This window comes from Cucumibacter marinus DSM 18995, assembly GCF_000429865.1.
Lineage (GTDB): Bacteria > Pseudomonadota > Alphaproteobacteria > Rhizobiales > Devosiaceae > Cucumibacter > Cucumibacter marinus.
On sequence record NZ_AUCR01000011.1, the window covers coordinates 1 to 57,393 of the forward strand.

The window sequence follows — 57,393 nt, forward strand, 5'->3', positions numbered from 1 at the left end:
AGTAGTGCACCGTGCGCTCCCTCTCCCCGCCGGGGAGAGGGTTGGGGTGAGGGGCTCTGTTCTGCCTCAGCCAAGGCCCCCTCACCCGATCCTTCGGATCGACCTCTCCCCCAAGGGAGAGGTGAAACCCGTGCCTGCCTGATTGAGGTCCGGGACAGGGCGAAGATTGTAGCTGTTCAACCCTTCGAGCGGCCTTTCGAGCATAGCTCTCAAGGCGTTCTTTCGCTTCCAAAGGTCCACCGGACCTTTGGATCAGGCGTTGCCCGACCGCTCCTCACTCCCTCACGCCGGCGGGCTGGCTTCACGCGATGCGGGCGAGGACGGGGACGTGGTCGGAAGGCTTTTCGGTCCAGCCGCGGGCCTCGCGGATGACTTCGACCTGAGAACAGTGAGGCGCGATGGCCGGGCTCGACCAGATATGGTCGAGGCGCCGGCCGCGGTCGGAGGCCTCCCAATCTCGGGCGCGGTAGCTCCACCAGGAATAGACCCGTTCCTCCAGCGGGATGTGCTGACGCACCAGATCCACCCAGTTGCGGCGATCGCGCAAGGCATCAAGGGTCTCGGTCTCGATCGGGGTGTGGCTGACGACTTTGAGGAGCTGCTTGTGGCTCCAGACATCGTTTTCATGCGGGGCGATGTTGAAATCGCCCACAAGGATATGCCCGGCGTCGAATTCGGGGGTGTCGAACCAGTCCTTGAGTTCGGCGAGGAAGTCGAGCTTGTGGCGGAACTTGGGATTGATCTCCGGGTTGGGTTCGTCACCGCCGGCGGGGATATAGAAATTATGCAGACGCGCCGGACCCGCGGCGGTGTCGATCAGGGCCGAGACATGACGCGAATCGCCCATGGCACAGAATTCGCGGCGGTCGATGTCGCCAAGCGGCTGTTTCGATACGATGGCGACGCCGTGATAGCCCTTTTGCCCGTTGACCGCCTGATGGGTGTAGCCGGCCTCGGCGAAGGCCTTTTGCGGGAACTGGTCGTTCTGGCACTTGATCTCCTGCAGGCACAGGATGTCGGGCTGCTTGTCGGCGAGAAAGTCCAGCACCATGGGCAAGCGCAGGCGGACGGAATTGATGTTCCAGGTGGCAAGAAGCGGCAAGGACGATCTCCGGGCGCGATCAGAAAAGAAACAACCGGCGCCCGATAAGGCCGCCGGTTGATCATGTTGCGCATCCGGGCGGCGCGCTGCAAGCGCCGCTCGCCACAATTCACATCAGGTCAGTTGTTGTTGGAGACGAAATCCGGATTGATCGAGAAATAATTGCGCGGAATTTCGACATTGGTCCGGGTGTCGAAGATCGAAAAGGTCAGCTCGCCGCCATTGGGCTCGATCAGGCTCCACTGGATAAGGTCCTTGGAGACGGTCTCAAAGATCAGCGTGACTTCGACCACCCCGATTGGCGTGTCATCGGCCAGCGAGACGGCGATCAACTCACGGGTGACGGGCTCGGGCACTTCCTCGGTCGGCTCGGGGGTGTCGTCGAAGATGATGACGTCGGTCAGATTGGCCGACAGCAGATCAATGCGGTCGGAGAGGAACTGGCGCAGCGGCACCTTGTCCTGCGGATAGGCGGTCGAAGTCTTCTCGCGCCTGTCGACCACGTAGAAGCCCTGGCCCGCAGTGATGATCTCGGTGAAAGAGGGCGGGCCATAGCGGAAGCGGATCTTGTTGGGTCGGGCCAGCCAGAACACGCCTTCGAGCCGGTCGCCATTGGCATTCACCTGCAGGAAGCGGCCGACCATGGTGCGGATGTCGGTGTGGTGCTGGGAGATCTCGTTGATCAGCGTGATCTCGCGCTCGGTCAACTGGCGGTCGAGAGCCCGGGCCGGGGTCTGGGCGAACAGCAGGACCGCAAAGGCGATCAGAACCGCCTGGGCGAAAAGACTGCGGAAGACAAATCGGGTCATCTTGGCTTTCCGGAATGCTGGCATGGCAGGACGCTTCCAAAGGGACGCTGGTTGGAGACACCTAGAAGGCGATCATTGAAACAGAATTTGCTTCTCTCCGCCTAGGGGGCAAATGCGGCAAGAGCGCGTCGCCCCCCTGAAGGGCGGGTCGGACCGGCTCGAAAATGACCCGCTGGTTCCTTGTCCCGCGTCCGGCTCAGTAAGCGGTCTCTGAGTCGCCCACCAGCACTTCGCGCTTGCCCGCATGGTTGGCCGGGGAAATGACCCCCTCCTGCTCCATGCGCTCGATGAGGGTCGCAGCGCGATTATAACCGATCGAGAGGCGGCGCTGGATATAGCTCGTCGAGGCCTTGCGGTCATTGAGAACGATGTTGACGGCTTTGTCGTAAAGCTCGTCACCCGACGAAGCGAGGTTCGAGCCGGGCACGCCATCTTCGCCCTCATCATCGTCTTCGGTGATGTTGTCGAGATATTCGGGCGTGCCCTGGGCCTTCAGGTGAGAGACCACGTCCTCGACTTCTCCATCCGAGACGAAGGGGCCATGCAGGCGCTTTATGCGGCTGCCGCCAGCCATATAGAGCATGTCGCCCATGCCCAGAAGCTGTTCGGCGCCCTGCTCGCCCAGAATGGTGCGGCTGTCGATCTTGGAGGTGACCTGGAAGGAAATCCGGGTCGGGAAGTTGGCCTTGATGGTGCCGGTGATGACATCGACCGAAGGACGCTGGGTGGCCATGATCAGGTGGATGCCGGCGGCACGGGCCATCTGGGCCAGGCGCTGGATGGCGCCTTCGATGTCCTTGCCCGCGACCATCATCAGGTCGGCCATCTCGTCGACGATGACGACGATATAGGGGAGCGGTTCGAGATCGAATTCCTCGCTCTCGAAGATCGGCTCGCCGGTTTCGCGATTGAACCCGGTCTGCACGGTACGGGTGAGGATCTCGCCCTTTTTCTGGGCTTCGCCGACACGGGCATTGAAGCCGTCGATATTGCGGACCCCGATCTTCGACATCTTCTTGTAGCGGTCCTCCATCTCGCGGACCGCCCATTTGAGACCGGTCACGGCCTTGGCCGGATCGGTGATCACAGGGGTCAGCAGATGGGGGATGCCATCATAGATCGAAAGTTCGAGCATTTTCGGATCGATCATGATCAGCCGGCATTCCTCCGGGCGGAACCGGTAGAGGAGCGACAGAATCATGGTGTTGACCGCGACCGACTTGCCCGAGCCGGTGGTGCCCGCGATCAGCAAGTGGGGCATGCGGGCGAGATCGGCGATGATCGGTTCGCCGCCAATGGTCTTGCCAAGGCAGAGCGGCAGCTTGCCCTTCATCTTCTCGAAGTCGGCGGAGCCAAGGATCTCGCGCAGATAGACGGTTTCGCGGGTCTGGTTGGGCAGTTCGATGCCGATGGCATTGCGTCCGGGCACCACGGCCACACGCGCGGAGACCGCACTCATCGAGCGGGCGATATCGTCGGCAAGACCGATGACGCGCGAAGACTTGATGCCGGGGGCCGGCTCGAGTTCGTAAAGGGTGACGACGGGGCCGGGACGGACATTGATGATGTCGCCCTTGACGCCGAAATCCTCGAGGACCCCTTCAAGCTGGCGGGCGTTGTTTTCGAGGGCTTCGGGGGTGAGTTCGGCCGAACGCTGGCCGCCCCGCGCCTCGGCGAGGAAGCTGAGCTCGGGCAGTTCGAATTCACCCGAATCGAGCAGTGAGGCCTGGGCTTCGAGCACCTGGCGCTTGCCCGGCACGATGCGCGGCACGGCAGCGCGCACGCGCGGCTTTGCAGGGGGCGCCGGTTCGGCGCCGGGGACGTCTGTCAGTTCGCCGTCGCGCAGCAGGCGGGCAATGCCGTCTTCCTCGGAATATTCGAACTCGGCAGCGTCGAAATCATAGCGTTCTTCGTAGCCGCCCTGGCTCGAATGATCGTCACGGCGGTCACGGCGGGACGAATCATAGTCATCGATCGCCAGTTCGTCGCCGAACGGAGCTTCACGTGAATCATCGCCATAGTCGGCGTTCTCGTCATCGTAACCGAGCCAGGGTTCGGTGCGATTGCCACCCCTTTCGAGGGAGGGCTCGACTGCGGCTTCGCGCCAGCTGACATCGGCCTCTTCCTTCTTTTCTGCTTTGCGGGTGCGCCACCAGGCCCGCAGCTTCATATTGGCGCGATAGGCGGCGTGGGTTGCAGCGCCCATGCCGACCGAGCCCATGGCGCCCAAAATGGCGAAGATGCGCCGGCCGGCAGTTTCGGCCTCGATGTCGCGCGCTTCGGGCTCGACTTCGGGAACATCGTCGGGCTCGACCGGCTGCAGCGTGCCGCGGCGGCTGACCGAAAAATAGAGCGGCACCAGCGCCAGCGGCGCGAGAATCAGTGCGTAGATGGCGGCAGCCAGGCCCGAAGGCGGCGCGCCGGTGACAAGGGCAGCCAATGCCGAAAAGCCGTGGCCGATCACCCCGCCAAGTCCAATGGGCAGCACCCAGGTCTCAGGCGCGGGGACGCAGGCGAAAATGCCGGCGGCGATGATCGAGGCAACGAGCCAGAACAGGACCCTCAGCCCCCAGCGTTTGGGCGGGCGATTGCGGATCAGTGAGGCGCTCCACAGAAGCGGCGGCGTCATGACAATCAGCGCGCCGAGCCCGAAGAACTGGATCAACAGATCGGCGATGACCGCGCCAGGCGCACCCATCCAGTTGGCGGGCGCCGCGTCAACGGCGTTGGACAGGCTCGGATCGCCGGCAGACCAGCTGGCGAGGGACGCCAGGGCGAACAGGCAAAAGGCAAATCCGGCGACGCCGATGGCGCGCAGCGGAATGCGGATGGCGATAGCGTTAGGGGCGGGGCGATGGTCGAGCGCTTGGGAAGACGGCATGCCGACAAATGGTCCGATACTCAATGAACACGAAACGGATGGGGCGAGCCTAGCAGGGCATGGTTAACCCGGTTTTAAGGGTGGTCGACAATGTGGGCCAAGGTGTTGAACTTGGTCGGCCGAGGTGTTGAGAGGGTTCGAAGAGCCCGAAAATCATGGGGTCCGCGAGTACAAAAAGAACCGGCCCCGGGTCGCCCCGGGGCCGGTTCCGCGATGCGGGCTTCCGGATTGGCTAGAACTCCGGATAAGCCTCCAGCCCGACCTCGGTCTTGTCGAGGCCCAGCCGCTCCTCCTCCTCGGAGACGCGAATGCCCATGGTCGCCTTCAGGGCCAGCCAGACGATGCCGCTGGTGACGGTGACGAAGACGCCCACGATGACGATGGATGCGACCTGGCCGAACAGGCTCGCATCGGGGTTGGTGATGACGACAGCGAGCGTGCCCCAGATGCCTGCGAACAGGTGCACCGGGATGGCGCCGACCACATCGTCGATCTTGAGACGGTCGAGCATCGGGACGGCGAAGACCACGATCACGCCACCAACGCCACCAATCAGGGCCGCCATGCCCAGACCCGGGGTCAACGGCTCGGCGGTGATCGAGACCAGACCGGCAAGGGCGCCGTTGAGCACCATGGTCAGATCGACCTTCTTGTAGATGAGCTGGGTCAGCAAGAGGGCGGCGACGGCACCGCCGGCGGCACCCATATTGGTGTTGGCGAAGATGCGCGAGACATCAGCGGCATCACCAACCGAACCCAGCGCGAGCTGCGAACCGCCATTGAAGCCGAACCAGCCGAGCCACAGGATGAAGGTCCCCAGCGTTGCCAGAGGCATGGAAGAGCCGGGCATGGCGGTGGAGGTGCCATCCTTGTTGTAGCGGCCGGTGCGGGCCCCGAGGATGATCGCGCCGACAAGCGCGGCCCAGCCACCAACAGAGTGGACGACGGTCGAGCCGGCGAAATCGAGGAAGCCGAGCTGGGTGTCGAGGAAGCCACCGCCCCATTTCCAGGCCGCCTGCACCGGGTAGATGAGACCGGTCAGGACAACGATGAAGATGAGGAAGGGCCAGAGCTTGATGCGTTCGGCAAGGGTGCCAGAGACGATCGAGGCGGTGGTGGCGCAGAACATCAGCTGGAAAAAGAAGTCCGAGCCGGTCGTGGCGTAGGAGAGGTCGTCTGCCGCTTCCGGCGCAACCCCCACCGCCTCGAGCACCGCGGTGCCGATGGCACCGAGATACCCCACGATATAGGGCCCGTCTTCGCCCTGGGCTTCATAGCCAATCATCCAGCTATCGCCCGGATACATCAGCTTGTAGCCGATGAGGTAATAGGCAAGGCCGGCAATGGCGAAGAGGGAAATGTTCTTCAAAAGCTGCATGGCGACGTTCTTGCGCCGCACCAGCCCGGCTTCAAGCATGGCGAAGCCGGCGGCCATCCACATGACGAGGAAGCCGGAAATAAGGAACAAAAGGGTGTTGAGAATGAAGACCGTCTGCTCGGCGGGCGCACCGGAGGATGCTGCCTCGGCGACGGCGGTGGCGGGTTCGACCGCCTCCTGTGCGAAGCCCGAACCGGTGAAGGCGATGATCGCCAGGGCCGGCAGGGTTTTCAGGGCGAGCGCTTTTGCGTTCATTGTTCTCTCCTGAGTGAAAATGCCTACAGCGCGTCGGCGCCGGTCTCACCGGTGCGCACGCGAATGACGTCGTTGAGATCGAGGGTGAAGATCTTGCCGTCTCCGACCCGGCCGGTGCGGGCGGTTTCGGCGATGAGCTGGGTCACTTCGGCGGCGCGGTCGGCCGGCACCGCGATCTCAAGCTTGAGCTTGGGAATGAAGTGAACCGTGTATTCGGCCCCACGATAGATTTCGGAGTGACCTTTCTGGCGGCCGTAACCCTTGACCTCGGTCACGGTCATGCCGGTGACGTCATGGGCCGCCAGCGCTTCGCGGACAGGTTCGAGCCGCGATGGCTTGATGATGGCGATAATCAGTTTCATTTCGTCCTCCAGGGCGAGGTGATGGACATCGCCCTTTCAGACTCAAGCCGCGTGCCAGAATCGGCATGCCGTCGTAACACTATGAAATTATGAGAGTTTTGCGGAAGCCATCAAATCAGGCGGTTTCCTGTTTCGTTAATTGTGCACAATTTGTGTGCAGGATTTCGCCGTTGATGACAAAATATGCAGCGATGAGCGCGACGGTTTGCCCTGATGCATCGCCCTTGCAGGGGAATGCTGCCGGGTCCAATTAGAAGTGTTGGCAAAGCGAGGGGTGCGCCCGCCTCGCAACAGGGAGACCGGCCATGACGCAATCCCAGACCCGAGCCGAAACCCGCGCGGATAGCGGCGCCAGGACCGTCGGCTGCGATATCGCGATCATCGGCGGCGGGCCGGTGGGGCTGACGCTGGCGATCGCGCTCAAACGCTTCGCGCCGGGCATGGAGATCGTGCTTGTCGATGCCCGCCCGTTGGCGGTGCCCAAGGATGAACGCTCAACCGCGATCTCGGCCGGGGTCAGTTCGGTCTTCGATGCGATCGGGGTGTGGGCGCCGATGGCGAAGGGCGCCGAACCGATCCGGTCGATGAAAATCACCGATAGCGGCAAGGGCGATCTTTACCGGCCGCTTTTTCTCGGCTTCGAAGGTCATGTGGGATCGGGCCAGCCCTTTGCGCATATGGTTCCGAACCGGATCACGGCCGAAGCGCTGATCGGGGCGATCACCGATTGCGGGGTCGAGGTCATCGCGCCAGACAAGGTGGTGGACCGCGATATCTCCAACCCGGTCAAGGCCAGGCTGACGCTGGAAAGCGGAACCACGATTGAAGCAGCGTTGGTGATCGGTGCGGATGGCGGGCGTTCGGCCCTGCGCGCCATGGCCGGGATCGATGTGATCCGGCACGATTATGACCAGATGGGACTGGTGGCAACGATCGGACATGAATTCGATCATGACGGCGTGGCCTATGAGCATTTCCTGCCCGCGGGACCGTTTGCCAGCCTGCCGCTGCCGGATCGGCAATCCTCGCTGGTGTGGACCGAGCGGACAAAAGATGCACAGGCCCTGATGGCGCTCGATGAAGACGCGATTGCCCGCGAGATCGAACAGCGTATGGGCTCGACACTGGGCAAGGTGACGCTCAAATCTCCGGTCCAGGGATTCCCGCTGGCGATGGTGCTGGCGCGCTCGATGGTGGCCGAACGGCTGGCGCTTGTCGGGGATGCCGCCCATGTGGTGCACCCGATTGCCGGGCAGGGGCTTAATCTGGGGCTCAAGGATGTGGCGGCGCTTGCCGAAGTGATCATCGAGGCGGCGCGGATCGGGGAAGACATTGGCGCCCCGGATGTGCTCGAGCGTTACCAGCGCTGGCGGCGGTTCGACACCGCGCTGATGGCGATGGTAACCGACGGGATGAACCGGCTGTTCTCCAACGATATTGCCCCGGTGCGAATCGCCCGCGATATCGGGCTTGGCGTGGTCGACCGGATCGGGCCGCTCAAGAAGGCGATGATCGGCCACGCGGCCGGGATATCCGGGTCAGACGGGCCAAAGCTGCTGCGCGGAATCGGGATTTAGCGTTCGAGCCGGTCGACTTCTTCTTCCGAGATCGGACGGGCTTCCTCGAGCACCATCTCCGGAATGCCGTCCCGGATCGGAAAGGCGAGCCGGGCGGCAAGGGAAATCAGCTCGGACTTGTCTTCACTCAGGATCAGCCGCGTCTTGGTGAGCGGACAGACCAGCATGTCGAGAACATGCCGGTCCGGTCCCTGCTGGCCAGCGATCGGGGCACCGGATCTTCGATGATCGGTGGTGCCGGTCACTGGAGGTTCCGCCCCGGCGCACTGCGCGACATCTCGACTTCGGCGAGGGCGGTCAGCATTTCGGCGCGCTCGCGAAGGGTGGAGGTTTCAAGCAGGGCCTGACGCTCACGCGGGCCATAGGGCGAGGCCATGACGCAGGAATTAACGAGATCCTCAACCGACATGGCGGTGACATCGTCCCAGTCGATTTCAAATTCGGCAAAGTCGGCATAGTCGCGCAAGGCCGCCAGAAAGGCGTGGCGGTCGACATCCTCTTCGCCATGGCCTTCCTCGAAATCGGATTCGAAGGGTGCGCATTCGACCTCTGCCTTGCGGAACGGAGCAAAGCTTTCAACCTCGCTGGCAAGGTTGAAGCGGATGATGCCCATCAGGCCGATCAGATAGCGATTGTCGGGCCGTTCCTCGAAATGGGTGATGCGGCCAATGGTGCCGATACCGGACAAGGGCGGGCTGTCGCCTTCAGCGGTGGCGCCACCCGGCTCGATGGCCGGTTGAATGACACCGATCAGCCGGTCGCCAGCCAGGGCATGATCGACCATGGCCAGATAACGCGGCTCGAAGATGTTGAGCGGCAGCACCATGCGCGGCAGCAAAAGCGCCCCGGCCAGGGGAAAGATCGGCACCTGGTCCGGGATATCGGCGAGGGATCGGATCACCCTTTTCATGCGGTTTTCCTTCCTGTCCCGCTTACGGGGTTCAAGCTCTTGTATTATCGCGTTTCCAAACGGTGAAGCGGTATCAACTTCACCTGGAAATGCTCTAGCTGAACAGGAGCGAGGAGAGCTGGCGGCGGCCTTTGGCCGTTGCCGGGTCGGCAGGACCCCAGGCGTCGAACAGTTCGAGCAGTTTCTTGCGGGCCTTTTGTTCTTCCCATTCGCGGTCGCGGCGGATGATCTCGATCAGCTCGGCGGCAGCGGCCATCCGGTCGGTGCGCGCATTGAGCGCCAGGGCGAGATCGAACCGGGCCTGATGATCATCGGGGTTGGCAGCGAGGGTTTCAAGCAGCGCTGCGGGATCATCGAGCCCGGCAGCTTCTTCGGCCAGGGCCAGGGCGGATTTGACGGCCTCATAGCCCTCAGTCTCCTGATCGTCTTCGGCGACACGATCCAAGAGCTCCTTGGCGGCATCGGCATTGCCGGCCTGAAGTTGCAAGCGCGCGAGACCGATCAGTGACGGTGCGTTGGTCGGCGCCACGCCAAGGATCTGGCTGTAGATCTGCCCGGCAACCTGGGGCTGGCCTGCGTTTTCGGCTTCGCTGGCCTGTTCGAGGGCGATCTTGATCTGCTCCTCGGGATCATTGCCGGCGGGCTGGCCGCCATTGCCGCCGCCGCCAGCGGCTGGCAGGCGCTCGATGAAGCGCTTGACCTCGGATTCGGGCAAGGCGCCGAGAAAACCGTCAACCGGGCGACCATCGACAAAGGCGAAGACGGCTGGAATCGACTGGATGCCCATCTGGCCGGCCAGCGCCTGGTTCTCGTCGATATTGATCTTGACGAGACGGATCTTGCCGCCGGCTTCGCGGGTCACCTTTTCAAGAGTCGGGGTGAGCTGGCGGCATGGCCCGCACCACGGCGCCCAGAAATCGACAAGCACCGGCGTATTCGCGGACGCGTCCAGCACATCGGCCTGAAAGCCCGATGTATCCGAATCGCTGATCAGATCCGGCCCTGCACCATTTTGCTGCGGCTGCATGATTTCCATGGTTAACACCTTTTGATGACCGGCCGGGCCTAAAGCCGCGTACCGGAACCGCTCGTTCTTGCCCGTCGAGCGGAGTTTTGCTTTGGGTTCTTTGTGGGTCAGACGGGGGCGAAATACAAGGGTGTGCGGCGAATCGCGCCTGGTTCGGCTTAGCGTTTCACCAAATCACCAAGTGGGTTTAACCTCGGGCAATATGACGTTGCCGAACGTCGGGCCGGCATCCGTTTGAGCATGAAACCCCTGTGGCGAAACAGGGTGCGAAATTGCGGTTGCAATCCGGTTCGCGATTGGGCATATAGGCGCCCACGCCAGTCAGCCGGTTCCGCCGGGGGCTGGATCAGGATGCGGGCGTAGCTCAGGGGTAGAGCACAACCTTGCCAAGGTTGGGGTCGTGAGTTCGAATCTCATCGCCCGCTCCAAACAGACTTCAGAAGAAGGCTCGGATCTCCGGGCCTTTTGTCTTTTCCGGGTCTTGTGTCTTTTCCAGGTCTTGTGTCGTTTGGGCTTGCCCGGCGGTCAGGCCGTTGCGGCCTCGGCGCTGATCAGCGCTTCGGTTTCCGAAATCATCCAGCCATCAACCAGTACGATCCGTCCGGCGGCGAAATCAGCGCGGCATTCCTCCTGGACCATGGTCATTCGGGTCTGGGGGCAGTCGGTGCCAATGGCCCTTTCGATGCCGGCCTTTGCGGTCAACAGCCGGGTTGCCGCGCCGGGGCGGGCCAGGCCGGGGTGATCGCGGAGGACGCTCTGGCCGATGGTGCGCAAGGCGTCATGATCCATGCCGGGGAGCGAGGCGAAGAAGTCGGGCGTGTGGCGCGGCACCATGCGGCAGGCCAGCAGACCTCCGCCATAGGCCACACCGGTAATGGCCAACAGGCCACCGGCACCGATCAGACCGCGTCTTGTCCATTTGCCCATGAAGGGACCTCCGTTCACGCCGCCTGCAGGGTGTCGGCGAGATGATCGCCGAGCCTGAGGGCCAGTGCCACAATGGTGAGGGTCGGGTTGGCGGCGCCGCAAGTCGTAAAGACCGAGCTGCCGGCCACATAAAGATTGTCGACCGAGTGCACCCGGCAATCGGCATCGACCACACCCTGACGCGGGTTGGCATGCATGCGGGTGGTGCCGATATGGTGATAGCCGGTAAAGGCCTGGGTGACATCGGCGGGATCGGATATGCCGAGATTGAGCCGGCCGAGCCCGGCCTTGCCCAGCTCCGCGCCCAGGATCATGTGGGTGCGGCGCAGGCTGTCCATATCGCCCGGTGCGACCTGCCAGTCGAGAATGACCCGGCGCATCCCCAAGGGATCGATATCCTCGCCCAGCATCACGCGGCTGTCGGGATTGGGGCTTTGTTCGGCGTCCTGCTTGAGATCGATTGCCTTGATAACGCCGCCGCCGGTGAAGCGGCGGGCGATGTTGCGATAGATGCCGGTTACGACAGGGCCGGGCTGTTCGATGACATTGCAGGCGTTTTCGGCCAGCCGGTCGGGCACCTGACCGCGGGCGAAGGCCTTGGCCATCGAAGAAAATGACAGCCAGGCGTGGTCGCGGAAATCGTCATTGTGATCCGGGTTCTCCCAAACCACCTGCAGGAAGGCGGCATTGTTGAGCAGCCCCTCGCGCTCGATCACCGGGTCGGTGAGGCGCAGGGCCATGCCCAGTTGAGCCTCGGTCGTCGCCTGGGAATAGAAACCCAGATCGGTCTGATTGTCGGCAAGGACAATCGAGCTGGCGACGATGTTGAGGTGGTCCATATAGTAGCGGCCAACAAGATCATTCTCATTGCCGAGACCGGCCGGCCGGTCGGTGTTGAAATTCAACAGAAGCCGGGCGTTTTCAATCCCTCCGCAGGCGAGTACGAATTTGCGGGCGCTCACTGTCGCCTTTTTGCCGTCGAGGGTGGAGATGGTCAGGCTCTCCAGGCGGTCGGTGCCCGAGGCCAGTTTCATGTGAATCACGTTGGCGTGCAGGAGGCAGCGCAGGTTCTCTTCACCTTCGACATCGCCCTGATAGGTTTCTGCGAACCGGGTCGGGGGGCTGTATTGATAGACAGCCGAGGTGACCGTCTCGGGATCGAGGGGCAGCGGTGTGCCCGAGAGCTCATTGCCCCAGCTTTCGGTTGAATAGCGATAGGGCCCGAGCTGCAGATAAGGCTGGGCGCGTTCGTAGAACGGATCGAGGATCTTTCGGTTAATCGGCCAGCCCGAATGGGGCACGGCGGTGCGCTGTTTGAAATCGAGCGGGTCGAGAGGCGCGCATTGTCCTGTCCAGTGACCGGTGGTTCCGCCGAACTGCCGCAGCCGCGAATAGCTCAGATCGGTGTTTTCGAGCCCGGCCAGTTCGCCCTCGTAAAGCGCCTGGATGTCTTCTTCGAGCCCGATGCCGCCGCTTTCGAGCAGGATGACCGAGATTCCCCGGCGCGCCAGTTCGAGCGCCATGGGAATGCCGGCGGCGCCGGCGCCGCAAATACAGATATCGGCCGAAAAGGTCTCGCCGCCCGGCAGGGACCGGAAATCTTCAAGCATGATATGCGCCCTTTGTCTGGCCCGGCGGTTTTAGCCCAACCCAGGCTCCAGACCGTAGGCAGATTTGCCTTCATATTTAATGAATGGCGACAGGCGGGAATGTGTACGGGGGACCAGACCGGTTCAGCCGGTGGTCTGGTTGGGCGAAAAGCGGGCGACAAGCTTGTGCTCATTGGCGGGATAGACCAGCCGGGCATAGGTGACCGGGTCTTCAGCGCGCCAGGTGCGGCGTTCGACAACCAGACAAGCGGCCTGATTCTTGAGGTCGAGCGCCTTGGCCATGTCCGGGCTCGCTTCGGCAGCGGAAATCGTGTGTTCGGCCGCGGTCCAGGGTACGCGAGCCATGATCCAGCCGGTCGGGGTTTCATTGTCAAAGAACTGGCGGGCACCTTCGGGGACGATTTGGAGGTTGATCAGCCGATACTCCTGGCAGAAGGGCATGCGGTTGGCGAAATGCATGCACTCGACCTCAAGGATCGGGGTGCCCGGCTCAACGCCGATTTGCTCGGCATCGTCCTCGGTGGCCGGCCGCTCGATGCGCGATGTGATGGCATAGGTCGCCTCCATATCGAGCGCTTCGATTTCCGAGCGGATATCATGGATCTGAAGTACGGCGGCCTGGGATTTCTGAAAGGCGACGAAGCTGCCGGCGCGGCGGCGACGCTCGACGATGCGGGCGGCGGAAAGGAGAGTCAGGACCTTGTTCACGGTCATGCGCGAGCAGCCATATTGCTCGGCCAGTTCATGCTCGGACGGCAGACGGTGCCCCGGCGGCCAGGTGCCCGAGACGATCTTGTCCTGGATGTCCGCCAGGATGCGATCGTGCAGCGAATGCGGTTTTTCGGGCTTCTTGTGGCGCGCCGTGCCGGCCATGTCGTGCATGTCCTTGAAGGTCCTTTTGCGCAGACTAGGGTGCCGCGCGGTGTGTGTACACGATCCGGACCGGCAACTCACCGGTTTTGATGGGCAACAGGCGATCGCAACGCCGGGAGCGTGTCCCGGCGTTGCGCCTTGCGGAAGTCGCGGTCAGTGCCGCCGGCGCAAAAACGCTTCGGCACGCGCAGTGGCGGGGTGATCGAGGACACGTTCCGCCGGACCACAATCGATGATCTCGCCATCGGCCATGATCGCCACCCGGTCGGCAACGTCACGGGCAAAGCCGACCTCATGGGTGACAATGACCATGGTGATGCCGGTTTTTGCGAGATCGCGCATGGCACCGAGTACCTCGCCGACCCATTCGGGATCGAGCGCGCTGGTGGGCTCATCGAACAGCAGGATGCGCGGATCACAGGCCAGCGCCCTGGCGATGGCGACGCGCTGCTGCTGACCGCCCGACAGATGCGCGGGGTATTTGTGCGCGTGATCTGCAAGGCCGACCGAGGCGAGCAGGTCGAGCGCCTGTTGGCGGGCTTCCGCCCGGGGGCGATGGAGAACATGGACCGGCGCTTCCATCACATTGCCGAGGGCTGTGAGATGCGGGAACAGATTGAACCCCTGGAATACCATGCCCGTCTTGCGGCGCTGCGCGGCGCGCTCGGCCTCGGTCGCCAGCCACACCCCGCCTTGATGATCGCGTGTGAAGCCGGCGGGTTCGCCTTCGACCAGGATATAGCCGGCATCGATGGTCTCGAGCTGGTTGATGCAGCGCAGCATGGTGGTCTTCCCGCTGCCTGACGGACCGAGCACGCAAAGGACTTCGCCCGGCGAAACGGAGAGGGAGACATCATGCAGTACCTCAACGGCGCCGAAGGATTTTTTCAGCTTATGAATGTCGATGATCGCGTTCATGGTCACACCTCGGCGCTGGCACGGATCGCGGGACCGCCCTGCACAGTGGCAGCGCGGGTGGAGCGGCTCATGCGCTTTTCAAGGAAATACTGTCCGGTCGATGTGATCGAGATAATCGCCATGTACCAGATCGAGGCGACGATCAGCAGGGCGATCACCTCGTAGTTGAGCGAATAGATGTTCTGCGCCTTGGTCAGCAGATCGCCGCCGCCGATGATCGAAACCAGAGCGCTGGCTTTCAGCAGCATGATGAACTGATTGCCGACGGGCGGGATGATCACGCGAATCGCCTGGGGCAGGACAATGCGGCGCAGGGCCTTGCCGGGCGTCATGCCGATCGAAAGGGCGGCCTCGGTCTGTCCGTCGGGGACCGACAATATGCCGCCGCGCACAATCTCGGCCATATAGGCGGCTTCGTGCAGGGCAAGGCCCAAAAGAGCGGCGACAAAAGGGGTGATCAGGGCGTTGGTGTCCCAGCCGACAAAGAGCGGTGTGCCGGGGATACCGAGGCCGAGAACGGGGAACAGCAGCGCCAGGTTGAACCACAGGATCAGTTGGACCACCAGCGGCAGGGCGCGGAAGAACCAGACATAGAAACCGGCCATGATGCGCAGCAGCGGGCTTTTCGACTGCTGCATGGCGGCGAGCAGAACGCCGAGGCAGAAGGCGAAAGCGACACTGGCAATCGAGAGCTGGAGGGTGACCACCACCCCGATCAGGATCTGGGGGTGGAACAGATAGGTGCCGACAATATCCCAATGCAGGTTTTCATTGGTGCCGATCGAGACAGCCAATGCAGCGGAAATCGCGAGCACGGCGAGGGTCGCGATCAAGCGCGGCCAGTTCACGGGGCGCCGGGCGGTCACGACGCCGCGGGCATCGAGCGGGATGCCCGGGCTGGGCGAAGGGGTGGGGCCGGCCAGGCCGGTCGCATCAGTCAAAATTTCCTCCCAAAAACAGTGGCCAGATCCCCGGTGCGGACGGGGCTGACCATGAACTTACGCAAGCCCGTTTTTATTGTCTATACAAAATAAGAGGTTTGAAGCGGACCGTTTTGCGCGGATTTTTGCGCCTGTTGGCCCTGGAATGCGCTACCTGCCACGATTTTCGCTTGCCCGGACCAATCTCATTTGCTTATTTGTATACACAAATGGAGAATATGCTGATCGTGATAACCCCATGGTGGGGTGAAAACATCAGATTAATCAATCTCTTCATTTGTCTGCATTATGCGTGAGGAGGAATATCAATGACCTTAGTGAAATCGACAGTCGGGCTGGCCGGCCTGACGCTGGTGGCGGGGCTTTCCCTGTCGGGCGTGGCCGTGGCGCAAAGCGCTGCAGACATGCTGCCGCAAAAATACAGGGATGCCGGGGTCCTCAATGTGGGGATGGTGCTCGATTATCCGCCCTATTCCTGGATCGATGCGGATAGCGGCAATCCGACCGGACTCGAGGTCGATGTCGGGCTCGCCATCGGCGAGAAACTCGACATTGAATGGAACATCATGAGCGTGAAGTGGGAAGGGTTGATCACCGGGGTCGGTTCGGAGCGCTTCGATGTCGGTGCCGGGGGCACCAGCGATCTCGAAGAGCGCGAGAAGGTGGTGACCTTCATCGATTATGCCGCAACCTCGGAAGCAGTGATCGTGCTGGCAAAGAATGCCGAGATATATCCCGATATGGACGCACTTTGCGGCAAGTCGATCGGTGCTCTCAAGGGCACCACGACAGCGACAGTTGCCGAAGACCTCGCGAAGGAATGTGCCGACAAGGGCCTCGATACGCTTCACGTGAATCTTTACACCTCGGTGCCCGATGCCGATCTGGCGCTGCAATCGGGCCGTGATGCGGCACAGGTGGGGTCGACCGAACAGGCGTCCTTCATCATGATGACCGGCGGTCAGGACTGGCATATCGTCAGGGCCGGAATTGGTGCGACGCCGATGGGACCGTTTGTTTCGGTCAAGCGTCCGGATCTCGCCGAGGCGATCCTTGCCGCGCTCAAGGAATTGCGGGCCGAAGGCAAACTCACCGAAATCGCCGCCAAATACGGGCTCGACGGGTCCATCGTCGATCCGATGATCAACATGACCACGGCGCAATAGCGCCCAAGGCATGACATAGCCTGCCGGACCTCCCAAATTCTCGGCAGGACGGCGCAGCTCCCGGCTGCGCGGAGCCGGTCCTTCTGGGCCGGCTCTTTGTTTGTCGGGAGTTTTCGGGCGGTTCGTTGTCAGCGCAGATTGTACATGATCACGACCGAGATCAGGTAGACGAGCAGTACCAGCACGGAATCATAGCCGAAGCGGCCCAACCGGCGGGCTGGCCGCATCAAGAGACCGATCACATAGGCGAGGGTGACGATCAGGCCCCCGGCAAGCCCGATCAGCGCGATCGGTCCGGCCTCGGCCAGGATCGGACCGCCGCGATAGATGAGATCGGCCGGCCAGATCAACGCCAGCATGACAAGGTTCGAACCGAAGATATTGGAGATGGCCAGGGTATAGGACCGGCGGCGCGCCGCGGCGATAGTGGCGCCGAGTTCGGGGAGCGAGGTGGTGACAGCCAGGAGCGTGGCGCCGATGAAGCTGGCGCCCAGCCCCGACTGGACGGCGATGGCATCGGCAGCTTCGACCGTCAGGACACCGCACATCAGAATGATGAGGCAGAAGCCGGCGAAACGCACCAGGACCGAGCGGGTTCCAAGAGCGGGAAAGCTCGAAACAAACAGCCCCTCACCATCTCCGCCGCCGGCCTCGGGTACCTCGACGGGAACCCAGACCTCGGATTTGTCATAGCTGCGCATCAGCACGATGGCCAAGCCATAGCCGACAAAGATCGCGGTGCTGCCAAGTCCGATGGCAAAGGCAGACAGCGGTTCGGCCATCACGACGATGGCGATGGTGAGCCCGATCAGCAGTGCCAGGAGGGCGCCTTCAATGGCCGTGGTCAATTTGCGGGGGAAGCGCGACAGGGCCGCGCCGATCACCAGACCGTCGGCGACCACCAGCATGGCGGTCTGAAGGGTGATACCGCCAATGAGATTGTTGAGCGCCAGATCCGCATCCCCACCTCCGGCGGCCACGACAGTGGTGACGATTTCCGGCAGCGAGGTCGCCGTGGCCAGAAAAATGAGACCGGTGAGCGCGCGACCGAGCTTCAGCCGGTCGGAGATCTCGTCGGCATAGGCCACAAGCTGCATGCCGGCGAACCAGATGCCGGCGGCGCCAACGGCAATAAGAAGAAGATTGGCAGGCAGGCCGAGCGCCAGCAGCATGACGATGTCTCCGGATCAGAACGCGTGAGCTTTGGCGCGAAAACGAAAATTCTGCAACCGGTTCAGGGCACGAGCACCGCAGCGCCCTGGAAGCGGCCATGGCGCAGATCGTCGAGCGCCTGATTGGCGTCTTCAAGGGCGTAGGGAATGGTGTGGGTCGCAATCGGCGTTTCGGCGGCACGGGCGAAAAGCCCTCGCCATCGGCCCGTGTGAGATTGGCGACCGAGACCACGCGGCGCTCCTCCCAAAGGATCGAATAGGGGAATGCGGGAATGTCGCTCATATGGATGCCTGCGCAAACGACGGTCGCGCCCTTTCTGGTGGCGCGCAGGGCAGCAGGCACGAGCGCCCCGACAGGGGCAAAGATGATGGCCGCATCGAGCGGTTCGGGGGCCGGGGCATCGGAGGGGCCGGACCAGACCGCGCCCAGGTCCCTGGCGAACTGTTGCGATGCCGTGTCACCCGGACGGGTGAAAGCGTAGAGCGCATGCCCGTCGGCAATGGCGAGCTGAGCGAGGATATGGGCAGCGGCGCCGAAGCCATAGAGCCCCAGCCGGGCCGGCCGGGATTCGGGCAGGTTCGTCATGCGGTAGGCGCGATAGCCGATCAACCCGGCACAAAGCAGTGGCGCAGCGGCGACATCGTCATAGCGATCGGGGATCGGGAAACAGTATTGCGCGTTGGCAATGGTCATTTCTGCGTAACCGCCATTGCGGGTATAGCCGGTGAAGGCCGGCGCGTCGCACAGGTTTTCGCGGTGGTCGAGGCAATAAGGGCAATGCCCGCAGGTCTCCCCCAACCATGGTACACCGACGCGTTCGCCAACCGTGAAACCGGTGACGTCGGCCCCGAGCCGTTCGATCCGGCCGACGATCTCATGACCGGGCACCAGGGGCAGAGCGGGATCGGCAAGTTCGCCGTCGACCACGTGCAAATCTGTGCGGCACACCCCGCAGGCGGTCACACGGATCAGGATTTCATCTTGCGCCGGCTCGGGCACAGGCAAGTCGGTCAATTCGAGCGGCGAGCCAATTTCTGTGAGGACCATGGCGCGCATGGCGAGATTTCCCGTGGGTTGACGACCATGTCAGTCTAGCCTGCAGACAGGCCGGCTTGTTGACAAGGATCAAGGGCTTAGGCGCCAAAACTGCTAGCCTGTTCAAATCAACCCCGCCCTCGAGCCCGAATCCGCCAGACCGCTCATGTCCGAAACGTCCAGAATGCCCGAGCTTGCCACCTTGCCTCCAGAGCCGGGCCTTAATCGCAGCCTCACCCTTATGGCGGTGGTGCTTTACGGGCTGGGGGTGACGATCGGTGCGGGCATTTATGTGCTGATCGGGGCGACCGCGGCCAGGGCCGGGCTCTATGCGCCGACTGCGTTTTTGATTTCGGCTTTCGTGATGGCCTTTTCGGCCGCTTCCTATGCGGCGATGGCGGTTCGCTATCCGGTGAGTGGCGGGGAGGCAGTGTTCGTCGATCAGGGTTTCGGGCGACCGGTGCTGGGGCTGATCGTCGGTCTCTTGATCATGACGTCGGGCCTCGTCTCGGCTGCTACCATCAGTCTCGGCGCGGCAGGCTATATCGGTCAATTCGTTCCCATGTCGCCCAAAGTGCTGGCGGGGATCGTTGTGATTGGCATGGGGATCGTGGCCGCTCTCAGCGTCAATCTGTCTGTCGGGATTGCGGGCGCATTGACGGTCGTGGAGGTCGGTGGATTGCTGATCGTGATCACTGCCGGGTTCGGGGGCGAACCCGAAACCATCACCCGGCTGCCCGAATTGGTGCCGCATTCCTTAGACGGGGCGGTGTGGGGCGGCATCTTTGCCGCCGGTTTGCTGGCCTTCTTCGCCTTTATCGGCTTCGAAGATATGGTCAATATCGCCGAAGAGGTGGAGCGGCCTGAACGCAACCTGCCGCTGGCGATCTTCGTCACACTTGGATTGGCAACGCTGATCTATTTTCTCGTGGCTGCGGTGGCCGTGCTCCGGGTGGGGCCGGCGGCTCTTGAAGGCGAAGCCGCGCCGCTGGCGCTGATCTTTTCGCGGGTCACGCCGTTTCCGATCTGGGTGATGACGGTGATCGCGATCATCGCGACGCTCAACGGGGTGATCATCCAGATCATCATGGCGGCGCGGGTGGCCTTCGGGTTGGCGTCACGCGGGCGATTGCCCCGCCTTCTTGCGAAGGTTCACCCCAGGACACGGACCCCTGTCACCGCTACCGTCATCATGACGGCTCTGGTGCTTGGACTGGCGGTGAGTTTTGATCTCACCGGACTGGCCGAAATGACCTCGCGGGTGACGCTTCTGGTCTTCGTGCTGGTCAATCTGGCGCTGGTGCGCATCAAGCTAAAAGGCATCGGGTCCGAAAATCGTGAAGGAGAGGCTGCCGGCGGGTTCGACGTACCGATCTGGGTGCCGGCGATCGGTGCGGTGCTGAGCATTTTCCTGATGATTGGCGGGACCTAGAATTCAGCCGAAAACCAATTCGTTACCGGGTGCCCGGGCCGGACAGGGCCAGCTGTCCGAAAGTTGCGGCCTGCCCAGATAAAAGCCCTGTGCCATCGGTATCTCGCATGCGCGGGCAAAATCGAGCTCGAGTTCGGTCTCGATGCCTTCGGCCACGATCCGAATACCGCTTTCCGCGAACCGGTCGATCACGGCACGGGCCTTTTGCTCGAGAGCCGGGTCGCCGAGATGGGCCTTGAACCATGTCCGGTCGAGCTTGACGATGTCGGGACGGATGGCGGCGATCCGGCGATCATCGGACCACTGGGCACCGAAATCATCCACCGCGATGGTGACGCCAGCCTCCTGAAAGCAACGCGCCAGCCGCCACAGCACATGATTGGAGGCAGCGCGGCTTTCCACGATCTCGCACACCATATCGGCAGGGGTAAGCCCAACCGTTGCCATGCGCTCGATCATGATCGAAACCTCACGGATCGAGCGGGCCAGGTCGATATAGGAGCCGGGATCGAGATTGATGAAGACCTGCTGGCCGGGGCGGCGAAACAGGTTGAAATTGCGCAGATGCAGTGCCCGACACAGCCACTCGATGAAGAACCGGTCTTCCTCGTCGATGGCGGGAAAGAAGACTGCCGGTGAGACGATGGCGCCATCGAGATGCGGGCGGATGAGCCCCTCATAGCCAATAATTTTCCGGCTTGTGCCCGAGATATCCAAAATGGGCTGAAACGCGGATTTAAGCAGGAACGGACCGTAGTGCCCGACCAGACTTTCATCCGGTGACTGTTCTATAGCGTCGCTGACGAATTCGGGGCGGATCATGGGGGGAGGCTTGTCAATGAGCGGCGCGGTGCGGCGTTGCGCCGTCGGTCAGGTTGGCGCAACCATAGCCGGGGGGCTTAACCAAGCCGTTAACATCGAAACAAATCAATCCGAAGGTTCTTGCGTTGAAGGGGTTGAGCGGACTGCCTATCTTGGCTGCTTCGGCGAAAGGACGCAGCACGCCATGACCACTTCAGATCAAGCTGTTGAAACCCATGGTCTTCGAAAGCTCTATGGCGGCAAACCCGCCGTTGACGGCATCGACCTGATGATCCCCAAGGGCAGTATTTTCGGGCTGTTGGGGCCCAATGGCGCCGGCAAGACCACGACGGTGCGGATGCTGGCGACCCTGGCGCGTCCCGATGGCGGAGAGGCCCGGGTGCTGGGGCACGACCTTGTGCGCGAGGCGGCGGCGCTGCGGCGCCGGATCGCCCTGACCGGACAGTTCGCCTCGGTCGATGAAGATTTGTCGGGCCAGGAAAACCTGGTGCTGATCGGGCGGCTGCTCGGCTTTTCCCGCAAGGGAGCCCGGGCCCGGGCGGAGGAACTGCTCGAAGCGTTTGGCATTGCGGATGCGGCCAACAAGCAGGCCAAGTCCTATTCGGGTGGCATGCGGCGGCGGCTCGATATCGCTTCGAGCCTGGTGACAACGCCGGAGCTGCTGTTTCTCGATGAGCCGACAACCGGGCTTGATCCGAGAAGCCGCAACCAGGTCTGGGACATTATCCGGCGCCTGACAGCGGCAGGCACCACCGTGCTCCTGACCACCCAATATCTCGAGGAGGCCGACCAGCTGGCCGACCGGATCGCAGTGATCGATCATGGCCGGATGATTGCGGAAGGCACCAGCACCGAACTCAAGGCGTCCGTCGGCGCCGGGGCGTTGCATGTGCGGCTGGCCGAACCGGGGCGGCGCGAGGCCGCTCAGACGATCCTCGAAAAAGCCCTCGGCGTGACGGTTGAATTCGACAGCGAACCGCGGCGCCTCAATGCCATGGTGCCGGACGATGCAAGCGCCGGGCACGCGCTGGCGGCGCTGGCCGATGCCGGGATTGCGGTCAGCGATTTCTCGCTTGGCCAGCCAAGCCTTGATGAAGTGTTCTTTGCCCTGACCGGACACCACACGGAAACAGAAACACCGGTGGCAGCGGAAGCCGTCAGCAAGGAGGCGGCCCAATGAGCACTATCGAGGGTGAAAAGCGGATCGCGGGCGCGGCGATCGAGAAAGTGCTCGATACGTCGGTGCGGCCCGATCCGCCGGGTCCGCTTGCCAATGTGCTGACCTTTGCCTGGCGCGGTCTCCTCAAGATCAAGCACATGCCCGAGCAGATGTTCGATGCGGTGATCACCCCGGTGATGTTCACGGTGATGTTCACCTATCTGTTCGGCGGAGCGCTGGCGGGATCGACCGAGGCCTATTTGCAGTTCCTGTTGCCAGGCATCCTGGTGCAGACGGTAATGTTCGCCACCATCTATACCGGGTTCACGCTCAATACCGATCTCGGCAAGGGCGTCTATGACCGGTTCCGGTCGCTGCCGGTGTGGCGATTGTCCCCGATAATGGGTGCGATGGTGGCCGATCTGCAGCGCCACACCATCTCGGCGATCATCGTGTTCCTGATCGGGCTGATCATGGGGTTCCGCCCCGAGACCGGGCTGTTGGGCATGATCCTCGTGATCCTGCTGCTCGATGTGTTCGCGCTCGGCTTCACCTGGATCTTCGTCACGGTCGGGCTGGTGGTGCGCAGCTCGAGCTCGGTGATGACCATGTCCTGGTTCTTTTTGATGCCGATCACCTTCGGATCGAATATTTTCGTCGATACCGCGACCATGCCTCAATGGCTGCAAACGGCGATTGCGTTCAACCCGGTGGCGCATCTGACAACGGCAGCACGCGGCATTCTCGACGGCACGGTGGATGCCAGCCAGATCGGGCTCGCGCTGATTGCTCCGGCAGTGCTGACGGTGATCTTCGCGCCGCTGTCGCTCTATCTCTATTCGCGCAAAGGGTGACCAGGCGTCTTCGCCTCTAGCCGAGCCCGGCGCCGATGAAGCGGGCGCTGACCCAGCCATTGCCCGCTTCGCTCTCGATCCGGTACCAGACCCCCTGATGATCGGTGGTGATGCGGCAATCGGTGAGGGCGACACTGGTATAGATGGGCAGTTCGGCGATGACGGTGCCTTCAAGGTCGGGTTCGGCGCGCATATTGACGGCGCGCTTGGCAACGAAATGCTTGATCGAGCGCATGTTCTCGTAAAGCCCTTCGGGCGAGCAGCCCAGGGAATCGGCGAGAAGGCCGACGGTCAGCAGATGGGCCGGGCCCGGCCGGGAGGCGCATAGACGGACATCCCAGTCTTCCCGTTCGACGCCGGGACATTCCTGCGGCCCGCGGAATACCGCGACCCCCACTGTGTTGTCGTCATTGACCTGGAACCGGCACGTGAAGCCGGTGCCCGCACCATATTCATAGGCCTTGATATCGAGCTGCTCGATGGCCTCGCTGACGGTGGCGGTGACCCCGTCAGCGGACTGGAAATAGTCGGTGTACTGGATATCGGCATCGCCCTTGAGGATGCGCGAATTCTCGAAAAGGAAAGTGCACACCCGCGCTCCGGCCTCGAAATCGAGCGCGACGGTCGTGGCCGGCCGGGCGGTAATGGTCGAGGAAACCGGCGAGAAGCCGTAGATCCAGGTGTCACCATCGCCGTTGAGGGTTAGGAAACTGTCTGCGGTGCGGTGCTTGAGGATCTCGTCCATCATGTGGGGCGGGTTGGCGCCCCCCATCAGAAGCCGATTGAAGGCACCGGTAATGTCATAGGCGAGGTTGAGCAGGTCGCCGACCGTGCCGGTCTGCCCGGCCTTGTCCTCCGGCAGGTAGGGCATGTGGAAACCGAGCTTTGCGCCCTGTTCGACAAAGCGGCGATCGTTGATGCCGCGGATGGCGAGATTGACCGCCATCGAAAAAGCGACAGCACAGGCGGACATGCAACGATTGCCGTTGAGGACGTAGACCGCCTCAAGCGCCGGGTCCTGGCTGCCGAGATCGGCTTGCAGCGCCTCGCCGATGCGGAAGCCCTCGGTGAAGGAGCCGCCCGGACTGTCGAAGGCGACCACGACCGGGGCATTGGCCCGCATCATGGGTTCGAGCCGTTCGGCATCGCCCGGTTCAATGACCCCCGACACCAGGAGCACATTGGCCGACCGGCCCTCATAGGAAAATTCGGCATTGGGATCGAAGCCTTCGGGGGGTTCCTCCCCGAGGACCGAGCCGGCGCCCTGTCGCGGAAACACCCGCCTGAGGCTCGCGACGCGGTCGACGAGATCGGGGCGCAGGGTGATCTCTGCCGCAGTCGCACTGGTTGAAACGGTGAGTGGCATGCTCAGCGAGGCGGTGAATAGAGCAATGCCGAGCGCCGATAGACCCTTTTTCATCATCATGATGCTCCGAGGAAATCGCGGCCGCCAACAAAGCGGGCGCTGATCCAGCCTCCCTGGCCGGGGGTTTGAATCTCGTACCAGACGTCCTGGCTGTCAGCGGTGACGCGACAGCCGGTGATCTCGAACTCCATGCCGGGTTGGGCCTGGCCAAGGACTTCATCTTCGGTCGAAGGACCGGCGCGCATGTTCACTTCACGCTCGATGCGCGGGGTCATGAAGGAACTTGCCGATGTGTAGGTGCCGTCGGCACAACCTAAAGCCTCGGCGACAAAACCGGCGGTGACGGTCGATGTCCGGTTGAGGGTGACCGGGCACCAGGAGTAGTCGGCATCGAACGGATCGCGGGCCGGGGTGCAGCCCTGAGCGCCGTACCAGACGGCAATGCCGTAAGTGCCATCGTCATTGAGGGTAAAGCCACAGGAATGGCCGGTCTCCGAACCGATGGCGAAACTCGTTGCGCCGGTCTCATCGACCATCTCACTGACCAGCGGAATCTCTTCGGGCAGGGCCCAGGCGAACTGGGTGAACTCCATATCCGAGCCGGCCTTGACCATGCGGCCATGCACGAAGCTGAACTGGCACAGGGTCGTGACGGTCTCCAGATCGAGCGCCACCTGCCCGCTGGGGCGCACCGCGCCGCCATCAGCCACAGGGGTGAAACCCATGCTCCAGGTGTCGCGGCCGCCGCGCAGGACATAGAATTCGTCCGCCGTGCGGTATTTGAGGATTTCGCGCATCAGGGTGGGCGGGTTGGCGCCGCCGATCAGCAGCTCGTTGAAAAGTCCGGTAATGTCGTAACTCAGGTCGAGCAGTTCGCCGGCCCTGCCGGTTTGCTCTGCCAGGTCTTCGGGCAGAAAAGGCATGTGAAAGCCCAGCTGGCCGCCGCGTTCGACATAGCGGATGTCGGCGGCGCTGGCATGGTCAAGATCGGCAACCCGGGCGAAGGCGACGGCGCAGGCGGACATGCAACGCTGGCCTTCAAGCACATAGACCCCCAGCAGGGCGGGGGCGTCATTGCCGCCCAGCATGTCGACGAGTTCACCGCCCAGCGCAAAGCCCTCGGTGAAGGACCCGCCGGGGCTGTCGAAGATGACGACGACATTGTAGGTGTCCGCCACCAATGCCCTGAAGGCTTCGGCGTCGCCGGGTTCGATGACCCCCGAGATCATCACCGGATTGAGCGTCAGGCCCCGGTCCTGGGCGTCGATCAGCCAGTCGACAAGAAACGGATCGCGCGGCCCCTTGACCGAGATCGGCCCTTCTCGGGGAAAGACAGGCTTGAGCGCCTCAACACGGTCGGCCAGATCGGGCCGCCATTCAATCGTGGCCGAATAAGCCGGTGCGATGACTATCGGCACGACAAGACCGGCAAGCGCCGTCAGCAACACTGCGGCGCAGGAAATCAGCAAGCGGGTCATGCGGCGGCTACTGCTTGACCGGGATGGCAACGAGCTGAACGCGGCGATTGATGGCGCCGAAGGGATCGGCCGGCGCCTTGAGCTGGTCCGCGCCCAGACCGCGCGCGACAAGCCGGCCAGAGGCGATCCCGCCGTAATCGGCGATATAGGCAATAACCGCGGCGGCGCGGCGATAGGACAGATCGCGGTTATAGGCCGGATCGCCCTTGGCGTCGGTATGCCCGATTATCCCGAAGCGATAGCCGGCAAAGGCCGGGTCGTTCATCAGCCCGATCAGCTCGTTGAGCTTGGCACCCTGGTCAGCGCGCAAGGTGTCGCTGTCATAGTCGAACAGGATCTCGACATCGAGGGTCGGCAGGGTCGGGGAGGCGGTGTTGCCCGGCGACTGGTTGAGGCCGGCAGCGTTCTCGTCGATGTCTTCATGATCGACGATCTGCAGATTGACCACATCATCGATGGAGAGCTGGGTCGCACCCTTATATTCGGCATTGTCGCAATTGGCCTGATCGAGGAGGCACTGGGCCATCTCGCCTTGAGGCTGAGGTGCCAGCGTCGCCCCGTCGTCTTCGACGTCGAGTCCGAAGGAATCAAGAGTAATGGTCGCTTGCGCCTGGGCGGCGGCACTGCCCAAAAGCAAGAAAAGCGCGGCAAAGAGCCAGGATCTCATGTCGGCGTCCCCATTTGACAGTCATTCCCCGCTCCCCGGTTGTGCCATAGCAGCGGTAATTCGGCAATCGGAAGCGATCAGGGCAGGTCGGCGAGCCGTGTGCGCGGATCGAGATAGTCGGCGATGGACATGCGATGGGGATCGGAGGAAAAGCCGATATCATTGATGGTGTTCATCCAGACCGTCCCGTGAGAGATGGTTTCATCGGCGCTCGGAATGGAAAATTCGCAGCCCTCGAGATACATGCCGAAGAACTCGATCCGGTATCGCGCCACACTTTCCTCCCCCGCATCCAGCCGGGTGAGCGAGAAATCGCTGTCGAGCTCGGTGCTGCGCGGCCCGTAGTCGGGGATGATGGCGGAATCATCGTTCTGCCACGCAAGCAGATTGGCGCAGCCGCGGGCAACGACCGCCGGGTCGAGGGGCAATCGGGCTGCGGACGGCAGGATCGAGATCGCCCAGCGGCCCGCCTTGTCGATCGTGTCGACATAGGTCATGTCGGCGGGCGGGGTGTCGAGCATGACGCCCAGAAGGCTCACCGCCATGCGCCCGTCCATCATCAATTCGTTCATGGTTGCCGAGACCGATTGCAGGGCCACCGCATAAGCCTGGGTGACCTCGGCGTCAGTATAGGTCCCGGCCGGCAGTTCGAGCGCCGGGGCGTGAAAGCCCAGCCTTGCGGTGTTGTGGATGTAGCGCTGGGGGATGACATTGCCTTCCTCGGCATAGCCTCCGCCCAGAAACGCGATGGAGCAGGCAGATTCGCAGCGGGCGCCGGGTCCGACATAGGTTGAGATGCCCTGGCGATTGATCGCGCGGGCAAGCTTTACGGCCTCGGCCAGTGATCCGCCCGGGCTGTCGAGACAGACAAAGGGATTGGCGGTTTCATAGTCGATCCCCTCGGCGACCGCGAGGAAGCGGTCGGCATCGCCCCGCAGGATGACACCGCTCAAGGTGAAATTGCAGGTGATCGAGCCGCCCGGCGAGATCTGGTTGGATTGCCGGGTCTGAAGAGCGATGTCCGCGGCGGCGGCCGGCAGGACGGCGGTGGTGAGAACAAGCGCGAGAGCCGCCACGCCCGGTCCGATGAGGTCGAATGAAGCGGGCATGGCGTTCTCCGTGCCGGTGGCGCTACTGAATTGTGTAGCTGCCGAAATGATAGGGGATGGGCGTGCCGGCCATCTCGATTTCACCGCGTGGTGCGCCTTCCCCAATCCGGGCGTGAATCTGGTTGAGCAGGTCGACAATCTGGGCCTTTTCAAGCGATTGATCGGGCGAACAGTAAAACCCGATATCGTGTTCTCCCTTCTCGTCCTCCTCGGTTACCCGCAAGCCGTAGCGCGAGCCCGGTGAGATCTCGTAGCGCAATTGCCCGCCGCCCAGTTCAACCGTGCGGAAGAACTGGAGCGGGATCGGGGTGACCTGGCGGCTTGGCGAGAGGTTGAAGAAGGTGGGCACGCAGGCACGGCCCAGATCGGCGAGCACGGCGACTTCCTCGCCCGGAACCACGGTCGATGGGTAGGCGGTGAAGCTGGTGCGGATCTCATCGCGCACGATTTCGTCGCTGTCGGTTTCGGCGAAGTAAAACTCGCGCTGCATCTGGGAGAGCTGCTGGGGCCGCTGTTCGCCGCTTGTCTCCTGCATCACATCGCGGGTGACGCGTTTCATGATAACCGACACTTCGGTATCGGGGGTTCGCATATGGCGCGACAGGGAGCGGGCGAAGGGAGAATTGCCCTCGGTCCCGTCCGAGGCGACGGCGTTGGGCAGGGTCGCATAAGTGATCAGCATGTCGCCGGTGGCGCGCACCACGGCCAGGCCGCGGCTGACGGCAACCGAACGGCCCTCGGAGACGCGCTGATCGGCGAGCGGGTTGTTGCGGCAGGCATCGAGAAAGATCAGCGAGATCGGCATCTGCTCGAAGACTGACAAAAAGCTGTTGAGCGAGATGGTCTCGCGTTCGATCGCAGTCTCGCTTTCGAGCCGGGCATCGATGGGGATGAGATAGTTTTCGCCGTCGGCCTGGATGCCGTGACCGGCATAATAAAGCGCGCCGACATCGATCTCGGGCGCGCGGCGGGCCAGATCGTCCAGCGCTTCGCCCATGGCGTCTTCGGTCAGATCGGTGAGCTTGCGCACCTCGAAACCCATAGCCTCGAGCGACGCCGCGATGAGATCGGCGTCGCCGGTTGCGTTGGGCAATCGCCCCACGGATTCATAAGCGGAGTTGCCAATCACCAGCGCGAACCGGTTTTCGGCGCTGGCCGCAGACAGGCCCGCGGCCCAGAAGCCGGCGGCAATGATGACAAGTGCCCAAAGCCGGAAAGCCATTCCCAAGCGTTCCATCCCTTAATCCCTTCTCGCCCCGTCTTTTTCATGCCCGAGCTTGGGCGCGGGCGCAAGTCGGGAGGGCACAGGAAGGATTGCGGCCGGAGCGGGCACGCACCCCGGCCGCACCCTGATTCCAGAGCGCCCTAGAGCGCGGGCATCAGCCGGGTATTGGCCGAAAAGCGCTGCCAATCCTTGGCGGCGCTTTGGGTCCAGCCGGCCTCGGCAATGGCCGAAAGCCGGGGGAAGACCGTGCGGTTGAAGCGGTCGCGGCTGCGGATGCTTTCGGACCAGATGCAGGCCTGCACGCCCTTGAGCTTGCCGATCAGCTCGGGGCCGAAATCGGCGGCGGCCTCGAAATGATAAGTCGTGTGGGGCGGCACGGTACCGGCCCAGCTCGCGCCCGATTCCTGCCAATCATCGGCCTGGGCCATGTCGAGATAATAGGCTTCGCCCGGGGTCATGATGACATCATAGCCCATCCCGGCGAGGGCCGGTCCGACCTCGCCTTTTTGCCAGGCCATCATCAGCGCGCCTTCGGGATTGACCCCGCCGCCATGGCTCATCTCGTCCCAGCCGGCCAAGGCGCGGCCATGCTTTTTGAGGATTTCCTGGGCCCGGTTGAGCAGATAGGCCTGCAGTTCCGGGGTGCCGGGCAGACCTTCGCGCTGCATCAAACCGCGGGCGCGCGGCGATTGCAGCCATGCCCCTTCGGCAACTTCGTCGCCGCCAAGGTGAATGTAGTGGGAGGGGAACAGGTCGACGACTTCAGCGAGCACCTTTTCGAGGAACTCATAGGTCTCTTCCATGCCCGGATTGAGGGCATTGTTGGGGTAACCCTGAACCGGCAGATAGGCTTCCGAGGTGTCCTCTTCCGGGTCGCGCAGATGCGGGAGTGAATAGAGCACCGCATTGCAGTGGCCCGGGATATCGATCTCGGGCACCACATCGACATGGATCGCGGCGGCATGGGCCACAAGGGCGCGGACCTGGTCCTGGGTGTAATGGCCCTCATAGGTGGTGGCGGGACTGCCCTGCTGGGGCACCATCTTTTCATGGGCGCCGCGTTTCGAGCCGGTCTCGATCAATTCCGGATAGGCCTTGATCTCGAGCCGCCACGCCTCGTCGTCGGTCAGGTGCCAGTGGAAGATGTTCATCTTGTGCCAGGCGAGCAGATCGACAAAGCGGGTCACGGATTCGATCGAGTAGAATTGCCGCGAGACATCGAGATGGCTGCCGCGCCATTCATAGCGCGGAGCATCGACGATGGTACCGGTCTCGGGCCAGACAAAGCCGTCATCATCGTCGCGGGCGCCATGCAGGAGCTGGGCGAGGGTGACGAGCCCGTAATGCCGGCCCTGTGCATCGCCATAGGCCAGGGTGACCTTGTCCTTTTCGATGGCGATCCGGTAGCCGACCGCGGCAAGGCCGCTGTCCGCCTCAAGATGAAGCGGCAGACCGCTTGGCGCCCGCACCAGCGCAAAGGGCTGGGTGTCGAGCGGGAAGACGCGTTTGGCGAGCGAGGTCACTGCCGAGATCGCGGCCATATCTTCGCGGGTGGCGCCATTGGCGGCAAAAAGCGCGACAGGCGTCTTGGCCTTGCCTTCGAGCGCGATCTCGTTCGGCCAGGGCACGAGCGCCGCGCCCATTTGCGGGGTGCCTTGAGGCAAGAGCGGCTCGGCGCGGGTGCTGAGCCCGCCCGACAATATGAGATCGGCGCATTCGACCTCGGCTGAGCTGCCGTCGTCGAACAACAGATGCGCGCCGCCGGGCCCGTCATTGACGTGCTGGGCGTGGCGGGTGAGCCCGGTAATGCGCAAATTCCAGCTTTCGCCGGGCACAAGGGTCAGGCCCTCAGGCGGGGCGAACTCGTGATAGTTGGCAAGCTTTTTGGTCTGTTCGCCATTCTCGACACGATGGCCGGGAACGGTGCGGGTCAGCGCCGAATAGGCGAGCCGGAAGCCGGAGATCGGCTTGTCGGACAGATTGAACAATGTGAGATCGAACCCATAGTCGTCGGTCGCTTCGAACCAGACCGACTCGAGTCGGTAGGGGGCAGTCGGCATGAAATGTTACTCGGTTGCGGAGGGGTAGTCGTTGGATTGGGTGAAGGTGTGGGCCAGAGCCGGCAGGCCGGCGGTCAGACCGCAATCGACCGGCAGGCAGACCCCGGTGATCGCGGCAGCCTCACCGCTGGCCAGAAAGGCAACCGCATTGGCAACATCGCCGGGCTCGGCGATGCGCTGCAGCGGATACCAGCGGCGGGCATCCTCGAACACATTGGGATTGATGGCGGCACGGTCCTGCCAGGCCTGGGTCTTGACGGTGCCCGGCGCGACGGCGTTGACGCGCACACCATAGCGGCCGAATTCGGCGGCCAGCATGTGCACCAGATGAATGAGCCCGGCCTTGGCAGCGCTATAAGCCGGATGGCCGTAAAAACCGATGCCGTTGACCGAAGCGATGGCGATATGGCTGCCCTTGTTCTCGATCAGCGCCTTCTGGGCCGATTTGAAGCCGACCATATGCGCGGTCAGGTTGAGATCGATATCGCGCTGCCACATGGCGTCGGTCATCGACTGGCTCGAAAGATCGCCCGCCGCGCCCGCATTGGTTACCAGCAGGGACACCGGGCCTTTGGTAGCCGCTTCCTCGACCATCGCGTCGCTTGAGGCACGGTTGGTCACATCGGCGATAACGGTGAAAGCGTTTTCGCCGGAGGGGTCGACGATCTCGCGGGCCGCCTCGGCGGCCTCGGGGTCGATATCGGCGAGGGCGGTGCGGTAGCCGTTCCGGATCAGCCGGACCGCGATGGCGCGGCCGATATCGCCGGCGGCGCCGGTCACGATCGCGATGGGTCTGGTCTGGGTCATCTCATTTCCTCAAGAAGGTTGGGGCGGCCTGCCGGTGAACCGGCATATGGCCCGAACTGAACGTCCTGTTCAGTCGCCCATGGGTTCGCGGTCGTGCTTGTCGCGATGGGTGACAAGCTGGTGCTTGATACGCCGCAGGGTTTCAACGGCACCGCCCTCGATGCGCATGGCGACGAGAAGGGCGAGAATGTCGATGGCGGCGAGAAAGGCGAAGCGGGTCGATGTGGGGCGCAGGATATTGACCCCCTCGGGCAGATCGATGGGCAAGACGCTGTCGGCAGCGGCGGCCACCGGCGAGCCCGGCCGGGTGATGGCGACGGTGTGGGCCTTGTAGCCATTGGCCGCCTCAAGCGCTTTCACCAGCGCATCGTCATTGCCGGTGATCGAAGAGCCGATCACCACATCGGACGGCTTGACGGTCGCGGCCATCATCAATTGCAGGCCATGGTCGTCGCTGGCGGTCACCCGCAGGCCGAGCCGGAAAAGGCGGTTCTGCAATTCATTGGCGATCATCGCTGAATTGCCGCCCGAACCGAAAGCATAAACCATGGTCGACCGCGCGATGCGGCCCGAGACCATTTCATAGAGCTCGGCATCGAGATTGGCGTGCAGCTGGTAAAGCGCGGACTGGGCCTTGGTGATGACGTTCTCAGCGGCGTCGGCGGCGGAGAACACCTTGGATTCAGGACGCAGATAGCGCGTGCCGACAAAGGCGGACTGGGCCAGGCGCACCTTGAAGTCGGAAAAGGAATTGCAGCCGATCCGGCGGCAGAAACGGGTGACGGTGGGCGGGGAGACCTCCGCCCGGGCCGCCAGTTCGGTGATCGAGGCATTGGTGGCGAAGCCGAGATCCGAAAACAGGATCTCGGCAATGCGCTGCTCGGATTTCGGCAGTTTGTCCATTTCCGATTGCAGGGCCGCCAGAATGTCCATCACACTGTCCTTGTTGGGTGAATCCGGACGGCAGATTAGCCGGTCGGCGCCTTGTAGGCGATGCAGTCGATCTCCACCTTGCAGTCGACCATCAGGGAAGCCTGCACGCAGGCGCGGGCCGGCGGGTGTTCGCCGAAATAGCTCTTATAGACGCCGTTGAAGGACCAGAAATCGCGCGGATCGTCGAGCCAGACGCCACAGCGCACGACATGTTCGAGCCCGTAGCCGGCTTCTTCGAGGATGGCGATCACGTTCTTTATCGTCTGGTGGGTTTGCTCTATGATCCCGGTGCCGACGATTTCGCCGTCCAGCATGGCGACCTGGCCGGAGACGTGGAGCCAGCCATCGGCTTCAACAGCGCGCGCAAAGGGAAGATTCTGGCCGCCGGCGCCTGATTTTTCAGCTCCGTAGCGTTTGATGCTCATGGGTGACACCTCGTGTGATTCATGCAAATCATTTTCGTATTCGATTGACATTTTGCCAGATTGAGGGGATTTTGGGGAGGAAAATCCACTCGGAATGCAAATTTTTTACAATGTCTGACTCTTTTCGCAACCCCTTTCCGGCGTCCGACCCCGATCGGCATGCCATCTGGGAGATGCTCGTTTCCCGCGATATCGAAGCCTTCGTGAACGCCGACTGGTCGCTCGTTCAGGACGACTTCGTGCCCGAGACTTTTTTGGGCATTAATGGGAACGGTACCGACAATCCCGATCACTGGTCTCCGCTGTTCGCGGATCTCGAGACATACCGCGACGAATGGCTGCGCCAGGCGGAAGAATCGGCAAAGACCGAATATGCCGAGGACCGGCAAGCGGCGATCCACCGCAATACCGTGCTGCGCGATATCGACATCGTGGGTGCGGTGGCGCTGGTCCACAAAAAATTCGAAGGCACGATCGCGCGCGCCGATGGCGGCAAGGACGTCATGAACTGGCAGACGCTCTATTATTGCCGGAAGGTCGATGGCCACTGGAAGATCACCGGGTTCACCGGCTATCTGCCCAATCCCATGGGGTCGCGGAAGGGCTGACCGGTTCCGGGTCAGCCTTTCTCAACACAAGGCAGCATGTTGCGCATCTTCACTGCGGTTCTCGCCACCGAGACCAATACCTTTTCACCCATCTGTATCGATCGCCGGGCGTTCGAGGCCTCGCTTTATGCGCGGCCGGGGGAGCATCCGGATAGCCCAACCCTGTGCTCGGCGCCGCTGACCGTAGGGCGCCGCTACGCCCACGAGCGCGGCTTCACCCTGATCGAGGGAACCGCGGCCTGGGCCGATCCGGCGGGGCTGGTGAATCGTCAGGCCTATGAAGGGCTGCGGGACGAAATCCTCGATCAGCTGCGGGCCGCCATGCCGGTCGATGCGGTGGTGATGGGCCTGCACGGGGCGATGGTCGCGAATGGCTATGACGATGTGGAAGGGGATCTGTTGTCCCGCATCCGCGAGATCGTGGGCCCCGATGTGCTGATCGGGGCGGAATTCGACCCGCACAGCCATCTGACCAGGAAACGGGTCGCCGCCGCCGATGTGCTGGTGGGGTTCAAGGAGTTTCCGCATACCGATTTTGTCGAACGGGCCGAGGATTTGTGGCGGATCGTGCTCGATGCGCTCGACGGCGAGGTCAAGCCGGTGATGAGCGTCTACGATCCCCGGATGATCGACGTCTATCCGACATCGAAACAACCCATGCGCGGCTTCGTCGACCGGCTGTATGCGCTGGAAAAAGACGATCCGGAAGTTCTCTCGGTGACCGTGGTTCATGGCTTCATGGCCGGCGATGTGCCTGAAATGGGCACCAAGCTGCTCGTGATCACCAATGACAACAAGCAGAAGGGCGACGCCCTGGCCAAATCGCTCGGGCGCGAACTGTTCGACAAGCGTGGGCAGTTCATCATGGCCCAGGACGATGTGAACGCCGCCCTCGACAAGGCTGCCGCCGCGCCGAAGGGACCTGTGGTCATCGCCGATGTCTGGGACAATCCCGGCGGCGGCACCGCAGGGGATTCGACGGTTTTGCTGGAGGCCGCGCTCGAGCGGGACATGACCGATATCGCTTTCGGAACGATCTGGGACCCGATCGCGGTGCAGATCTGCATGGCAGCGGGTGAAGGAGCAGAAATTCCCTTGCGGTTCGGGGCCAAGTCGGCGCCAGGCACGGGTCAGCCCATTGATGGTCTCGTCAAGGTGGTGAAGGTCGTGCCACAGGCGGAACAGGCCTTTGGCGCGTCATTTGTACCCATCGGGGATTCGGCGCATATCCGGATCAAGGGGATCGATGTGATTCTCAATTCGACCCGCGCGCAAAGCTTCGATCCGAGCGTCTTCTCGGCGCTGGGCATCGCGCCGACATCGCGCAAGATCCTGGTCATCAAGTCGACCAACCATTTCCACGCTGCCTTTGCGCGGATCGCGGCGGAAATCATCTATTGTTCGGCGGGCTCACCCTATCCGAACGATCCGGCGACCAATGCCTATCGCAAGGCGCCCAAAGATATCTGGCCCATGGTCGCCGATCCCCAAGGCGCGCTGGTTCAGGATGAACCGGTATGACCCGGTTTCCCGATATCGCACCGGGCCAGCGCATCGAGACCTTGCCCACACCGATCCCGGTAATCGATGAAGCGGTGATGCAAGCCAATATCGAGCGCGTGCAGGCCTATATGCGTCAGCACGGCATCGCGTTTCGGCCCCATATCAAGACCCACAAGCTCGCGAGCGTGGCACGTCGGCAGCTTGAGGCGGGGGCAGTGGGAATCAACTGCCAGAAGATCTCCGAAGCGCGCGTCTTCGCCGATGCGGGCTTCGCCGATATCCTGATCACCTACAACATTGTCGGCGAAGGCAAGCTCGATGCCCTCAAGGCGCTGCATGCGGATGTGCCGCGGCTGTCGGTAACCGCAGACAGCGCAGCAACCATAGAGGGCCTCGCCAACACCTTTTCCGCAGAGCGACCGCTGACCGTGCTGGTCGAATGCGATACCGGCGGCGGACGATGCGGGGTCCAGAGCCCCGAAGACGCGGTGGCGCTGGCCAAGACCATCTTTCAGGCACCGGGGCTCGCTTTCGGCGGGTTGATGACCTACCCGGCCCCCCGTAGCGAAGAGCGGACAGAGGCCTTTTTCGCCGCCGCCAAGGGTGCGCTCGATGGTGCCGGCATTCCGTGTCCCGTCATCACCAATGGTGGCACGCCCTCGCTGTTTTCAGCGCATCTGGTACCGACGGCCACTGAACATCGCGCCGGGACTTACGTTTACAACGACCGGGCGATGATGCGCGCCGGGCATTGCACGCTCGAAGACTGCGCGATGCGAATCCTTGCGACCGTGGTCTCGCGGCCGACGCCCGAGCGGGCCGTTATCGATGCCGGTTCCAAGGCGTTGACCTCCGATCTTCTGGGCTTTGAAGACCATGGCTTGCTGCCTGATCTGCCCGAGGCAAGGATCACCGGCCTTTCCGAGGAGCACGGGGTGATCGATCTCGGACCGCATGCGGGCGACCGTCCGGCGGTTGGCGACCGAGTATCGATTGTGCCGAACCACACCTGTGTCGTAACCAACCTGTTCGACTTCATGGTGTTTCACCGCGACGGTGTGGTGACACGGGTCGAACCGATCCTGGCACGGGGCCAGGTCTGGTAGATGCATCCACGTTTCAGGGATAGTGACAATTCGTGGGGGCGGCTTCGGGGCCGCCCTTTTCGTGTGCGGATCCTGTTCCGCAGATCTGACATTCGGGACCGACCGGATACGACCGACAACGGGTGCGGTGGCACAAGAAAAAACCGCCCCCGGTAGGGGGCGGCAACAGGTCGGGAGGACGTCTGACAGTGCTTTATCAAGACCGGGCGATGCCCGGCCCGTTCAGCCTGCCTTTGCTTGCTTTGCGAGAAGCTCGGGATCGATTTCGGTCAGTTCGACCTGGCGCTCGAGAGCCTTGCCGTCCGAGGTGAACAGGTGGCAGTCAGAGGCGTTGAAGCCGATGGTGATCGTGTCGTCGACCCGGGCCGGAGCATTGCCCGGCAAAAGGGCGCAGAATGTGCCGTCGACCCCTTCGGGCTGAGAATAGGCGACGGTGTGGATACCGAGACGCTCAATGACCGAGGGCGAGATATCAAAACGGATATCGCCTTCATTGAGCAGAATGTGTTCGGGGCGCACCCCGAGCGTCAGCTCCTGACCGGCAACGTCCCTGTTGTCCGTCTTGACCGGGATCTCGGCCTTGGTGCCCGAGGGAAGCTCGATGGTGACACCATTGTCGGACTGGCCGACACATTTGACGGCGAGGAAGTTCATCTTCGGGTTGCCGATGAACCCGGCCACGAAGGTATTCGCCGGCTTGTGATAGAGCTCGAGCGGCGAGCCCACCTGGGCAATTTCGCCGTCGCGCAGCACCACGATGCGATCGGCCATGGTCATGGCTTCGACCTGATCGTGGGTCACGTAAATCATGGTCGCGTCGAGATCGCCATGCAGCTTGGCCAGTTCGACACGCATTTCCGCGCGCAGGGCCGCGTCGAGGTTCGAGAGCGGCTCGTCGAACAGAAAGACACTGGGTTCGCGCACGATGGCGCGGCCGATGGCGACGCGCTGGCGCTGACCGCCGGAAAGTTCACCCGGGCGATGGTGCAGCCTTTCGTGCAGCTGAAGGATGTCGGCGGCGCGATGCACCCGCTTTTCGACCTCATCCTGCGGGCGCTTTTCGACGCGCAGGGGGAAAGCGATGTTCTCATAAACCGACATATGCGGATAAAGCGCATAGGACTGGAAGACCATCGAGATGCCGCGCTTGACCGGCGGCAGGTCGTTGACGCGCTTGCCTGAGATGTTCACATCGCCCGATGTGATCTCCTCAAGGCCAGCGATCATGCGCAACAGCGTGGACTTGCCACAGCCCGAAGGGCCGACAAACACCACGAATTCGCCGTCTTCGACTTCGAGCGAGACGCCTTTGATGACCTCGAGCTTGCCGAAGCGCTTCTTGACATTATTGAGTGCGAGTTGTCCCACGCCCTGCCTCCTGTGCCATCCCGGGGGGATGTGGCTGGGGGACCCGGCCGGCGAACCGGCCGGGTCCCGGATTGCTTACTTGTAGTCTTCGAGCTGAGCAGCAGCGTCGGCGACAGCGGTTTCCGCGTCAACTTCGCCGAGCACAACGCCCTGGATCGCTTCGTTGATCGTGTCCTGCAGACCGATGTAGTCGGTCACGAAGGGCTCCGGGCCACCATCGGGGATGATGTCGAGGAACGGACCCCAGGTCGGATCTTCCGAGATCAGGTTGGCGGTGGCGTCGCCCGAATAGATCGGGGTGTTGCCAGCGGCAATATCGAAAGCCATCTGGTTTTCTTCGTTGGTCAGCCACTTGGCGAGCGAACGCGCGGCTTCTTCAACGCCCGAGCCCTTGAAGACGGCGAGGGAGTCGGTGATCAGCAGCGTGCCGTGCTTGCCCATCGGGCCGGCAGGGACCGGAGCAACGCCCCAGTTCACGTCACCGACCAGGCCGCGTTCCCACGGACCGGAGATGAACATGCCGATTTTGCCTTCAACGAACAGCGGACGCAGCTTGGCGCGGTCATAGGCGAGCGGGCCGGGCTGGGAGACTTCGGCCAACTTGCCGTAGAACTCGAGAGCCTGAACGTTGTTCGGCGAGTTGAAGACGATTTCGCCATCGTCGTTGATGACCTGACCACCGTTCGAATACACGTAGTTCAGGAACTGGTGCATGGTGTTATCGAAGGAGGCAGCGGCCAGACCGAAGCCGTCGGCGTCGGTGTTGTCCGAGATGGCCTTGGCGGCGTCATACAGCTCGTCCCAGGTCTCGGGAGCCTTTTCGGGGTCGAGGCCAGCGGCTTCGAACAGGTCCTTGTTCCAGTAAAGGGCCTTGGTGGAGAACGCCACCGGAGCACCCCAGGCCTGACCATTGTAGCTCACGGTGCCCAGAATCGGCGGCGCATAGGCGGCCACTTCTTCGTCAGACAGCTCCATGGGAACGATCAGATCGTTCTGGGCAAGCTGCTTGAGGGTACGCGAGCCCATATAGGCAAGAGCGGGCGGGTTGCCGGCGCTGGCCAGGGTGGTCGACTTTTCCTGGCACTGGCCCCAGGCCACATATTCCAGGTTGACCTTGTAGTCAGGATTGGCGGCTTCCCATTCGGCAATCAGTTCGGCGTGCTTGGCCGGACCGCCGCCGGTGACCCCGTCGCCGCAGTTGATCATATAGATCTCGGTCTGGGCATGGGCCGCCGTCAGCGACCCGAGGAGCAGTGCGCCCCCCGCCAGAATAGATAGAGCCTTCATGTCATTCTCCCTTAGTAGTTTTGTTGCCGAAGTTGATTGACATCATTCCTTCACTGCGCCGGCGGTGAGGCCAGCCACGATAAAGCGTTGCAGGAAGATGTAGATGATCAGCACTGGCAAGATGCCGACCAAACTGGCAGCCATCAGTTCGTTCCAAACGACGGTCTGACGGCCAAAGAACTGGAACAGGCCCACGGGCAGCGGGTTGAGCTCATTGGTCGAGTTGAAGGTCAACGCGAACAGGAACTGCTGCGCATAGGCAGTGATGAAGGTGGCGACCGCGACCACGACGATGCCGGGAATGGCGATCGGAATGATCACACGGCGCAAGGTGTACAACCGGCTGGCGCCATCGACCCAGGCGGCTTCCTCGAGCTCGCGCGGAATGCGCAAGAGATAGGAGCGCAGGAGCCAGATGCCCGTGGGAATGGTGAAGGCCGCGCCGGGGATGATCATCGCCCAATAGGTGTTCAGCAGCCCGAGCGACAGCATCAGCTTGTAAAGCGGGATGATCAGCACCGCGCCACCGACCATGTTGATGGCCAGAAAGGCGCCGAGCAGGGCGTTCGACCCGCGGAACTTGAAGCGGGCAAAGGCATAGGCCGCCGGGATGATCGCGATCAGCGCGACAATGGTCACCACGGTGGAGATGAAGAGCGAGTTGAGCATGTAGCGCCACAACAGCGGAACCGAGGTCCACATGTTGAAGTAGGTGTCGAAGCTCATATTCTCGGTGAAGATGCGGTAGGGCGCGGAAAAGATCCGGTCCAGCGGGCGCAGCGACACCAGGAAGGCCTCGAGGAAAGGCGCGAGAATGAAGCTGAGGAAGGCGGCGATGCCGAGATAGATCCCGACGACCTCGTACCAGCGATACTTATTGATCATTGTCAGCGCCTCCCCTGGCGAAGCGGGAAATCAGGTAGAAATAGAAGCCGGCGAATGCGGACAGGAACAGCACGATAAGTACGGCCCGGGCCGCGCCTTCCCCGTAGCGGAAGCGCGAGATCGCGGTCTTGTAGGTGTCGATGATCATCGTGGTGGTGCCACCGCGCGGTCCGCCCTCGGTGAGGATCCAGATGATGTCGAAGGAATTGAAGGTCCAGATCGAGGACAGAAGCGACATGGTCGCGACCGCCGGCAGGATCAGGGGCAGGGTGATGCGCCGGAAGCGATAGGCCCGGCTGGCACCGTCGACCCAGGCCGCCTCATGCAGATCGTTCGGAATCGACTGCATGGCGGCCAGCAGATAGATGGTCACCAGCGGGGTGCCGATCCACACATCGGTGACGATGGTGGCGATGAAGGCGGTGTCGCGGTAGGCGAGGAACTCGAAGGGCCCATCGACCAGCCCGATGATCTGGGCCACGCCGGAAATCATCCCCCACTGGCCGTTATACATCCAGCCCCAGATGAACACGCCGATCGCGATCGGCACGACCCAGGGCGGCATGACCAGCACGCGGAACAGGCCGCGGCCGGGCACGGCGGCGTTGAGCAGGACGGCGCCCAGCGTGCCCACGATCATCTTGAGACCGACCGACCAGAACATCCACACAAAGGTGCGCCCGATCACCTCGGGGAACCGGCCGGAGAAGATCTTTTCATAATTCTCGAAGCCGACGAAGTTCTCGTCGGGCTTCAGCGCTGCGTCCGTGAAGGACAACCGGAAGGTCTCAACCAGCGGCCAGGCCACGATGACGATGGTAATGACCAGCGCCGGGACCAGCAGGAGATAAGGGAAGTAGTTGAACCGTCCGGTGGTATGCATCAGGCAACCCTCTGATCGCGCTTGAGGGCGGCATCAAATCGCGCCCAGATCTCGCTCATGTCGACAAGCTTGTTGTGAAGACGCGCCTCGTCCATGGCCATGGCCAGCAACCCGGCCTCGAGCGCGTTGACGGCGGTCACCGGCTGCGGTGTGCCGTGATAGACATTGTCGATGACATCTTTCGCCATCTGTTCGTCGGCCCCGTAATGCTGGGACAGGCCGGAATTGGTGTAGGTCTTGTCAACCAGACGGTCCGTGGTGCGGGCGTCGGTGACCTTGAGGAAGCCGCGGATGAAATCGCCTTCGGCCATGCCGCGCGCGCCGATCACCGCGAAGCGCCGGAACTCGTCAGGCACGTTGAGATTGGTGTGGAAGCACAGCGAGGCACCGTTTTCGTACTGAACGATCGCGGTCTGGAAATCGACGAGGTCGCCATCGCTGTCGAACACCTTGTCCGAGCCCATCCAGCCCGAAGGCTTGCGATGATAGATTTCCATGTCGTTGGCGCCGGCCTTGTCGGGGGCGTTTTGGGGGGTGAAGGAGCGGCGGCCACCAAAGCTGGCAACCCGGGCCGGGCGCGACTGTATAACCCCGTTATAGAGATCGAGGTCGTGGCAGCATTTTTCCAGCATGAAGCCGCCGGCATACTGTCCGTAGCGGCGCCAGTCGCGCATGAAAAAGGCGCCGTGATAAGGCGCGATGTGCTCGGAGGCCTCGATGGAGGCGATGTCGCCCAACTCGCCCTTGTCGCGGGCCTCGATGAGGTCGCGGTACAGGGGAGCATAACGCAGCACCAGACCGACCAGCAGGCGATCTTCGCCATGCCTGGCCAGCAGTTCGGCGAGCGCGTAGCTCTGTTCGATCGAGGCGACGATCGGCTTTTCGGAGAAGATCTTGAGGCCGGCTTCGAGCCCGAGCTGGATATGCTCGAGATGCATGTGGTTGGGCGAGCCGATCATCAGCAGATCGAGATTTTCGTTGGCGATCAGGTCGGCGGGCGACTGATAGGCCTGACCGGCAGAAATGCCGTGCTCCTGCATATAGGGCAGGCCGGCGGGCGACGGATCCACGTAACCGGCGACTTCGAAATTGTCGCCGACTTCAGTGAATACGTGGGCCAGATAACCCAACCGGAAGCCGAGGCCGATAATGCCAACTTTCATGCCGTACTGTCTCCTGCCGTTGCCGCTTTGGCGAGAATAATTTTCACTATTTAGGGAAAATCCATGCCCGAGGTCAATCGGGAATCGCGGTTCACGGGGTAATTCGTGAAAAGGATTTTCACAATTGAGCAAAGCAAGCCGCCGACTCCCATTTTCTCGGGCCGGACGGTACCGCTCTACTTACATATCGTTCAGCGCTGCCCGCGTGGCCGATATCCGGGCCGCCGAAGTCCGCTTGACGCGCTCCGGCGCGAACCCGAAACGGGCGAGCGCAGGGTCTGTGTTCGTGACTGTCTCTCCTCCACTGGTATGGATCTCGCTGGCGCCGGTCGCTTTTGCGATCTCGGCCGCGTTGTCCGGCGTGACGCCGGCGCCCGGCATGATCACGAGCCGGGAATTTGCTGCCCGGACCAGATCCGCGATCCGGGGCAGGCCATCCATGACGGATGGCGTTTGTCCTGAGGTGAGGATCCGGGGGATCCCGATTTCGATGGCCGTTTCGAGCGCTGCCTCGGCGTCCGGCACCAGGTCGAAGGCGCGGTGCAAGGTGACATCGAGGTCACCCGCGGCATCGCGCAAAAAGGCAAGCGTATCGCGGTCGAGCCGGCCGTCGGCCAGTGACGCACCAAAAACCACACCGGCAAGGCCGGCATCGCGCGCCGCTTCGATATCCTTGAGCATGACGCCGCGCTCTTCGGCACTAACGGCGAAACCGCCCTCGCGCGGGCGGATCATGGCCATGACGGGCACGCCGGTTTCCGCGGCCTCGATCATCAGCCCGAAGGTCGGGGTCAGTCCGCCGATCGAAAGGGCTGCGCACAGTTCAATGCGGTCGGCCCCGCCTTCAATCGCGGCGGCGAGCCCGACGGGATCGTCAACGCAGACTTCGAGAAGGATGGGGGTTCCGCTCATCTCAGGCCGCCAGTCTTTGTGCGTCTTCGCCTTCGCCGGCGATCCAGGTGCGGCGCACCTCGAGGCTTTCGGGATCGATCAGCACCATGTCGGCATCGAAGCCGGGACGAATGCGACCAATCCGATCGTCGAGCCTCAGGAAGGCGGCGGGATAAAGCGAGGCCATGCGCAGCGCTTCCTCGAGCGGGATGCCGAGGCGGCGATGGGTGTTGCGCACCGCGCCCATCATGTCGAGATCGGAGCCGGCGAGCGTGCCATCGGGCAGCGCGCAGCGGCCATCAATCGCGCGGATCTCGTGGCCGTAGAGGGAAAAGCGCTTGTCTCGGGCGCCGACCGTTGCCATGGCGTCGGTGACGAGCATCATCTTGCCGCGCGGTTTGGAATGGATTGCCGCCAGCGCGGTGGCATCATGCAGGTGGTAACCGTCGATGATAATGCCGCACCAGGTATTGGTATCATTGAGGGCGGCGCCGACAACACCGGGCTCGCGCCCGGTCATCGGGGTCATGGCATTGTAGATATGGGTGAAGCCGCGCAAGCCGGCGGCGAGCGCCGCCTCGATATCTTCATAGGAGCCGCCGGTATGGCCGGCGCTGACATTGACGCCGGCTTCGGCCAGTTCGGCGAGGCGGGCGGTGTCGACCTGTTCGGGGGCGAGCGTGACGATCACCGCGCCAAGACCGGCGCCGGTGTAAATTTTCATCAGATCGTCGTCGAGCGGACGGAACAGGTCCGGACGGTGCACGCCCTTGCGCAGCGGATTGAAGCAGGGGCCCTCGAAATGAATGCCGCGCAGGCCCGGCAGGCCGGCCTGCAGACCGGCGCGGACGGCGTCGGCGGCAGCGCGCATCACATCGAGCGTATCGGTGACCATGGTCGCGATCAGGGTGGTGGTGCCATAACGCCGGTGGCCGGCGACCATGGCGGAAAGCCCGTCAACGCTTTGTTCGGAGTTGAGCATCACACCGCCGCCGCCATTGACCTGGGTGTCGATGAAGCCCGGAGCGAGCAGAAGGCCGCCCAGATCCTCGACGATATCGGCTTGGGGCAGATCCTGATCGGCGGCGAAGATGCCGGCGATGCGGCCATCCTCGATCAGCACCGAGCGGCGCCCGAGAGTGGCGGTGCCGTCAAACAGGGTGGCATTACGCAAAAGGCGGTTCATCTGGCGGCGGCTCCCGGGTTGGGGGTGCCGGTCCGCGTGTCGCCAACAGTGTGGCTGAATACCGTCGTGGCGGGCTGACCCGTCATGGTGTGTTGAAGCTCCCTGTCCGTGCGGTCTTGAGACCGTTCTTGGGAGCTATAATACCAATCACATACCAAAATGCAATCCAATAGAATCATGTTGGGTGTAATTGGAGGCCAATTGCCCGCACGAAAACGTCCCTTCCGCATTGATCCATGCGGAGGAACTGTCATTATTTCAATGTGTTATGATGTTAACCGGTCGCTGGAACCGGATTGAAAGGATCGTTGTCGCGTGTCGTCAACCGGTAGGCATGGCCGGGATGAAGCAGCCGAACCCGGGTGATGGTATCGGTATTGAGCCAGGTCAGCCGTTCGATGACGAACACAGGTTCACCGGGCCGCAGCTTGAGCAATTCGGCCTCTTCGGGGTCGGGAATGCCGGCGGAAAAAACGTGCTCGGCGCTTGAAAAAGGCACGGCCCCGACCAGCCATTCATTGGGATTGACCATGGCGAAGTCCTGGTCGCGGGCTTCGGGCACGGCCTCCAGATTGATCCAGCGATCCTCGAGCTGATACGGCACGCTGTTTGCAAAATGCAGGCAGCGCAAATGCAGGGCGCTTTGTCCGGCATTGAGAGAAAAGGCCATGCGGATGGCTGCCGGCGCCGGGGCCCGCTCGCAGTCGATCAGCAGGTAATCATAGCGCTGGCCGCGATTTTCAATTTCACGCCGGATCAGGGGAATGGTGAGTGTGGCGCCACGATGCTCACGGCGCACCACCCGCGTGCCGGCCTTGCGGCGGCGCTCGATCAGGCCGGCATCGGCGATTTCCTGCATGGCACGGTTGACGGTGGCGCGGGTGCAGCCGAACTCCTCGGCCAGCATCTGTTCGGCGGGTATAAGATCGCCGGGCTCCCATTGCTGAGAGGTGATGCGGGCGACAATGGCGTCGCGGACTTCTCGATAGCCGGCCATGCGTGTCCTTTCCGGCTAGATTCTCGCCACCAGGGATTCGATCGCCGCACGATAGCGCGCGGTGATCGCCGCGTGATCCTTGTGCTGGCCGTTTTCCACGCAATGGCGTCCTGCCGCCCAGACATCGGTGACCAAGCGGTCGTCACCGGCGAAGACCCAGCCATCGATGAACTGGGAGGGAGTCAGGGCTGCAAGGGCAATGGCATCGCCATCGATGGCCACGAGATCGGCCAGCCGACCGGCTTCGATGGCGCCAGCCTTGCGGTCCAGCGCGCGGGCGCTGCCGGCAAGCGCGGACAGATAAAGCCGCTGGCCGGTTGCACCTTCCGCCGGGCCCTTCGGGTCACCCGCCAGCACATTGCGGGCGCGGTCGCGCAAGCGTTGCGAGTATTCAAGGGTGCGCAGCTCTTCTGACAGGGCAATGCGGATATTGGAATCCGAGCCGATGCCGATTTGCCCCCCGGCATCGAGATAGGCCTCGGCGTTGAAGATGCCGTCTCCGAGATTGGATTCGGTGATCGGGCAAAGCCCGGCCACCGCTCCTGACCCGGCAAGGGTCAAGGTTTCGGCTTCGGTCATATGGGTCGAGTGGATCAGGCACCAGCGCTCATCAAGCGGCAGGTTGGATGCGATCCAGTCGATCGGCCTTGCCCCGAGCCAGGCCTCGACCTCCTCGATCTCAAGGGTCTGCTCGGCGGCATGCATATGCACCGGACCGGCCGAATGGGCCGCCACGATTGCCTTGAGCGCCTCCGGTTCGGTGGCGCGCAGGGAATGGGGTGCGATGCCGATGCGTGCATCGGCGGGCAGGCTGCGTTCAAGGGTTTTGCGGGCCGCCTCAAACAGCTTTTCGAAGCGCTCGGGATCGCAGCCGAAGCGCAATTGTCCGCCCTTCAAATCCTGCTTGCCGGCACCGCCATAGCTATAGAGCACCGGCAGATGGGTTAGCCCGATGCCGGTGGCGCCAGCCGCAGCCATCATCCGTTCGGAGGTCTCGGCAAGGGCGTCGTAGGGTGTGCCGCCGGGCTGATGATGGACATAGTGAAACTCGCCAACGGCGGCATAGCCGGCCTCGAGCATTTCCATGAAGGTGAAGGCGGCGATGGCCTCGAGCTGATCGGGCGTCAAGACATCAAGAAAGCGATACATGAGCTCGCGCCAGGTCCAGAAGCTGTCGCGCCCGGCGGCGCGGCGTTCGGTCATGCCGGCCATGGCGCGCTGGAAACTGTGCGAATGCAGATTGCCCGGCGCGGGCAGAACGATACGGGCAGCATCCGAGCGGCGCAGGCTCTGGCCTGTTGCGACACCAGCGATGGTGCCGTCTTCACCGACATCGATGCGGACATTTTCAGCCCAGCCATCGGGCAACAGGGCGTGGCGGGCGAAGATCGACCGGGTTTCCGTTGCCGGATCCGCAGGCATGGCAAGCTCCTTCGGGCGCAGCGTCCATGGTGATTATTATGTATGGACATAAGCGTTAATACCCTTTACTTATGGACCCGTTCGGCGGATTAAGCAAGGGAGGTCACCATGGCGGAAACCGGTTTCGTGCTTGAAAATGCACGGCTTGCCACGCTGGCCGATGGGTTTGGCGCCTATGGCCTTGTCGATGAAGGCGCTATTGCCGTTTCGGCGGGTCATATCGCCTGGTCGGGCGCGCGCGATGCGCTGCCACACGCTTATGCCGACTGGTCTCGCTTCGATCTTGGTGGCCGGCTGATCACGCCGGGCCTCATCGACTGCCATACCCATCTTGTTTTCGGCGGTGACCGCGCCCGCGAGTTCGAAATGCGGCTCAACGGCGCCTCTTATGAAGAGATTGCGCGGGCCGGCGGCGGCATCATGTCGAGCGTCACCGCGACACGGGCAGCGAGCGAGGACGAGCTTTTTGCCTCGGGGCTGCGCTATGCGGATGCGCTGATCGGTGAAGGGGTGACAACCCTCGAGATCAAATCGGGCTATGGGCTCGACAAACAAAGTGAAATGAAAATGCTGCGCGCCGCGCGCCGGATCGGCGATGCGCGCGATATCACGGTCAAAACGAGCTTTCTCGGCGCGCATGCGCTGCCGCCCGAATTCAAGGATCGGGCCGACGCCTATATCGAGCATCTGATCGAAGAGGTGTTGCCGGCGGTTCAGATGGAAGGGCTCGCGGACGCGGTCGACGGGTTCTGCGAAGGCATTGCGTTTACTCCCGGGCAGATCGGCAGGCTGTTCGACAAGGCGAAATCGCTCGGCCTGCCGGTCAAGCTCCATGCCGAGCAGCTTTCCAATCTCGGCGGGGCGGCGCTGGCGGCATCCTATGGTGCGCTGAGCGCGGATCATCTCGAATATCTCGATGCGGACGGGATCGCCGCCATGGCCAAATCGGGCACGGTGGCGGTGCTGCTGCCCGGCGCCTTTTATCATCTGCGCGAGACCAAGCTGCCGCCGGTCGCCGAGTTGCGCGAGGCCGGTGTGCCGATCGCGATCGCGACGGATGCCAATCCGGGCTCTTCGCCGACTTTCTCCTTGCTGGCGATCTTCAATATGGCCGCAACCCTGTTCCGCATGACGCCGGAGGAAGCCTTGCGGGGGGCGACCGCCCATGCGGCGCGGGCTCTCGGTCTTGAGGATCGGGGCGTGATCGCCCCAGGCAAGCGTGCCGATCTGGCGGTGTGGGATATCGAGACCCCCGCCGAATTTAGCTACCGGCTCGGGTTCAACCCGCTGGCCGGGCGACTCTATGAAGGAAAATGGGATGCAAACTCTGAGCTTGGTGCCCGGTTCGGTTAGCCTTGGCGATCTTGAAGCGGTCTATCGTGGCGAGGCGATTGCCGGCCTATCTCCGGATTGCCGGGCGGGCGTCGAGAGCGCGGCGGCCCGCGTGGCAGCGGCTGCGGCGGGCGAGGCGGCGGTCTATGGCGTCAATACCGGCTTCGGCAAGCTGGCAAGCGTCAAGATCTCCGCGGAAAAGACCGCGGAACTGCAGCGCAATCTGGTCCTTTCCCATTCCGCCGGTGTCGGCGATCCGCTGCCCGCGCCGGTGGTTCGGTTGGTGCTGGCGCTCAAGCTGATCTCGCTCGGGCGGGGCGCGTCGGGTGTGCGCTGGGACCTCATCCATCTCATCGAGCAGATGCTTGAAAAGGATGTGCTGCCGGTCATTCCCGGGCAGGGTTCGGTCGGCGCGTCGGGTGATCTGGCGCCGCTGGCGCATATGGCCTCGGTGATGATCGGGGAAGGGGAAGCGGAATTCAACGGCAAGGTCACGAGCGGTGGCGAGGCGTTGCGCGCCGCCGGGCTCGAACCGGTCGCGCTGATCGCCAAGGAAGGGCTGGCGCTCATCAACGGCACCCAGGTCTCGACGGCGATGGCGCTCGCGGGGCTCTTCGATGCGCATCGGCTCTATCGCACGGCGCTGGTGACCGGCGCGCTTTCGACCGATGCGGCGATGGGGTCTTCGGCCCCGTTTGTCGAGCAGATCCACACGCTGCGCGGACATCAAGGCCAGATCGATGCGGCGGCGAGCCTTCGGCAGTTGATGGAGGGTTCGGCGATCCGCCAGTCGCATCTTGAAGGCGATGAGCGGGTGCAGGACCCCTATTGCCTCAGATGCCAGCCCCAGGTGATGGGCGCGTGCCTCGATCTGCTGCGCCAGGCAGGGCACACGCTTCGCATCGAGGCCAATGCGGTGACCGACAACCCGCTGATCCTTGACGAAGGGATCGTTTCGGGCGGCAATTTCCACGCCGAACCCGTTGCCTTTGCCGCCGATATCGTGGCGCTGGCGATTGCCGAAATCGGCTCGATCGCCGAGCGCCGCATCGCCATGCTGGTCGACCCGGCGCTTAGTTTCGGTCTGCCGCCTTTCCTAACCCCGGAGCCGGGCGTCAATTCGGGTTTCATGGCAGTCGAGGTCACCGCGGCAGCGCTCTATTCGGAGAACAAGCAGCGCGCCAACCCCGCCAGCATCGATTCAACCCCGACCAGCGCCAACCAGGAAGACCATGTGTCGATGGCCGCTCACGGGGCGCGGCGGCTGGCGGATATGAACCGCAATCTCACCCATATCATCGGCATCGAACTGATGCTGGCGGCCCAGGGCGTGCATTTGCGCGCGCCGCTGACGACAAGCCCGGTGCTGGGTCAGGTGGTAAAGGGGTTGCGTTCGGAAATCCCGGCGCTTGGCGGTGACCGCTACATGTCGCGGGACATGCGTCGGGTTGGTGAACTGATTGCCGGCGGCAGTTTGTTGCCCGTTGCGGAGGCGGCGCTTTCGGTAGGGCTGGAGGCGGCGTAGCAGTCATGACCCCTTTCAGCGTCACCCAAGGCGACAGCCCGGTCATCCTCGCCCAGCCGCATGGCGGCACCTTCGTGCCCGATGAGATCAAGGCACGGCTCAACGAGACCGGGCGCGGGCTGGCAGATACCGACTGGCACATTACCAGGCTTTATGACGGGCTTTTGCCCGGCGCGACGGTGGTGGCGGCAAACTTCCATCGTTATGTGATCGATGCCAATCGCGACCCCGAGGGGTGTTCGCTTTATCCGGGGCAGAACACGACGACGCTGTGCCCGACAACCGATTTCGACGGCAAGCCGATCTACAAGCCGGGTGAAGAACCCGATGCCGAAGAGATCGAGGCGCGGCGCATCGCCTGGCATAAGCCCTATCACAAGGCGCTTGCCGAAGAGGTCGCGCGGGTACACGACAAGCATGGGGTGGCGATCGTTTATGATTGCCATTCGATCCGCTCGGACATCCCGTTCCTGTTCGAGGGCACGCTGCCGGTCTTCAATATCGGCACCAATCTGGGCGCGACCTGCGATCCGCGGGTCGAAGCGGCAGTGGCGGATGCCTGCGCGTCGGCACCCGATACCGACATGGTGATCAATGGCCGCTTCAAGGGCGGCTGGACGACCCGGCATTATGGCTGCCGGCCGCGCAATATCCACGCCATCCAGATGGAGCTCGCCCAGCGGGCCTATATGGAGGAATCACCCGACTGGGCCTATCGCCCGGACCGGGCCGACCAGGTGCGCCCGGTGCTGGCCAAGGCGCTTCAGGCGCTCGAAGAACTGGCGCTTTCAGGACAACTCACAGGGCATAAGAGCTAAGAGGAAGGACGGGACATGACCGACCGGCTGAAAAACACGCGCGAAGTCCGCTCGCCGACCGGCACGGAACTTTCCGCCAAGCATTGGACCACCGAAGCCCCGCTTCGCATGTTGATGAACAATCTCGACCCGGATGTGGCCGAGAACCCGGGTGAACTCGTGGTTTATGGCGGCATTGGCCGCGCGGCGCGGAACTGGGATGCGTTCGACCGCATCGTGTCTTCGCTGCAATCGCTTGAAGAGAACGAGACGTTGCTGGTGCAATCGGGCAAGCCGGTGGGGGTGTTCCGCACCCATAAGGATGCGCCGCGCGTGCTGATCGCGAATTCGAACCTCGTCCCGCACTGGGCCAACTGGCATCACTTTTCCAAGCTCGATAAGGCCGGGCTGATGATGTATGGCCAGATGACCGCCGGGTCGTGGATCTATATCGGCTCGCAGGGCATTGTGCAGGGCACGTTCGAGACCTTTGCCGAGGCGGGGCGCCAGCATTATGGCGGTGACCTCAAGGGCAAATGGATCCTGACCGCCGGGCTCGGGGGCATGGGCGGCGCCCAGCCGCTCGCCGCGGTCATGGCCGGGGCGTCATGCCTTGCGGTCGAGTGCAATCCCGAAAGCATCGATTTCCGCTTGCGCACCCGCTATCTCGACGAGAAGGCCGAAACCCTCGATGAGGCGCTTGAGTTGATCGAGCGCTGGACCAAGGCAGGAGAAGCCAAGTCGGTGGGGCTGTTGGGTAATGCCGCCGATATCTATCCCGAACTCGTCAAGCGCGGGGTGCGGCCCGATATCGTGACCGACCAGACCTCGGCGCACGATCCGGTCAATGGCTATCTGCCGCAAGGCTGGAGTATGGCCGAGTGGCGGCAAAAGCGGGAAAGCGATCCCGATGCGGTCGAGAAGGCGGCGCGCGCCTCGATGCGGGTGCATGTGCAGGCGATGCTCGACTTCCATGAGCGCGGCATCCCGACCGTCGATTATGGCAATAATATCCGCCAGGTGGCCCTCGATGAAGGGCTCGAAAATGCCTTCGATTTCCCCGGTTTCGTACCGGCCTATATCCGGCCCCTGTTCTGCCGGGGCATCGGCCCGTTCCGCTGGGCGGCGCTGTCGGGGGATCCCGAAGACATCTACAAGACCGACCAGAAGGTCAAAGAGCTGATCCCCGATGATGCGCATCTGCACCAATGGCTCGACATGGCGCGCGAACGCATTGCGTTCCAGGGCCTGCCGGCACGGATCTGCTGGGTCGGGCTCGGGCAGCGGCACCGGCTGGGACTGGCGTTCAATGAGATGGTCCGGAACGGCGAGTTGAAAGCTCCGGTCGTCATTGGCCGCGATCACCTCGATTCAGGCTCGGTGGCCTCACCCAACCGCGAAACCGAAGCGATGAAGGACGGCTCGGACGCCGTTTCCGACTGGCCGCTTCTCAATGCGCTGTTGAACACTGCCTCGGGCGCGACCTGGGTCAGCCTGCATCACGGCGGCGGGGTTGGCATGGGCTTCTCCCAGCATGCGGGCGTGGTCATCTGTGCGGACGGTACGGATGATGCGGCGGCGCGGCTCGAGCGGGTGCTCTGGAACGACCCGGCGACCGGTGTCATGCGCCATGCCGATGCCGGCTACGATATCGCGATTGATTGCGCCCGGGAGAACGGGCTCAACCTGCCCGGCATCACGGATTAGGATCAGATCCCTTGCGTCTCCGGCACCGCCCGACAAGGTGCCGGAGGGTGCGGCACTGGCCCGGCTTCTGCCGGGCCATTTTCGTAGCTGGCTGTTGAATCCGGGAGCCGAAACAGCGTTCCAGCAGCCGTCAGGCAAGACTTCGGTGCGCCGGGACAGCGTGGAAAACCGGAATCGCGTCAAGTCCTTTTCGATAAATCATTTATTTTCAAATGATTATGAAGGAAATGGGCCCTGATGGTCATCCAACGAGATGTGGACAAGGCTGTGGAAAATCTCAGTATGTTCCGGGTGCGAATCGGTGGAAAACCGCTGAATGTTCCCGGGAGTTGGCTGGGGACGATACGCAAAAATACTGATGTACAGGCTCAGTCGCTCAGGCAATCGACATAGCGGGCGACGGAGCGGGCGAGGTTGGCCTTGGCACGGGCCGGCATGACCGAGCCCCACCAGCCGCCATAGATCGCGTCGAATTCAAAGGGGGCGACGGCATCGGCGATGGCCCGCACCTTATGGGCGGGAAGCGGCAGGTAGTTCGGAAAGGAATACATGAAGCTCGCCCAGTCGGTGTCCGCAGCGACGGCGATCACGTCGGCGGTCAACAGCGCGCCTTTGCCATCAGCACCCTGCGGCCAGTGCGCGACCGCCGCGCCAGGAAAATGTCCGCCGCAGCGAATGAGGGTCATGCCGTTATCGAGGGGTTCGGTGTCCCCTTCCCAGAGGCGAATATTGGGGTGAGGGCGCATCACCCAGTCCGCGTCAGCGGCGTGAACATAGACAGGGGCATTCCCAAGCGCGACCGACCAGTCGATCATGGCACCCTGGAAATGCGGATGGGAGATGGCGATCGCCATGGCCCCGCCCCGCGCCTCGACCGCGGCGACACCTTCCGTGGTGATCAGCCCCACACTGTCCCACATCAGATTGCCTTTGGGCGTTTCGGCCAAAAGGGCGCGCTGATGGATGCCGATCCCCGGGGTGACTCCGATCCCGGTGAGGCCCGGCGCCACCTCCCGGATGTCGACCTGCCGGTCCCGGGCCGTGTCTTCCACTGTTGTCCAGGCCTGACCCGTTTTCGGCACGAATTGCCGCTCATCCTCGCAGATCGGGCAACGCTGAGGCGGCTGCGCCGTCGGGGCGAACTGGACGCGGCAGGTGACACAGACCGGGACGTTGACTGGGGCAGACATGGATACACTCCGGCGATCGTCGATGAAGGTCGCAAATAAGTCCTTTTGGTACAATCGCCGGTGTGCAGTCCAAGAGCCAGGTCAGCCGAGATCGACGTCCGACCGCGCAATATCCTCGGCTGCCTTGTTGAGGATGGCAGCCAGACGCTTCTGGGTGTCTTCGCCGCCTTCGATCGCGCCAAGGATCGCCTTTTTGAGGGCGCGCCGCGCTTCGTTCACTTCCGGAATCACACCGGGCAGATCGCGGTCGCGGCGGGCGCGGAACATTTCCTTTTGATGTTCGGCGTGCTCGCCGAATTTCTTGAGGCCATCAATGGCCGCCTCGGCATCCCCGGCGTGCTCGGCGAGGAAGCTGCGGCCCGCCTCGGTGAGGGAATAGACCTTTTTGGCAGCATCCCTTTCGGCGAGGGTGTAATCCGCCTCCTCGAGAAAGGTGAGGGCCGGATAAACGATGCCCGGGCTCGGGCTGTAATGGCCTTGTGTCAGTTCCTCGAACGCCTTGATCAGGTCGTAGCCGTGGCGTGGCCCGTCTTCGAGCAGCTTGAGGATGAGAAGGCGCAGCGTTTCGCCATTGACGAGCCGTCGTCCACGGAACCGTGAGAACCCGGCGCCGTCTCCATCGCTCCAACCGCCTTGATGGCCGGCATGGCCACCGCGATAGCCCCGGCGGGCAGCGTGGTGAAGCGCGTCATGCTCTCCGCCCGCAAGGTGATGGTGAGCGTGGTGATGGTGAGCGTGGTGGTGATGGGCGTGATGCCCGCATTGGGCCTGGTGGTGACCATGGTGATGTGAATGGTGGTGGCAGTGCATAAAAGCGATCTCCAGATATATCTTGAGAAAAGGAAATAGGGATCACGGGTCGCGAAGTCAAGATATATCTTAAGATGGATTTTGGGCGGAGTGGCGAATAGGGAGTAGCGAGTAGGGAATAGGTGCTAGCGAGTAGCAATTAGGGGGCAGCGCGTGGCGAGGTGAGAACAGGGCGAGGCAGGCCGCCGACCACAAAAAAGCCCGGCGCAATGGCCGGGCTCTTTCGAATTCTGTTTGTGCAGAAAGCCTATTGAAGACGAACGCTTATTATTTGGCTTCGCCTTCTTCAGCAGCGGCGGCCTCTTCGGCGGCCTTGGCCTCGGCTTCAGCAGCCTTGGCGGCTTCCTCGGCGGCCTTGGCCTCGGCAGCACGGGCTTCAGCGGCGGCCAGCTTATCGGCTTCGCGCTTGGCGCGGGCTTCAGCGGCGGCGGCGCGCTCTTCGTCCTGGATGCGCTTGGTGCGCGCATTGGTCGATTCGGCGATACGGGCCGACTTGCCGCGACGATCGCGGAGATAATAGAGCTTGGCACGGCGGACCTTGCCGCGGCGCACCACTTCGATGCGGTCGATCATCGGCGAAAAGATCGGGAACACACGCTCCACGCCTTCGCCATAAGAGATCTTGCGCACGGTGAAGTTTTCATTCAGGCCCGAACCGGCCCGGGCGATCACGACGCCCTCATAGGCCTGCAGGCGTTCTTTTTCGCCTTCGCGGACCTTGACCCACACCTTCACGGTGTCGCCATGGGTGAATTCGGGGGTTTCGCGCTTGGCCGCAAGGGCTTCGCGCTGCTCGCTTTCGAGCTGCTCGATGATATTCATTCTCGGTTCCGTTCTATCTTTTCGCTGGAGCGGCTAGACCGCCCGGTCTTGGTTGCAACGGGTATTTCAGCGCGGCGCTATACATGATGCGGAGGCGTGAGTCTACGCCAAAACGCCCGGAACCGGGGCGAAACCGCGCTATTCGGCCGACAGAGCCAAAGTGCGCGAGAGCTCGGGGCGGTTCGCGGTGACATCGGCGAGGGTGTAGTCGTTCAGTATCGCGACAAACCCGTTGAGCGCCTGATCGAGCACGCCGCGCAAATCGCAACAACCCGCAATCAGGCACCCGCCAGGCCCGCCCTGCATGCAGGCAACAAGGGCAAAGTCCGGTTCCATGCCGCGCACCACTTCGCCGATCCGGATTTCGTCGGCCGGCAGGGCGAGGCGCAGACCGCCATTGCGGCCCCTGACGGTTTCGATGAAACCGAGATCGCTCAAGCGTTGGGCGATCTTGGTCAAATGATTGCGCGAGATGGCGAAGCGGTCGGCGATCTGGGCGATCGTGACCAGCCGTTCCGGGGTCAGGGCGAGCCGGATGAGAATGCGAAGGGCGAAGTCGGTCTGGACATTCAGTCGCATGGGCGTGAAAACCGGTATTTGAGATACTTGATTATATAGCGGATCGTTCCTGATTTGGCGATCACCTGAATGCGCCATGCGAACCCGGAGGCGTCACAATGTTGTCAGACCGCCATCATCCGGCGCTTGATGAAGCCCTTATCGACCGACTGGTACGGCGCTTTTATGCCCGGGTGCGCGAAGACGCGGATCTGGGGCCTATCTTTGCCCGCGCGATCGGCGATGACTGGGAGCCGCATCTTTTGACCATGGTCGATTTCTGGTCCTCGATTACCCTGTCGACGGGGCGATACAAGGGCCGGCCCATGCCCGCGCATTTCAAGCATCGCGACGTGATCCGGCCAGAACATTTCGCCATTTGGCTCAGACTTTTCGAAACCACAGCGCATGAGGTCTGTCCGCCGGATGTGGCCGAGGGGTTTGTCGAGAAGGCGCAACGCATTGCCCGCAGCCTGATGGCGGGGCTGTTCTATGATCCGGCACAGGACCGCGCCGAAGCGGCGGGGATCACCCCGGCTATGCGGCGGGTGACGCGACCAGGACGTTAGGCACCGGAGGCGGATGCATCGCGGGCGGCGATGCGCCAGGCAAGGCCGGCGCTGGCGAGGATGAGCGCGGTGGCTGCGGCGACCGTCAAATCAAAACCGAACTGGGCGTAGATTCCTCCGAGCAGCATCGGGCCGAGGAATACGGCGAGATAGGTCGCGCTGGTTTGCAGACCCATCACCGAACCACGGGCCGAAGGGTGCCGACCGGACAGAAGCTGGATCAGCAGGTTGAGCCCGGCATGATTGACCAGGCCCCAGACAAAGGCCGTCAACATGGCCAGCAGCAAATGGGCGGTGCCCGGGATCAACGTGACATAGACGATCGCGATCACGCCGAGAACGAGGGGAAAGATGCGTGTCGCGGCAAAGCGGTCGAACAGGCCCATGACATAGCCGGTCAGCCCGAAGCCGGCGCCATAGCCGAGCACGACGAGCCCCGCCTCGGCGGACCCGACGGCAAGGGTCTGGCGCACATGGTCGCCGAGATAGGCATAGATGCCGTAAAATGCGGTCATATAGCCAAGGCAGATCGCGATCAGGGGCAATATGCCCGGTAGCCCGAGCGCCCGGGCGGGGGAAATGGTGGCCTGTTTCCGTGCGGCCGGATCAAGCTTCGGCAGGCGATGGAAGCCGAAAAGGGTCAGCAAAGCGGCGAAAGCAATCAGGACATAAATGGTCCGCCAGCCCGCCCATTCGGCGATGAAAGCCGAGGCGGGCACGCTCAGGACGAGCGAAATGCCCCAGCCGCGCAGAATACGGCCGAGCACCCGCGCGCCCTGGCCGGGCGGTGCGCTGGCTGTCGCGCTGGCATAAACGGCGGGCAACATGACCCCCACCGCAGCGCCCACCGCGATCTGGCTCAGCGCGAGCATGATCCAATTGGCACTCAGAGCGCTGCCAACAAGTCCGGCAATCTGAAGGAGCGCACCGGTTTGCAGGACCCGTCGGATACCCAGGCGGTCGATCCAGCCGGCCAGAAAGAATGAAGACAAGGCCGTTGCCGCCCCGAAGGCCGCGATGACCCGGGCGATGACGACGGGTGTGGTGGCGAAGTCGCGGGCAACGTCGGTGAGGACCGGGCTCAGGACGAAGGAATTCGACCCCATGACCACCACGGCGGTGGTGAGGGTGGTGATCAGTGCGGTGTTGTTGTCGGGCGCGGTCAAGGATGTGGCGTTCGCGGATGGTGTTCGAGGGCCTCATCCTATGTGCCGGGGAGACCGGTCGGAAGCCGTTGGACCCACCAAAAAAGGCTGCCCTGACGGACAGCCTTTCTCGATCGGATCAGAAAACCCGGGCGATTCACCATGTGCGGGTCATCAGGCAAGCCCGGCGGCGAGGCCAAGGCCCACAAGCGCTGTAACACCGGCACCGATCCGGGCTAGCGTGCGACCCATCCGGCTGGCCGCAGCCGAACCGGCGAATCCGAGGCCGAGACCGGCGGCATGCAGCAGTGCCGTGGCAGCAGCAAAGCCGAGCCCATAAGTCAAACCGGATGTGGCG

52 protein-coding genes, 1 tRNA gene and 1 pseudogene (1 of these 54 only partly in view) are annotated in these 57,393 nt (G+C 62.8%); 14 read left to right on the top strand and 40 right to left on the bottom strand.

The features are described 5' to 3' along the window. Positions 1–301: 301 nt before the first annotated feature. The 5 genes from G489_RS0108140 to G489_RS0108160 all read right to left on the bottom strand — a co-directional run bounded on the left by G489_RS0108140 (position 302) and on the right by G489_RS0108160 (position 6,787). The gene (locus tag G489_RS0108140) at positions 302–1,102 is read right to left on the bottom strand and encodes an exodeoxyribonuclease III (RefSeq protein WP_029041128.1); all 801 of its coding nucleotides are present in this window, start codon (positions 1,100–1,102) and stop codon (positions 302–304) included. Positions 1,103–1,221: 119 nt separating this feature from the next. After that, positions 1,222–1,911 (bottom strand): LolA family protein, encoded by a 690-nt coding sequence (locus tag G489_RS21735; RefSeq protein ID WP_029041129.1) that lies wholly within the window; start codon positions 1,909–1,911, stop codon positions 1,222–1,224. A gap of 196 nt (positions 1,912–2,107) precedes the next feature. Continuing rightward, on the bottom strand, positions 2,108–4,792 hold the full coding sequence (locus G489_RS0108150; RefSeq protein ID WP_035872062.1) for a DNA translocase FtsK: 2,685 nt from the start codon (positions 4,790–4,792) through the stop codon (positions 2,108–2,110). Positions 4,793–5,024: 232 nt separating this feature from the next. Further along, positions 5,025–6,425: an ammonium transporter family protein gene (locus G489_RS0108155; RefSeq protein ID WP_029041131.1), complete on the bottom strand. Its 1,401-nt coding sequence runs from the start codon at positions 6,423–6,425 to the stop codon at positions 5,025–5,027. A 23-nt stretch (positions 6,426–6,448) separates the two neighbouring features. After that, positions 6,449–6,787 carry a P-II family nitrogen regulator gene (locus G489_RS0108160; protein WP_029041132.1) on the bottom strand — a complete coding sequence of 113 codons (339 nt, stop codon included), beginning with the start codon at positions 6,785–6,787 and terminating at the stop codon, positions 6,449–6,451. Between the two features lie 305 nt (positions 6,788–7,092). Between G489_RS0108160 and G489_RS0108165 the strand changes: the two genes are divergently transcribed. Next, positions 7,093–8,364 (top strand): FAD-dependent monooxygenase, encoded by a 1,272-nt coding sequence (locus G489_RS0108165; protein ID WP_081691466.1) that lies wholly within the window; start codon positions 7,093–7,095, stop codon positions 8,362–8,364. Here G489_RS0108165 and G489_RS0108170 read toward each other — a convergent pair. The 3 genes from G489_RS0108170 to trxA form a co-directional block, all read right to left on the bottom strand. Further along, positions 8,361–8,570, bottom strand: a complete 210-nt coding sequence (locus G489_RS0108170) for a Trm112 family protein (RefSeq protein ID WP_029041134.1) — start codon at positions 8,568–8,570, stop codon at positions 8,361–8,363. The genes G489_RS0108165 and G489_RS0108170 overlap by 4 nt on opposite strands. A gap of 35 nt (positions 8,571–8,605) precedes the next feature. Beyond that, entirely contained in the window at positions 8,606–9,274 is a 669-nt protein-coding gene (locus G489_RS0108175) for an LON peptidase substrate-binding domain-containing protein (protein ID WP_029041135.1), read from the bottom strand. A 94-nt stretch (positions 9,275–9,368) separates the two neighbouring features. Beyond that, on the bottom strand, positions 9,369–10,310 hold the full coding sequence (gene trxA, locus G489_RS0108180; protein WP_029041136.1) for a thioredoxin: 942 nt from the start codon (positions 10,308–10,310) through the stop codon (positions 9,369–9,371). A 344-nt stretch (positions 10,311–10,654) separates the two neighbouring features. Here trxA and G489_RS0108185 point away from each other — a divergent pair. Next, positions 10,655–10,729 (top strand) — tRNA-Gly (locus G489_RS0108185). Positions 10,730–10,826: 97 nt separating this feature from the next. Here the strand turns inward: G489_RS0108185 and G489_RS0108190 are convergent. The 5 genes from G489_RS0108190 to G489_RS19650 form a co-directional block, all read right to left on the bottom strand. Next, positions 10,827–11,228, bottom strand: coding sequence for a hypothetical protein (locus G489_RS0108190; protein ID WP_029041137.1), 402 nt, complete (start codon positions 11,226–11,228; stop codon positions 10,827–10,829). Positions 11,229–11,242: 14 nt separating this feature from the next. Next, positions 11,243–12,838, bottom strand: coding sequence for a GMC oxidoreductase (locus G489_RS0108195; protein ID WP_029041138.1), 1,596 nt, complete (start codon positions 12,836–12,838; stop codon positions 11,243–11,245). A gap of 123 nt (positions 12,839–12,961) precedes the next feature. Beyond that, complete coding sequence (hutC, locus tag G489_RS0108200; RefSeq protein WP_245578852.1) at positions 12,962–13,720, bottom strand: histidine utilization repressor; 759 nt, start codon at positions 13,718–13,720, stop codon at positions 12,962–12,964. A 144-nt stretch (positions 13,721–13,864) separates the two neighbouring features. After that, positions 13,865–14,629: an amino acid ABC transporter ATP-binding protein gene (locus G489_RS0108205; protein ID WP_029041140.1), complete on the bottom strand. Its 765-nt coding sequence runs from the start codon at positions 14,627–14,629 to the stop codon at positions 13,865–13,867. Positions 14,630–14,631: 2 nt separating this feature from the next. Beyond that, entirely contained in the window at positions 14,632–15,570 is a 939-nt protein-coding gene (locus tag G489_RS19650; protein WP_210162596.1) for an amino acid ABC transporter permease, read from the bottom strand. Between the two features lie 308 nt (positions 15,571–15,878). Between G489_RS19650 and G489_RS0108215 the strand changes: the two genes are divergently transcribed. Then, positions 15,879–16,736 (top strand): transporter substrate-binding domain-containing protein, encoded by an 858-nt coding sequence (locus G489_RS0108215; protein ID WP_029041141.1) that lies wholly within the window; start codon positions 15,879–15,881, stop codon positions 16,734–16,736. Between the two features lie 128 nt (positions 16,737–16,864). On the opposite strand, the gene G489_RS0108220 is transcribed toward G489_RS0108215, so the two are convergent. Together G489_RS0108220 and G489_RS22230 are read right to left on the bottom strand one after the other, a co-directional pair. Next, the gene (locus G489_RS0108220; RefSeq protein ID WP_029041142.1) at positions 16,865–17,908 is read right to left on the bottom strand and encodes a sodium:calcium antiporter; all 1,044 of its coding nucleotides are present in this window, start codon (positions 17,906–17,908) and stop codon (positions 16,865–16,867) included. 62 nt (positions 17,909–17,970) lie between these two features. Next, positions 17,971–18,965, bottom strand: a pseudogene (locus tag G489_RS22230) (zinc-dependent alcohol dehydrogenase family protein). 145 nt (positions 18,966–19,110) lie between these two features. Between G489_RS22230 and G489_RS0108235 the strand changes: the two are divergent. Then, the gene (locus G489_RS0108235; RefSeq protein WP_051332430.1) at positions 19,111–20,376 is read left to right on the top strand and encodes an APC family permease; all 1,266 of its coding nucleotides are present in this window, start codon (positions 19,111–19,113) and stop codon (positions 20,374–20,376) included. A gap of 3 nt (positions 20,377–20,379) precedes the next feature. On the opposite strand, the gene G489_RS0108240 is transcribed toward G489_RS0108235, so the two are convergent. Further along, the gene (locus G489_RS0108240) at positions 20,380–21,198 is read right to left on the bottom strand and encodes an EAL domain-containing protein (protein WP_029041145.1); all 819 of its coding nucleotides are present in this window, start codon (positions 21,196–21,198) and stop codon (positions 20,380–20,382) included. 184 nt (positions 21,199–21,382) lie between these two features. Here G489_RS0108240 and G489_RS0108245 point away from each other — a divergent pair, with 184 nt between their 5' ends. Both G489_RS0108245 and G489_RS0108250 read left to right on the top strand, forming a co-directional pair. Continuing rightward, positions 21,383–22,378, top strand: a complete 996-nt coding sequence (locus G489_RS0108245; RefSeq protein ID WP_029041146.1) for a daunorubicin resistance protein DrrA family ABC transporter ATP-binding protein — start codon at positions 21,383–21,385, stop codon at positions 22,376–22,378. Then, complete coding sequence (locus tag G489_RS0108250) at positions 22,375–23,211, top strand: ABC transporter permease (RefSeq protein WP_029041147.1); 837 nt, start codon at positions 22,375–22,377, stop codon at positions 23,209–23,211. The genes G489_RS0108245 and G489_RS0108250 overlap by 4 nt, the downstream gene beginning before the upstream one ends. Before the next feature lie 16 nt (positions 23,212–23,227). On the opposite strand, the gene G489_RS0108255 is transcribed toward G489_RS0108250, so the two are convergent. The 9 genes from G489_RS0108255 to G489_RS0108295 form a co-directional block, all read right to left on the bottom strand. After that, positions 23,228–24,637 carry an SH3 domain-containing protein gene (locus tag G489_RS0108255; RefSeq protein WP_081691467.1) on the bottom strand — a complete coding sequence of 470 codons (1,410 nt, stop codon included), beginning with the start codon at positions 24,635–24,637 and terminating at the stop codon, positions 23,228–23,230. After that, positions 24,634–26,055 (bottom strand): SH3 domain-containing protein, encoded by a 1,422-nt coding sequence (locus tag G489_RS0108260; RefSeq protein WP_029041149.1) that lies wholly within the window; start codon positions 26,053–26,055, stop codon positions 24,634–24,636. Before G489_RS0108260 ends, G489_RS0108255 begins: the two co-directional genes overlap by 4 nt. 7 nt (positions 26,056–26,062) lie before the next feature. Further along, positions 26,063–26,722, bottom strand: a complete 660-nt coding sequence (locus tag G489_RS21740; RefSeq protein ID WP_051332431.1) for an OmpA family protein — start codon at positions 26,720–26,722, stop codon at positions 26,063–26,065. Positions 26,723–26,799: 77 nt separating this feature from the next. Then, positions 26,800–27,831: a COG3904 family protein gene (locus tag G489_RS21745; protein ID WP_029041150.1), complete on the bottom strand. Its 1,032-nt coding sequence runs from the start codon at positions 27,829–27,831 to the stop codon at positions 26,800–26,802. A gap of 22 nt (positions 27,832–27,853) precedes the next feature. Next, positions 27,854–29,068 (bottom strand): caspase family protein, encoded by a 1,215-nt coding sequence (locus tag G489_RS21750; RefSeq protein ID WP_051332432.1) that lies wholly within the window; start codon positions 29,066–29,068, stop codon positions 27,854–27,856. Between the two features lie 128 nt (positions 29,069–29,196). After that, complete coding sequence (locus G489_RS0108280) at positions 29,197–31,116, bottom strand: beta-N-acetylhexosaminidase (protein WP_029041151.1); 1,920 nt, start codon at positions 31,114–31,116, stop codon at positions 29,197–29,199. A gap of 6 nt (positions 31,117–31,122) precedes the next feature. After that, positions 31,123–31,923: an SDR family oxidoreductase gene (locus G489_RS0108285; protein WP_029041152.1), complete on the bottom strand. Its 801-nt coding sequence runs from the start codon at positions 31,921–31,923 to the stop codon at positions 31,123–31,125. 69 nt (positions 31,924–31,992) lie between these two features. Next, entirely contained in the window at positions 31,993–32,856 is an 864-nt protein-coding gene (locus G489_RS0108290) for a MurR/RpiR family transcriptional regulator (RefSeq protein ID WP_029041153.1), read from the bottom strand. Between the two features lie 35 nt (positions 32,857–32,891). Beyond that, the gene (locus tag G489_RS0108295; RefSeq protein WP_029041154.1) at positions 32,892–33,281 is read right to left on the bottom strand and encodes a RidA family protein; all 390 of its coding nucleotides are present in this window, start codon (positions 33,279–33,281) and stop codon (positions 32,892–32,894) included. 110 nt (positions 33,282–33,391) lie between these two features. Here G489_RS0108295 and G489_RS0108300 point away from each other — a divergent pair, with 110 nt between their 5' ends. From G489_RS0108300 to G489_RS0108310, 3 genes are read left to right on the top strand one after another with little or no spacing between them, the layout of a single operon-like run. After that, a complete protein-coding gene (locus G489_RS0108300; RefSeq protein WP_029041155.1) occupies positions 33,392–33,889 on the top strand; it encodes a hypothetical protein in 498 nt (165 codons plus the stop codon). Between the two features lie 39 nt (positions 33,890–33,928). Beyond that, positions 33,929–35,410 carry a M81 family metallopeptidase gene (locus G489_RS0108305; RefSeq protein WP_029041156.1) on the top strand — a complete coding sequence of 494 codons (1,482 nt, stop codon included), beginning with the start codon at positions 33,929–33,931 and terminating at the stop codon, positions 35,408–35,410. Next, positions 35,407–36,498, top strand: a complete 1,092-nt coding sequence (locus tag G489_RS0108310; protein ID WP_029041157.1) for a D-TA family PLP-dependent enzyme — start codon at positions 35,407–35,409, stop codon at positions 36,496–36,498. Before G489_RS0108305 ends, G489_RS0108310 begins: the two co-directional genes overlap by 4 nt. 222 nt (positions 36,499–36,720) lie before the next feature. Here G489_RS0108310 and G489_RS0108315 read toward each other — a convergent pair whose 3' ends face one another. The 9 genes from G489_RS0108315 to G489_RS0108355 all read right to left on the bottom strand — a co-directional run bounded on the left by G489_RS0108315 (position 36,721) and on the right by G489_RS0108355 (position 46,580). Continuing rightward, complete coding sequence (locus G489_RS0108315; protein ID WP_029041158.1) at positions 36,721–37,866, bottom strand: ABC transporter ATP-binding protein; 1,146 nt, start codon at positions 37,864–37,866, stop codon at positions 36,721–36,723. A gap of 75 nt (positions 37,867–37,941) precedes the next feature. After that, positions 37,942–39,153 (bottom strand): ABC transporter substrate-binding protein, encoded by a 1,212-nt coding sequence (locus G489_RS0108320; RefSeq protein WP_029041159.1) that lies wholly within the window; start codon positions 39,151–39,153, stop codon positions 37,942–37,944. Between the two features lie 42 nt (positions 39,154–39,195). After that, a complete protein-coding gene (locus G489_RS0108325; protein WP_029041160.1) occupies positions 39,196–40,038 on the bottom strand; it encodes a carbohydrate ABC transporter permease in 843 nt (280 codons plus the stop codon). Further along, on the bottom strand, positions 40,028–40,921 hold the full coding sequence (locus G489_RS0108330) for a carbohydrate ABC transporter permease (RefSeq protein WP_029041161.1): 894 nt from the start codon (positions 40,919–40,921) through the stop codon (positions 40,028–40,030). Before G489_RS0108330 ends, G489_RS0108325 begins: the two co-directional genes overlap by 11 nt. After that, positions 40,921–42,084: a Gfo/Idh/MocA family protein gene (locus G489_RS0108335; protein WP_029041162.1), complete on the bottom strand. Its 1,164-nt coding sequence runs from the start codon at positions 42,082–42,084 to the stop codon at positions 40,921–40,923. Before G489_RS0108335 ends, G489_RS0108330 begins: the two co-directional genes overlap by 1 nt. A gap of 180 nt (positions 42,085–42,264) precedes the next feature. After that, entirely contained in the window at positions 42,265–42,996 is a 732-nt protein-coding gene (locus tag G489_RS0108340) for a copper homeostasis protein CutC (protein WP_029041163.1), read from the bottom strand. A 1-nt stretch (position 42,997) separates the two neighbouring features. Continuing rightward, positions 42,998–44,161 carry an N-acetylglucosamine-6-phosphate deacetylase gene (gene nagA / locus G489_RS0108345; protein ID WP_051332433.1) on the bottom strand — a complete coding sequence of 388 codons (1,164 nt, stop codon included), beginning with the start codon at positions 44,159–44,161 and terminating at the stop codon, positions 42,998–43,000. A 274-nt stretch (positions 44,162–44,435) separates the two neighbouring features. Next, positions 44,436–45,158 (bottom strand): UTRA domain-containing protein, encoded by a 723-nt coding sequence (locus tag G489_RS0108350; protein WP_029041165.1) that lies wholly within the window; start codon positions 45,156–45,158, stop codon positions 44,436–44,438. A 15-nt stretch (positions 45,159–45,173) separates the two neighbouring features. Then, entirely contained in the window at positions 45,174–46,580 is a 1,407-nt protein-coding gene (locus G489_RS0108355; protein ID WP_035872070.1) for a formimidoylglutamate deiminase, read from the bottom strand. A 108-nt stretch (positions 46,581–46,688) separates the two neighbouring features. On the opposite strand from G489_RS0108355, the gene hutI reads away from it, so the two are divergent. From hutI to hutU, 4 genes are read left to right on the top strand one after another with little or no spacing between them, the layout of a single operon-like run. After that, positions 46,689–47,933, top strand: a complete 1,245-nt coding sequence (hutI, locus tag G489_RS19670; protein WP_051332434.1) for an imidazolonepropionase — start codon at positions 46,689–46,691, stop codon at positions 47,931–47,933. Then, positions 47,899–49,437, top strand: a complete 1,539-nt coding sequence (hutH, locus tag G489_RS0108365) for a histidine ammonia-lyase (RefSeq protein WP_035872073.1) — start codon at positions 47,899–47,901, stop codon at positions 49,435–49,437. Before hutI ends, hutH begins: the two co-directional genes overlap by 35 nt. 5 nt (positions 49,438–49,442) lie before the next feature. Then, the gene (gene hutG / locus G489_RS0108370; protein WP_029041168.1) at positions 49,443–50,255 is read left to right on the top strand and encodes an N-formylglutamate deformylase; all 813 of its coding nucleotides are present in this window, start codon (positions 49,443–49,445) and stop codon (positions 50,253–50,255) included. A gap of 15 nt (positions 50,256–50,270) precedes the next feature. After that, positions 50,271–51,941: a urocanate hydratase gene (gene hutU / locus G489_RS0108375; RefSeq protein WP_029041169.1), complete on the top strand. Its 1,671-nt coding sequence runs from the start codon at positions 50,271–50,273 to the stop codon at positions 51,939–51,941. 368 nt (positions 51,942–52,309) lie between these two features. On the opposite strand, the gene G489_RS0108380 is transcribed toward hutU, so the two are convergent. The 4 genes from G489_RS0108380 to G489_RS0108405 all read right to left on the bottom strand — a co-directional run bounded on the left by G489_RS0108380 (position 52,310) and on the right by G489_RS0108405 (position 55,342). Further along, positions 52,310–53,131, bottom strand: coding sequence for an MBL fold metallo-hydrolase (locus G489_RS0108380; protein WP_029041170.1), 822 nt, complete (start codon positions 53,129–53,131; stop codon positions 52,310–52,312). Positions 53,132–53,212: 81 nt separating this feature from the next. Then, complete coding sequence (locus tag G489_RS22235) at positions 53,213–53,941, bottom strand: PadR family transcriptional regulator (RefSeq protein ID WP_081691468.1); 729 nt, start codon at positions 53,939–53,941, stop codon at positions 53,213–53,215. Between the two features lie 267 nt (positions 53,942–54,208). Next, positions 54,209–54,763, bottom strand: a complete 555-nt coding sequence (gene rplS, locus G489_RS0108400; protein WP_029041173.1) for a 50S ribosomal protein L19 — start codon at positions 54,761–54,763, stop codon at positions 54,209–54,211. Positions 54,764–54,901: 138 nt separating this feature from the next. After that, entirely contained in the window at positions 54,902–55,342 is a 441-nt protein-coding gene (locus G489_RS0108405) for an Rrf2 family transcriptional regulator (protein ID WP_029041174.1), read from the bottom strand. A gap of 98 nt (positions 55,343–55,440) precedes the next feature. On the opposite strand from G489_RS0108405, the gene G489_RS19680 reads away from it, so the two are divergent. Beyond that, the gene (locus G489_RS19680) at positions 55,441–55,890 is read left to right on the top strand and encodes a group III truncated hemoglobin (protein WP_051332435.1); all 450 of its coding nucleotides are present in this window, start codon (positions 55,441–55,443) and stop codon (positions 55,888–55,890) included. Here G489_RS19680 and G489_RS0108415 read toward each other — a convergent pair. Beyond that, a complete protein-coding gene (locus G489_RS0108415) occupies positions 55,887–57,056 on the bottom strand; it encodes an MFS transporter (RefSeq protein ID WP_029041175.1) in 1,170 nt (389 codons plus the stop codon). The two genes, G489_RS19680 and G489_RS0108415, sit on opposite strands and share 4 nt — an antisense overlap. 153 nt (positions 57,057–57,209) lie before the next feature. Then, positions 57,210–57,393: the end of a HupE/UreJ family protein gene (locus G489_RS0108420; RefSeq protein WP_029041176.1), read on the bottom strand. It continues 416 nt past the right edge of the window; only the last 184 of its 600 coding nucleotides appear in the window; its start codon lies off the right edge, out of view; it ends in the stop codon at positions 57,210–57,212.

Bases quoted from the DNA above. Each gene is read 5' to 3' on its own strand.
- G489_RS21735 (WP_029041129.1), bottom strand. From the start codon at position 1,911: ATGACCCGATTTGTCTTCCGCAGTCTTTTCGCCCAGGCGGTTCTGATC.
- G489_RS0108150 (WP_035872062.1), bottom strand. From the start codon at position 4,792: ATGCCGTCTTCCCAAGCGCTCGACCATCGCCCCGCCCCTAACGCTATC.
- G489_RS0108155 (WP_029041131.1), bottom strand. From the start codon at position 6,425: ATGAACGCAAAAGCGCTCGCCCTGAAAACCCTGCCGGCCCTGGCGATC.
- G489_RS0108160 (WP_029041132.1), bottom strand. From the start codon at position 6,787: ATGAAACTGATTATCGCCATCATCAAGCCATCGCGGCTCGAACCTGTC.
- G489_RS0108165 (WP_081691466.1), top strand. From the start codon at position 7,093: ATGACGCAATCCCAGACCCGAGCCGAAACCCGCGCGGATAGCGGCGCC.
- G489_RS0108175 (WP_029041135.1), bottom strand. From the start codon at position 9,274: ATGAAAAGGGTGATCCGATCCCTCGCCGATATCCCGGACCAGGTGCCG.
- trxA (WP_029041136.1), bottom strand. From the start codon at position 10,310: ATGGAAATCATGCAGCCGCAGCAAAATGGTGCAGGGCCGGATCTGATC.
- G489_RS0108190 (WP_029041137.1), bottom strand. From the start codon at position 11,228: ATGGGCAAATGGACAAGACGCGGTCTGATCGGTGCCGGTGGCCTGTTG.
- G489_RS0108195 (WP_029041138.1), bottom strand. From the start codon at position 12,838: ATGCTTGAAGATTTCCGGTCCCTGCCGGGCGGCGAGACCTTTTCGGCC.
- hutC (WP_245578852.1), bottom strand. From the start codon at position 13,720: ATGCACGACATGGCCGGCACGGCGCGCCACAAGAAGCCCGAAAAACCG.
- G489_RS0108205 (WP_029041140.1), bottom strand. From the start codon at position 14,629: ATGAACGCGATCATCGACATTCATAAGCTGAAAAAATCCTTCGGCGCC.
- G489_RS0108215 (WP_029041141.1), top strand. From the start codon at position 15,879: ATGACCTTAGTGAAATCGACAGTCGGGCTGGCCGGCCTGACGCTGGTG.
- G489_RS0108220 (WP_029041142.1), bottom strand. From the start codon at position 17,908: ATGCTGCTGGCGCTCGGCCTGCCTGCCAATCTTCTTCTTATTGCCGTT.
- G489_RS0108235 (WP_051332430.1), top strand. From the start codon at position 19,111: ATGTCCGAAACGTCCAGAATGCCCGAGCTTGCCACCTTGCCTCCAGAG.
- G489_RS0108240 (WP_029041145.1), bottom strand. From the start codon at position 21,198: ATGATCCGCCCCGAATTCGTCAGCGACGCTATAGAACAGTCACCGGAT.
- G489_RS0108245 (WP_029041146.1), top strand. From the start codon at position 21,383: ATGACCACTTCAGATCAAGCTGTTGAAACCCATGGTCTTCGAAAGCTC.
- G489_RS0108250 (WP_029041147.1), top strand. From the start codon at position 22,375: ATGAGCACTATCGAGGGTGAAAAGCGGATCGCGGGCGCGGCGATCGAG.
- G489_RS0108255 (WP_081691467.1), bottom strand. From the start codon at position 24,637: ATGATGATGAAAAAGGGTCTATCGGCGCTCGGCATTGCTCTATTCACC.
- G489_RS0108260 (WP_029041149.1), bottom strand. From the start codon at position 26,055: ATGACCCGCTTGCTGATTTCCTGCGCCGCAGTGTTGCTGACGGCGCTT.
- G489_RS21740 (WP_051332431.1), bottom strand. From the start codon at position 26,722: ATGAGATCCTGGCTCTTTGCCGCGCTTTTCTTGCTTTTGGGCAGTGCC.
- G489_RS21745 (WP_029041150.1), bottom strand. From the start codon at position 27,831: ATGCCCGCTTCATTCGACCTCATCGGACCGGGCGTGGCGGCTCTCGCG.
- G489_RS21750 (WP_051332432.1), bottom strand. From the start codon at position 29,068: ATGGAACGCTTGGGAATGGCTTTCCGGCTTTGGGCACTTGTCATCATT.
- G489_RS0108280 (WP_029041151.1), bottom strand. From the start codon at position 31,116: ATGCCGACTGCCCCCTACCGACTCGAGTCGGTCTGGTTCGAAGCGACC.
- G489_RS0108285 (WP_029041152.1), bottom strand. From the start codon at position 31,923: ATGACCCAGACCAGACCCATCGCGATCGTGACCGGCGCCGCCGGCGAT.
- G489_RS0108290 (WP_029041153.1), bottom strand. From the start codon at position 32,856: ATGGACATTCTGGCGGCCCTGCAATCGGAAATGGACAAACTGCCGAAA.
- G489_RS0108295 (WP_029041154.1), bottom strand. From the start codon at position 33,281: ATGAGCATCAAACGCTACGGAGCTGAAAAATCAGGCGCCGGCGGCCAG.
- G489_RS0108300 (WP_029041155.1), top strand. From the start codon at position 33,392: ATGTCTGACTCTTTTCGCAACCCCTTTCCGGCGTCCGACCCCGATCGG.
- G489_RS0108310 (WP_029041157.1), top strand. From the start codon at position 35,407: ATGACCCGGTTTCCCGATATCGCACCGGGCCAGCGCATCGAGACCTTG.
- G489_RS0108320 (WP_029041159.1), bottom strand. From the start codon at position 39,153: ATGAAGGCTCTATCTATTCTGGCGGGGGGCGCACTGCTCCTCGGGTCG.
- G489_RS0108325 (WP_029041160.1), bottom strand. From the start codon at position 40,038: ATGATCAATAAGTATCGCTGGTACGAGGTCGTCGGGATCTATCTCGGC.
- G489_RS0108330 (WP_029041161.1), bottom strand. From the start codon at position 40,921: ATGCATACCACCGGACGGTTCAACTACTTCCCTTATCTCCTGCTGGTC.
- G489_RS0108335 (WP_029041162.1), bottom strand. From the start codon at position 42,084: ATGAAAGTTGGCATTATCGGCCTCGGCTTCCGGTTGGGTTATCTGGCC.
- G489_RS0108340 (WP_029041163.1), bottom strand. From the start codon at position 42,996: ATGAGCGGAACCCCCATCCTTCTCGAAGTCTGCGTTGACGATCCCGTC.
- nagA (WP_051332433.1), bottom strand. From the start codon at position 44,161: ATGAACCGCCTTTTGCGTAATGCCACCCTGTTTGACGGCACCGCCACT.
- G489_RS0108350 (WP_029041165.1), bottom strand. From the start codon at position 45,158: ATGGCCGGCTATCGAGAAGTCCGCGACGCCATTGTCGCCCGCATCACC.
- G489_RS0108355 (WP_035872070.1), bottom strand. From the start codon at position 46,580: ATGCCTGCGGATCCGGCAACGGAAACCCGGTCGATCTTCGCCCGCCAC.
- hutI (WP_051332434.1), top strand. From the start codon at position 46,689: ATGGCGGAAACCGGTTTCGTGCTTGAAAATGCACGGCTTGCCACGCTG.
- hutH (WP_035872073.1), top strand. From the start codon at position 47,899: ATGCAAACTCTGAGCTTGGTGCCCGGTTCGGTTAGCCTTGGCGATCTT.
- hutG (WP_029041168.1), top strand. From the start codon at position 49,443: ATGACCCCTTTCAGCGTCACCCAAGGCGACAGCCCGGTCATCCTCGCC.
- hutU (WP_029041169.1), top strand. From the start codon at position 50,271: ATGACCGACCGGCTGAAAAACACGCGCGAAGTCCGCTCGCCGACCGGC.
- G489_RS0108380 (WP_029041170.1), bottom strand. From the start codon at position 53,131: ATGTCTGCCCCAGTCAACGTCCCGGTCTGTGTCACCTGCCGCGTCCAG.
- G489_RS22235 (WP_081691468.1), bottom strand. From the start codon at position 53,941: ATGCACTGCCACCACCATTCACATCACCATGGTCACCACCAGGCCCAA.
- rplS (WP_029041173.1), bottom strand. From the start codon at position 54,763: ATGAATATCATCGAGCAGCTCGAAAGCGAGCAGCGCGAAGCCCTTGCG.
- G489_RS0108405 (WP_029041174.1), bottom strand. From the start codon at position 55,342: ATGCGACTGAATGTCCAGACCGACTTCGCCCTTCGCATTCTCATCCGG.
- G489_RS19680 (WP_051332435.1), top strand. From the start codon at position 55,441: ATGTTGTCAGACCGCCATCATCCGGCGCTTGATGAAGCCCTTATCGAC.